At 71.7% G+C, this 56,489-nt stretch carries 52 protein-coding genes and 7 pseudogenes (2 of these 59 running past the window's edge); 37 read left to right on the plus strand and 22 right to left on the minus strand.

Features of this window, described 5'->3' with window-relative positions:
- The 4 genes in view from crtI to idi are tightly spaced (at most 56 nt apart) and all read right to left on the minus strand, a layout consistent with a single transcriptional unit that may run on beyond the window.
- Positions 1–1,178 carry the 5' portion of a phytoene desaturase family protein gene (gene crtI, locus B277_RS05850; RefSeq protein ID WP_007926189.1) on the minus strand. 448 nt of this gene lie to the left of the window's left edge, so the window shows 1,178 of its 1,626 coding nt (coding positions 1–1,178); the start codon lies at positions 1,176–1,178; its stop codon lies beyond the left edge, outside the window.
- Positions 1,175–2,059: a phytoene/squalene synthase family protein gene (locus tag B277_RS05855; RefSeq protein WP_007926190.1), complete on the minus strand. Its 885-nt coding sequence runs from the start codon at positions 2,057–2,059 to the stop codon at positions 1,175–1,177. Before B277_RS05855 ends, crtI begins: the two co-directional genes overlap by 4 nt.
- Entirely contained in the window at positions 2,056–3,039 is a 984-nt protein-coding gene (locus B277_RS05860) for a polyprenyl synthetase family protein (RefSeq protein WP_007926191.1), read from the minus strand. Before B277_RS05860 ends, B277_RS05855 begins: the two co-directional genes overlap by 4 nt.
- A gap of 56 nt (positions 3,040–3,095) precedes the next feature.
- A complete protein-coding gene (gene idi / locus B277_RS05865) occupies positions 3,096–3,665 on the minus strand; it encodes an isopentenyl-diphosphate Delta-isomerase (RefSeq protein WP_007926192.1) in 570 nt (189 codons plus the stop codon).
- Positions 3,666–3,761: 96 nt separating this feature from the next.
- Between idi and miaB the strand changes: the two genes are divergently transcribed.
- The gene (miaB, locus tag B277_RS05870; protein WP_007926193.1) at positions 3,762–5,300 is read left to right on the plus strand and encodes a tRNA (N6-isopentenyl adenosine(37)-C2)-methylthiotransferase MiaB; all 1,539 of its coding nucleotides are present in this window, start codon (positions 3,762–3,764) and stop codon (positions 5,298–5,300) included.
- A 73-nt stretch (positions 5,301–5,373) separates the two neighbouring features.
- Here the strand turns inward: miaB and B277_RS05875 are convergent, their stop codons facing one another.
- Positions 5,374–5,553, minus strand: coding sequence for an Rv0909 family putative TA system antitoxin (locus B277_RS05875; protein WP_040880908.1), 180 nt, complete (start codon positions 5,551–5,553; stop codon positions 5,374–5,376).
- A 195-nt stretch (positions 5,554–5,748) separates the two neighbouring features.
- Here B277_RS05875 and B277_RS05880 point away from each other — a divergent pair, with 195 nt between their 5' ends.
- From B277_RS05880 to B277_RS05905, 7 genes and pseudogenes are all read left to right on the plus strand, one after another.
- The gene (locus B277_RS05880; protein ID WP_007926194.1) at positions 5,749–6,288 is read left to right on the plus strand and encodes a YceI family protein; all 540 of its coding nucleotides are present in this window, start codon (positions 5,749–5,751) and stop codon (positions 6,286–6,288) included.
- 124 nt (positions 6,289–6,412) lie between these two features.
- A pseudogene (locus B277_RS19780) lies at positions 6,413–6,499 on the plus strand (peptide deformylase); the annotation flags it as partial.
- Between the two features lie 100 nt (positions 6,500–6,599).
- Positions 6,600–7,010, plus strand: coding sequence for a peptide deformylase (locus tag B277_RS18935; protein WP_007926196.1), 411 nt, complete (start codon positions 6,600–6,602; stop codon positions 7,008–7,010).
- Positions 7,007–7,931: pseudogene (miaA, locus tag B277_RS05890) on the plus strand (tRNA (adenosine(37)-N6)-dimethylallyltransferase MiaA). Before B277_RS18935 ends, miaA begins: the two are co-directional and overlap by 4 nt.
- Positions 7,928–8,797, plus strand: coding sequence for a diaminopimelate epimerase (gene dapF, locus B277_RS05895; protein ID WP_007926202.1), 870 nt, complete (start codon positions 7,928–7,930; stop codon positions 8,795–8,797). Before miaA ends, dapF begins: the two are co-directional and overlap by 4 nt.
- Before the next feature lie 61 nt (positions 8,798–8,858).
- Entirely contained in the window at positions 8,859–10,712 is a 1,854-nt protein-coding gene (ggt, locus tag B277_RS05900) for a gamma-glutamyltransferase (protein ID WP_007926206.1), read from the plus strand.
- A 606-nt stretch (positions 10,713–11,318) separates the two neighbouring features.
- Positions 11,319–11,663, plus strand: a complete 345-nt coding sequence (locus B277_RS05905) for a hypothetical protein (protein WP_156811742.1) — start codon at positions 11,319–11,321, stop codon at positions 11,661–11,663.
- Here the strand turns inward: B277_RS05905 and B277_RS05910 are convergent.
- The gene (locus tag B277_RS05910; protein WP_007926210.1) at positions 11,626–12,246 is read right to left on the minus strand and encodes a class I SAM-dependent methyltransferase; all 621 of its coding nucleotides are present in this window, start codon (positions 12,244–12,246) and stop codon (positions 11,626–11,628) included. The genes B277_RS05905 and B277_RS05910 overlap by 38 nt on opposite strands.
- A gap of 233 nt (positions 12,247–12,479) precedes the next feature.
- On the opposite strand from B277_RS05910, the gene B277_RS20260 reads away from it, so the two are divergent.
- On the plus strand, positions 12,480–13,178 hold the full coding sequence (locus B277_RS20260; protein WP_420795267.1) for a DUF222 domain-containing protein: 699 nt from the start codon (positions 12,480–12,482) through the stop codon (positions 13,176–13,178).
- Between the two features lie 740 nt (positions 13,179–13,918).
- Here the strand turns inward: B277_RS20260 and glpK are convergent.
- Positions 13,919–15,452: pseudogene (glpK, locus tag B277_RS05920) on the minus strand (glycerol kinase GlpK).
- Positions 15,453–15,511: 59 nt separating this feature from the next.
- On the opposite strand from glpK, the gene B277_RS05925 reads away from it, so the two are divergent.
- From B277_RS05925 to B277_RS05930, 3 genes and pseudogenes are all read left to right on the plus strand, one after another.
- A complete protein-coding gene (locus B277_RS05925; protein ID WP_007926219.1) occupies positions 15,512–17,218 on the plus strand; it encodes a glycerol-3-phosphate dehydrogenase/oxidase in 1,707 nt (568 codons plus the stop codon).
- 79 nt (positions 17,219–17,297) lie between these two features.
- Positions 17,298–17,462 (plus strand): annotated as a pseudogene (locus tag B277_RS19785) (alkaline phosphatase D family protein); the annotation flags it as partial.
- Between the two features lie 24 nt (positions 17,463–17,486).
- Positions 17,487–18,686 (plus strand): alkaline phosphatase D family protein, encoded by a 1,200-nt coding sequence (locus B277_RS05930; protein ID WP_337590121.1) that lies wholly within the window; start codon positions 17,487–17,489, stop codon positions 18,684–18,686.
- Here B277_RS05930 and B277_RS19485 read toward each other — a convergent pair.
- Both B277_RS19485 and B277_RS19490 read right to left on the minus strand, forming a co-directional pair.
- Positions 18,656–19,465 (minus strand): amino acid permease, encoded by an 810-nt coding sequence (locus B277_RS19485; protein ID WP_274517171.1) that lies wholly within the window; start codon positions 19,463–19,465, stop codon positions 18,656–18,658. The genes B277_RS05930 and B277_RS19485 overlap by 31 nt on opposite strands.
- A 91-nt stretch (positions 19,466–19,556) precedes the next feature.
- A pseudogene (locus tag B277_RS19490) lies at positions 19,557–20,027 on the minus strand (amino acid permease); the annotation flags it as partial.
- Between the two features lie 205 nt (positions 20,028–20,232).
- Here B277_RS19490 and B277_RS05940 point away from each other — a divergent pair.
- Complete coding sequence (locus B277_RS05940; protein ID WP_156811745.1) at positions 20,233–20,544, plus strand: hypothetical protein; 312 nt, start codon at positions 20,233–20,235, stop codon at positions 20,542–20,544.
- Between the two features lie 43 nt (positions 20,545–20,587).
- The gene (hflX, locus tag B277_RS05945; protein ID WP_007926222.1) at positions 20,588–22,087 is read left to right on the plus strand and encodes a GTPase HflX; all 1,500 of its coding nucleotides are present in this window, start codon (positions 20,588–20,590) and stop codon (positions 22,085–22,087) included.
- Between the two features lie 2 nt (positions 22,088–22,089).
- On the opposite strand, the gene B277_RS05950 is transcribed toward hflX, so the two are convergent.
- The gene (locus B277_RS05950) at positions 22,090–22,680 is read right to left on the minus strand and encodes a LysE/ArgO family amino acid transporter (RefSeq protein WP_007926223.1); all 591 of its coding nucleotides are present in this window, start codon (positions 22,678–22,680) and stop codon (positions 22,090–22,092) included.
- Between the two features lie 69 nt (positions 22,681–22,749).
- On the opposite strand from B277_RS05950, the gene B277_RS05955 reads away from it, so the two are divergent.
- The gene (locus B277_RS05955) at positions 22,750–23,661 is read left to right on the plus strand and encodes a LysR family transcriptional regulator ArgP (RefSeq protein ID WP_007926224.1); all 912 of its coding nucleotides are present in this window, start codon (positions 22,750–22,752) and stop codon (positions 23,659–23,661) included.
- 9 nt (positions 23,662–23,670) lie between these two features.
- On the plus strand, positions 23,671–24,078 hold the full coding sequence (locus B277_RS05960; RefSeq protein ID WP_007926225.1) for a VOC family protein: 408 nt from the start codon (positions 23,671–23,673) through the stop codon (positions 24,076–24,078).
- Here B277_RS05960 and B277_RS05965 read toward each other — a convergent pair.
- Complete coding sequence (locus B277_RS05965; RefSeq protein ID WP_007926226.1) at positions 24,065–24,634, minus strand: cysteine hydrolase family protein; 570 nt, start codon at positions 24,632–24,634, stop codon at positions 24,065–24,067. The genes B277_RS05960 and B277_RS05965 overlap by 14 nt on opposite strands.
- A complete protein-coding gene (locus B277_RS05970; protein ID WP_007926227.1) occupies positions 24,631–26,118 on the minus strand; it encodes a purine-cytosine permease family protein in 1,488 nt (495 codons plus the stop codon). The genes B277_RS05965 and B277_RS05970 overlap by 4 nt, the downstream gene beginning before the upstream one ends.
- An 18-nt stretch (positions 26,119–26,136) precedes the next feature.
- Here B277_RS05970 and B277_RS05975 point away from each other — a divergent pair, with 18 nt between their 5' ends.
- Positions 26,137–26,796: an HD domain-containing protein gene (locus tag B277_RS05975; RefSeq protein WP_007926228.1), complete on the plus strand. Its 660-nt coding sequence runs from the start codon at positions 26,137–26,139 to the stop codon at positions 26,794–26,796.
- Between the two features lie 10 nt (positions 26,797–26,806).
- Here B277_RS05975 and B277_RS05980 read toward each other — a convergent pair whose 3' ends face one another.
- The 6 genes and pseudogenes from B277_RS05980 to B277_RS06000 all read right to left on the minus strand — a co-directional run bounded on the left by B277_RS05980 (position 26,807) and on the right by B277_RS06000 (position 32,585).
- Positions 26,807–27,334 (minus strand): hypothetical protein, encoded by a 528-nt coding sequence (locus tag B277_RS05980; RefSeq protein WP_007926229.1) that lies wholly within the window; start codon positions 27,332–27,334, stop codon positions 26,807–26,809.
- Between the two features lie 109 nt (positions 27,335–27,443).
- The gene (locus B277_RS18360) at positions 27,444–27,728 is read right to left on the minus strand and encodes a DUF4031 domain-containing protein (protein ID WP_040880909.1); all 285 of its coding nucleotides are present in this window, start codon (positions 27,726–27,728) and stop codon (positions 27,444–27,446) included.
- Positions 27,725–28,526 (minus strand): annotated as a pseudogene (locus B277_RS05990) (amino acid ABC transporter ATP-binding protein). The gene B277_RS18360 and the pseudogene B277_RS05990 overlap by 4 nt, the downstream one beginning before the upstream one ends.
- Complete coding sequence (locus tag B277_RS18945) at positions 28,513–29,136, minus strand: amino acid ABC transporter permease (protein ID WP_238148020.1); 624 nt, start codon at positions 29,134–29,136, stop codon at positions 28,513–28,515. Before B277_RS18945 ends, B277_RS05990 begins: the two are co-directional and overlap by 14 nt.
- A gap of 66 nt (positions 29,137–29,202) precedes the next feature.
- Positions 29,203–29,979, minus strand: a pseudogene (locus tag B277_RS18950) (transporter substrate-binding domain-containing protein); the annotation flags it as partial.
- Positions 29,980–30,002: 23 nt separating this feature from the next.
- Entirely contained in the window at positions 30,003–32,585 is a 2,583-nt protein-coding gene (locus tag B277_RS06000; RefSeq protein ID WP_007926233.1) for a DEAD/DEAH box helicase, read from the minus strand.
- Positions 32,586–32,631: 46 nt separating this feature from the next.
- Between B277_RS06000 and B277_RS15905 the strand changes: the two genes are divergently transcribed.
- Genes B277_RS15905 through B277_RS20270 form a run of 7 tightly spaced genes read left to right on the plus strand, consistent with a single transcriptional unit; the run spans position 32,632 to position 38,223 of the window.
- Positions 32,632–33,609, plus strand: coding sequence for a GNAT family N-acetyltransferase (locus B277_RS15905; RefSeq protein ID WP_007926234.1), 978 nt, complete (start codon positions 32,632–32,634; stop codon positions 33,607–33,609).
- The gene (locus B277_RS06010; protein WP_051987907.1) at positions 33,606–34,262 is read left to right on the plus strand and encodes a hypothetical protein; all 657 of its coding nucleotides are present in this window, start codon (positions 33,606–33,608) and stop codon (positions 34,260–34,262) included. Before B277_RS15905 ends, B277_RS06010 begins: the two co-directional genes overlap by 4 nt.
- 10 nt (positions 34,263–34,272) lie before the next feature.
- Positions 34,273–35,595, plus strand: a complete 1,323-nt coding sequence (locus B277_RS06015; protein WP_007926243.1) for a uracil-xanthine permease family protein — start codon at positions 34,273–34,275, stop codon at positions 35,593–35,595.
- 58 nt (positions 35,596–35,653) lie between these two features.
- Positions 35,654–36,085 carry a hypothetical protein gene (locus B277_RS17385; RefSeq protein ID WP_156811746.1) on the plus strand — a complete coding sequence of 144 codons (432 nt, stop codon included), beginning with the start codon at positions 35,654–35,656 and terminating at the stop codon, positions 36,083–36,085.
- The gene (locus B277_RS06025) at positions 36,085–37,560 is read left to right on the plus strand and encodes a sensor histidine kinase (protein ID WP_007926249.1); all 1,476 of its coding nucleotides are present in this window, start codon (positions 36,085–36,087) and stop codon (positions 37,558–37,560) included. The genes B277_RS17385 and B277_RS06025 overlap by 1 nt, the downstream gene beginning before the upstream one ends.
- Positions 37,557–37,958, plus strand: a complete 402-nt coding sequence (locus B277_RS20265; protein ID WP_007926251.1) for a response regulator transcription factor — start codon at positions 37,557–37,559, stop codon at positions 37,956–37,958. The genes B277_RS06025 and B277_RS20265 overlap by 4 nt, the downstream gene beginning before the upstream one ends.
- A gap of 34 nt (positions 37,959–37,992) precedes the next feature.
- Positions 37,993–38,223: a winged helix-turn-helix domain-containing protein gene (locus tag B277_RS20270; RefSeq protein ID WP_007926257.1), complete on the plus strand. Its 231-nt coding sequence runs from the start codon at positions 37,993–37,995 to the stop codon at positions 38,221–38,223.
- On the opposite strand, the gene B277_RS19790 is transcribed toward B277_RS20270, so the two are convergent.
- Positions 38,213–40,048 (minus strand): response regulator, encoded by a 1,836-nt coding sequence (locus B277_RS19790; RefSeq protein WP_338009735.1) that lies wholly within the window; start codon positions 40,046–40,048, stop codon positions 38,213–38,215. The two genes, B277_RS20270 and B277_RS19790, sit on opposite strands and share 11 nt — an antisense overlap.
- Positions 40,045–41,916: an MMPL family transporter gene (locus B277_RS06040; RefSeq protein ID WP_202948416.1), complete on the minus strand. Its 1,872-nt coding sequence runs from the start codon at positions 41,914–41,916 to the stop codon at positions 40,045–40,047. Before B277_RS06040 ends, B277_RS19790 begins: the two co-directional genes overlap by 4 nt.
- A 277-nt stretch (positions 41,917–42,193) precedes the next feature.
- Between B277_RS06040 and B277_RS17390 the strand changes: the two genes are divergently transcribed.
- The 6 genes from B277_RS17390 to rpsT all read left to right on the plus strand — a co-directional run bounded on the left by B277_RS17390 (position 42,194) and on the right by rpsT (position 47,010).
- Entirely contained in the window at positions 42,194–42,388 is a 195-nt protein-coding gene (locus B277_RS17390) for a hypothetical protein (RefSeq protein ID WP_156811747.1), read from the plus strand.
- Positions 42,389–42,407: 19 nt separating this feature from the next.
- Positions 42,408–44,630 (plus strand): ATP-dependent DNA helicase, encoded by a 2,223-nt coding sequence (locus B277_RS06045; protein ID WP_040880911.1) that lies wholly within the window; start codon positions 42,408–42,410, stop codon positions 44,628–44,630.
- Positions 44,631–44,639: 9 nt separating this feature from the next.
- On the plus strand, positions 44,640–45,614 hold the full coding sequence (locus tag B277_RS06050) for an aldo/keto reductase (RefSeq protein ID WP_007926263.1): 975 nt from the start codon (positions 44,640–44,642) through the stop codon (positions 45,612–45,614).
- Positions 45,611–46,441 (plus strand): DNA polymerase III subunit delta, encoded by an 831-nt coding sequence (gene holA / locus B277_RS06055; RefSeq protein WP_007926264.1) that lies wholly within the window; start codon positions 45,611–45,613, stop codon positions 46,439–46,441. Before B277_RS06050 ends, holA begins: the two co-directional genes overlap by 4 nt.
- Positions 46,386–46,568 (plus strand): hypothetical protein, encoded by a 183-nt coding sequence (locus B277_RS19795; protein WP_007926265.1) that lies wholly within the window; start codon positions 46,386–46,388, stop codon positions 46,566–46,568. Before holA ends, B277_RS19795 begins: the two co-directional genes overlap by 56 nt.
- Before the next feature lie 181 nt (positions 46,569–46,749).
- The gene (gene rpsT, locus B277_RS06060; protein ID WP_007926271.1) at positions 46,750–47,010 is read left to right on the plus strand and encodes a 30S ribosomal protein S20; all 261 of its coding nucleotides are present in this window, start codon (positions 46,750–46,752) and stop codon (positions 47,008–47,010) included.
- A 161-nt stretch (positions 47,011–47,171) separates the two neighbouring features.
- On the opposite strand, the gene B277_RS06065 is transcribed toward rpsT, so the two are convergent.
- The gene (locus B277_RS06065) at positions 47,172–47,612 is read right to left on the minus strand and encodes a type II toxin-antitoxin system PemK/MazF family toxin (protein WP_007926273.1); all 441 of its coding nucleotides are present in this window, start codon (positions 47,610–47,612) and stop codon (positions 47,172–47,174) included.
- Positions 47,613–47,721: 109 nt separating this feature from the next.
- Between B277_RS06065 and B277_RS06070 the strand changes: the two genes are divergently transcribed.
- The 4 genes from B277_RS06070 (at position 47,722) to B277_RS06085 (ending at position 53,107) form a co-directional block, all read left to right on the plus strand.
- Positions 47,722–49,404: an alkaline phosphatase D family protein gene (locus B277_RS06070; RefSeq protein ID WP_007926274.1), complete on the plus strand. Its 1,683-nt coding sequence runs from the start codon at positions 47,722–47,724 to the stop codon at positions 49,402–49,404.
- Positions 49,401–50,648, plus strand: coding sequence for an alkaline phosphatase family protein (locus B277_RS06075; protein ID WP_007926276.1), 1,248 nt, complete (start codon positions 49,401–49,403; stop codon positions 50,646–50,648). The genes B277_RS06070 and B277_RS06075 overlap by 4 nt, the downstream gene beginning before the upstream one ends.
- Before the next feature lie 49 nt (positions 50,649–50,697).
- The gene (lepA, locus tag B277_RS06080; protein ID WP_007926277.1) at positions 50,698–52,554 is read left to right on the plus strand and encodes a translation elongation factor 4; all 1,857 of its coding nucleotides are present in this window, start codon (positions 50,698–50,700) and stop codon (positions 52,552–52,554) included.
- 76 nt (positions 52,555–52,630) lie between these two features.
- A complete protein-coding gene (locus B277_RS06085; RefSeq protein ID WP_007926279.1) occupies positions 52,631–53,107 on the plus strand; it encodes a hotdog fold domain-containing protein in 477 nt (158 codons plus the stop codon).
- Positions 53,108–53,110: 3 nt separating this feature from the next.
- Here the strand turns inward: B277_RS06085 and B277_RS06090 are convergent, their stop codons facing one another.
- Positions 53,111–53,884, minus strand: a complete 774-nt coding sequence (locus B277_RS06090) for a tyrosine-protein phosphatase (RefSeq protein ID WP_007926280.1) — start codon at positions 53,882–53,884, stop codon at positions 53,111–53,113.
- A 32-nt stretch (positions 53,885–53,916) separates the two neighbouring features.
- Here B277_RS06090 and hemW point away from each other — a divergent pair, with 32 nt between their 5' ends.
- From hemW to fabG, 3 genes are all read left to right on the plus strand, one after another.
- Positions 53,917–55,080, plus strand: a complete 1,164-nt coding sequence (gene hemW / locus B277_RS06095; RefSeq protein WP_007926281.1) for a radical SAM family heme chaperone HemW — start codon at positions 53,917–53,919, stop codon at positions 55,078–55,080.
- The gene (locus tag B277_RS06100) at positions 55,073–55,723 is read left to right on the plus strand and encodes a trimeric intracellular cation channel family protein (protein WP_007926282.1); all 651 of its coding nucleotides are present in this window, start codon (positions 55,073–55,075) and stop codon (positions 55,721–55,723) included. The genes hemW and B277_RS06100 overlap by 8 nt, the downstream gene beginning before the upstream one ends.
- Before the next feature lie 68 nt (positions 55,724–55,791).
- Positions 55,792–56,489: the 5' portion of a 3-oxoacyl-ACP reductase FabG gene (fabG, locus tag B277_RS06105; RefSeq protein ID WP_007926283.1), read on the plus strand. 58 nt of this gene lie beyond the right edge of the window; the window shows 698 of its 756 coding nt (coding positions 1–698); its start codon is at positions 55,792–55,794; the stop codon falls past the right edge of the window.

Here is a 56,489-nt window from a genome sequence, read left to right on the forward strand (position 1 = left end):
GGGGCGACGGTGCTGTCGCTCGCCGACGGCCGGCACACGTAGATCGAGGCCGGGTCGGGCACCCGGGGCTCAGGGCCGAGGATGTCGTCGAAGTTGCGCCGCCAGTCGGTGGTGAAGAAGAGCGAGTGGTGGGCGAGCTGCGGCAGCTCGCCGTCGACGCCGAGCATCGCGAGCACACCCCCGGGCCCGGGGTCGACCTGCTCCCACCACGACTGCGGGTAGGTCTGGAGGTGCTCGGGGAGCAGCGCGGTCTCGACGTGGTGCAGGTCGGCCGCCCCGACCACGGCATCGCACGGGAGCTCCTGGGTCTCGCCGTCCGGGCCGGTGACGTCGACGCCGATCACGCGGGCACGCCGACCGCGCGCGGCAGTCGTACGGATAGCGGTCGCGGTCGTGCTCGTCCTCACCCGGACGCCGTGGCGCTCGGCCACCCGCACGAGGGCGTCAACGATCGTCGTGAAGCCCCCTGCCGGGTAGAGCACGCCCTCTGCGAGGTCCATCCAGCTCATGAGGTGGTACATGCTCGGGGCGCGGTCTGGCGAGGTGCCGAGGAAGACAGCGGGGTAGCCGAGGATCTGACGCAGCCGTGCGTCGTCGAAGCGGGTGGCGATGTGGGACTCGAGTGAACGAGTCAGCAGGCTCGAGAGGCGGGGCCCGTTGCGCAGCACGTCGGCGTTGAGCAGCGAGCCGCTGGAATCGAAGCTCGTGTAGAGGAAGCGGTCGACGGCGAGCTCGTACACGTGGCGCGCGGAGTCGAGGTAGTCCGACAGCGCCGACCCAGCACTGGGCTCGAGGGACTCGAACAGCGCCTCGTTGGCCGCCCTGGTCGCCTGCACGTCGACCGGCTCGTCGTCATGCTCGAAGAAGACCCGGTAGCCCGGGTCGAGCCGGACGAGGTCGAGCTCGGAGTCGACGGAGGTGCCGAGCATCTCGAAGAAGTGGGCGAAGACCTCGGGCATGAGGTACCACGACGGCCCGGTGTCGAAGCGGTAGCCCTCGTGCTCCCACAACCCCGCCCGGCCGCCGGGACGCTCCGAGCGCTCGACGAGATCCACCTGCCAGCCGTCGGCGGCGAGCAGCGCCGATGTGGCCAGACCGCTCACCCCGCCACCGATGACGCAGACGGTCCCGGGCTCGCGCGGCTGACTGGTCCGACCGGTCCAGCGCAGGGGCCTCATCGTCGGCCTCGAACGACGCTGTCGAGCACGATTGCGGCCTTGCGGGGGCCCGGCACCCGGACCCGCTCGTGGCGCAGCCGCTCCACGGGGGTCTCGCGCAGTCGGCCAGACAGCTCGGCGAAGAGCCGGTGCGCCACCCGGACTGCACGTCGGCTGCTCGGCGGCAGCTGCTCGACGGCGGCGGCAGCGAGGGCGAGATCGTTGTCGAGGTCGTCGAGGAGCCGGTCACGGTCGGCGTCGTCGATGCGGTGCGGGTCGACGCCCGGGAAGTAGCGGCGACCGAGCTCGTCGCGGTCGGCGGCGATGTCTCGCAAGAAGTTCACCTTCTGGAAGGCGGCCCCGAGGCGTAGAGCCCCCGGGGCGAGCCGGTCGTAGCTGGCCTGGGCGTCGGGCTCGTCGGCGAGGAAGGCGCGCAGGCACATGAGACCGACGACCTCGGCCGATCCGTAGACGTACCTCGCGAAGCTTTCCTCGTCGTGGGTGGTGCGAGTGAGGTCGGTGCGCATCGAGGCGAAGAAGGGCTCGACGAGGTCCATGCCGATCCCGCATGCTCGCGCTGTCCGGGCGAAGGCATGGACGACGAGGTCAGAGCTCAGGCCGCGGTCGATCGCGACGTTCACCTCGCGCTCGAGATGGTCGAGCACAGCGCGCTGCTCGTCGGTGGCAACGTCGGGGCGGGGAGCATCGACGATCTCGTCGGCGACCCGGACCAGGGCGTAGATGCTGCGCACGCGCGCCCGGACGGGTTCGGCGAGCAGCCTGCTCGACGCACCGAAGGAGGTCGAGTACCGGGCGATGACGAGCTCGGCCGCGGCCTGGGCGGTCGCGTCGTAGCGGACGTGGGGTGGGGCCTCGTCGCGCTGATGCCTGGCCGGTGTCATGCCACGCCGCCCTCGAGAGAGCCCGCGACCTCGCCCACCCACGTGACGAACTCGGGTGGGAGGCTCAGGTCCTCGGCGAGCGTGGTCGCCTCGCGCAGCTGCTGCGTGGCGAGGTCGTCGACGAAGGAGCGTGATCCGGCAGTCGCGAGGGCGGCCCGGACGTGCTCGACGCCCTGCTCGTCGAGGTCGGGATCACCGAGATGGCGCTCCAGGACAGGCCACGCCGAGGTAGTGCGTGCGTGGACGACGAGCGGTGTGCGCTTGCCCTCGCGCAGGTCACCGGCGATGCCTGGCCTGCCGGTCTGGGCCGGCGTGCCGAAGACTGCGGTGAGGTCGTCGAGCAGCTGGTAGGCCAGGCCGAGGTGCCGCCCGATGCGGCCGAGGCCGTCGACGAGCTGGTCCGGGGAGTCGGCGAGCACGGCGCCGCACTGCATCGGCAGGCTGAAGGAGTACACCGCAGTCTTCTGCTCGGCGACGCTCAGCGCTTCCTGCAGCGTCGGTTCCTCGCAACCGAGCGAGAGGCGGACGTCGGCCAGCTCTCCTGCGGCCGAGACCGCCAGGGTGTGGTCGAAGAGGTCGAGCAGCTGGAGCATCCGCTCACGCGACACGGGCGCCGAGGCCACGGCCCGCATGGCCGCGCCGAGCGCCAGGTCGCCGGTGAGGATCGCCCCGGCGGTGGCGAAGGAGCGGGCCGCAGCCGCCGGGGCGCCGACTCTGAGCGCGTCGGCGTGGAAGCGGCCAGGCGTGCTCAGCCCACCCCGTCGGAGGTCGTCGCCGTCGATGACGTCGTCGTGGACGATGAAGGCGGTGTGCAGCATCTCCACGGCGTCGGCGACCTGGTCGACGGCCGGGCCGGCGTCACCGCCGAGCAGGTCGTGGACCGAACGGACGAGACGAGGGCGGAAGCGCTTGCCGCCGCTGCCTGCCGAGGCCAGAGCGTCCCGCAGGACCTGAGCGTCGCTGAGCTCATACGCCGACACGGCCGCTGCCGGCGATGTGGTCACAGAGGTGGGCTCGGCGTCACGGGTTGCCGACCTCATACGGCCTGGCCGACCTGGTCGAGGGCGCTCCGGCCAGCAGGCAGCTCGTCGAGCTGGAGGACGAGCCACGGGCTGAGCGCCCACGGCGCGACCTCGGCCGTCGTCCTCAGCTCCTGCGGCGTCACCCAGCGGGCCTCGACGGCCTCGTCTCGGTTGAGGCTCGGGTCCGATGTCGTATGGGCGAGCCAGACAGGACAGACCTCGTGCTCGACGATGCCCGAGGCGTCGACCGCTCGGTAACGGAAGTCTGGGAGCAGGGGCTCGAGGTGGTCCAGCCGCAGCCCGAGCTCGTACTCGGCGTAGCGGTGCACCGCGACCTGGGGGTCCTCGCCCGGGCGAGGGTGCCCGCAGAAGGCGTTCGTCCAGACCCCCGGCCAGGTCCGCTTGTTGAGCGCGCGTCGGGTGAGAAGGAGACGGCCGCTGCCGTCGGTGACGTGGCACGAGAAAGCGAGGTGGAGCGGCGTGCGGTCTGTGTGCACGTCGGCCCGAGGGGCGGTCCCCACGGGACGTGCGTCGTCAGCCAGCAGCACGACCAGATCGGCCGGGTCCTGATCTGCGGTGCTCATGGTGTCAGCATGTCATCTGAACAACGTGATCTGGACGCCAGTGTCCAGGGTTTTGCGTCACTCCTTGATCTGGCGGGCGACTACCCTTCGACTGACATGAATGCTGCATCCAAGACCTACGACGTGCGCACCCACGGGTGCCAGATGAACGTGCACGACTCCGAGCGCCTCGCCGGGCTGCTCGAGACGGCGGGCTACGTCGACATCGCGAGCCTGCCTGCTGACGACCGGGGCGAGATCGCCGACGTCGTCGTCTTCAACACGTGCGCGGTGCGCGAAAACGCGGACAACAAGCTCTACGGCAACCTCGGCCAGCTGCGCCCGCTCAAGCAGCGCAACCCGGACCTGCAGATCGCGGTCGGGGGCTGCATGGCGCAGAAGGACCGCGCGACGATCGTCGAGCGCGCCCCGTGGGTCGACGTCGTCTTCGGCACGCACAACATCGGCTCGCTGCCGGCTCTGCTCGACCGCGCGCGGCACAACGACGAGGCCCAGGTCGAGATCCTCGAGTCGCTCGAGACCTTCCCCTCGACCCTCCCGACGCGACGCGACTCCGCCTACTCGGGCTGGACCTCGATCTCCGTCGGCTGCAACAACACGTGCACCTTCTGCATCGTCCCCGCCCTGCGCGGCAAGGAGAAGGACCGCCGGCCGGGCGAGATCCTCGCCGAGCTCGAGGCGCTCGTCTCCCAGGGCGTCATCGAGGTGACCCTCCTGGGGCAGAACGTCAACAGCTACGGCGTCGAGTTCGGTGACCGGCTCGCCTTCGGCAAGCTGCTGCGCGCCTGCGGTGACATCGAGGGGCTGGAGAGGGTCCGCTTCACCAGCCCGCACCCCGCCGCCTTCACCGACGACGTCATCGACGCGATGGCCGAGACGCCCAATGTCATGCCGAGCCTGCACATGCCGCTGCAGTCCGGATCCGACCGGGTGCTCAAGGCGATGCGCCGCAGCTACCGCTCCGAGCGCTTCCTCGGGATCATCGAGCGCGTCCGCGACCGCATCCCCGACGCGGCGATCACGACGGACATCATCGTCGGCTTCCCCGGCGAGACCGAGGAGGACTTCGAGGAGACGCTGCGCGTCGTCCGCGAGTCCCGCTTCAGCTCCGCCTTCACCTTCCAGTACTCGATCCGCCCCGGCACCCCGGCGGCGACGATGGACGACCAGGTGCCCAAGGAGGTCGTCCAGAAGCGCTACGAGCGCCTCGTCGCCCTCCAGGAGGAGATCTCCTGGGCCGGCAACCGCGAGCAGGAGGGCCGCGAGCTCGAGGTGCTCGTCGCGACGGGGGAGGGGCGCAAGGACCGCGAGACCGCCCGGCTCAGCGGGCGCGCCCCCGACAACCGCCTCGTCCACTTCGCCCTCCCGGAGGGGCTGGCCGAGGCCGGCCGCCCGCGCCCGGGTGACATGGTCACCGTCGGCGTCACCTACGGCGCCCCGCACCACCTCGTCGCCGACTCCGCGATCACCGGTGGTGTCTTCGCCGTGCGCCGCACGGCCGGTGGCGATGCGTGGGCGGCTCTGCAGGAGCAGGGCGCCGAGGGCGCGGTCGCCAAGCCGAGCGTCTCGCTCGGCATGCCGCGCATCGGCGCTCCGGAGACGGTCGAGACGAGCGGCCCCGCCTGCGGGCTCTGACACCCGGGCATGACGAAGGGGGTGGGTCACCGTTGCGGTGACCCACCCCCTTCGACGTGTCAGTGAGGCTGACTCACTCGCCGATCTTGCCGTCGAGGAAGTCCTTGCCCTTGTCGACGTGCTCGGAGCTGGCACCCTTGCCCTCGGCGAACTCGCCGGCCTTGTCCAGCCCCTGGTCGCTGTGCTCCTCGACCTTGTCGCTGTTGTTGCCGAGAGCGTCGGTGGCCTTGCCCTTCAGATCGTCGAACCCCATGGTGTTCTCCTTCTGTTGCCGGGTGCCCGGTATCGGGCCGTGGTCCCAGCCAAACACGTGCGCGCGAGCGCTTCAACCGCTGGCGCTGACGTGCCATGTACTAAGTGGTTGAAAGTCCAATAGTTGACACGACAATTAAAAGCATCTAGGGTCCGTCGTGTTCCCAGAACCAACGATCACCACCCAGGAGACATCGTGAGCAACTTCCCCACCGGCACCTACACCATCGACGCCAGCCACTCCGAGGTCGGCTTCGTCGCCCGCCACGCCATGGTCACCAAGGTTCGCGGTTACTTCCGCGAGCTCGAGGGCACGATCACCGTCGCCGACGACTTCACCGCCTCGTCCGCCTCCGCCACGATGCAGGTCGCCTCCGTCGACACCGGCTCCGCCGACCGCGACGGCCACCTGAAGTCGGCCGACTTCTTCGACGCCGAGAACTACCCGACCGTCTCCTTCGTCTCGACCGGCATCAAGGACGTCAAGGGCGAGGAGTTCACCCTCGTCGGCGACCTGACCATCAAGGACGTCACCCGCACCGTCGAGCTCGCCGCCGAGTACGAGGGCACCGCCCAGGACCCCTTCGGCAACGTCCGCGTCGGCTTCACCGCCCGCACCGACGTCGACCGTGAGGACTTCGGTCTGACCTGGAACGCCGCGCTCGAGACCGGTGGCGTCCTCGTCTCGAAGAAGATCACCCTGACCCTCGACATCTCGGCCATCAAGCAGGCCTGAGTCTCGAGCCACACCGTGCGGCGCCCCTGACGCCGCACCCCCCCCGCGGAGCCGGGGCCGGTCCCCCCCTTGCCGGCCCCGGCTCCGTCATGTCGTGGGGGCCGGGCGACATACGATGCGGTCCATGACGATCCACCGCATCACCATCACGGGAGAGCCGGTCCTGCACACCCGCGCAGAGCCGGTCACCGACTTCGACGCGCGGCTGCGCACCCTCGTCGAGGACATGTACGAGACCCAGGAGGCCGCCCACGGCGTCGGCCTGGCCGCCCCCCCAGATCGGGCTCGGCCTGCGGATCTTCACCTGGAGCATGGCCAACGACGACGGGGTGCCGAGTCTCGGCCACGTCATCAACCCCTACGTCCGGGCGAGCAAGCCCGCTGCCGGCGAGCCCGACCGCGACCACGAGTCCGAGGGCTGCCTGTCGGTCCCCGGCTACTCCTTCCCCCTGCGTCGGGGGGAGCGGGCGGAGGTCACCGGCTACGACTGGGACGGCAACGAGATCGCCTTCTCCGCCACGGGCTGGTTCGCCCGCTGCATGCAGCACGAGTACGACCACCTCAACGGGTTCCTCTACGTCGACCGCCTCGGCGACCGCTGGAAGAAGAAGGCCCGCAAGGCCGTCAAGGCCGAGGGCTGGGGCGTCCCCGGGCACACCTGGCTGCCCGGCGAGGGGCCCGACCCCTTCGGTCACGACGACCCGGACGTCGACGAGGAGTGACCCCGCAGGTCATCGCCGTCGTCGGCGCCACCGCGACGGGCAAGTCCGACCTGGCCCTCGACCTCGCCGAGGAGCTCGGTGGCGAGGTGGTCAACGCCGACGCCATGCAGCTCTACCGCGGCATGGACATCGGGACCAACAAGCTCCCACCGGACGAGCGGCGCGGCATCCCGCACCACCTCCTCGACGTCCTCGACGTCACCGACGAGGCGACCCTCGCCGACTTCCAGCAGCGCGCGGAGGCCGCGGTCGTCGACATCCTCGACCGAGGTCGCGTACCCGTCCTCGCCGGCGGCTCCGGACTCTACGTGCGCGCCGCGCTCGACCACCTCGACATCCCCCCCGACGGACCCGCAGGTCCGCGCCCGTCTCGAGGCGGTGGCCGAGGACGAAGCGGGTCCCGCCGCCCTGCGTCGTCGACTCCAGCAGGTCGACCCCGCAGCAGCCGAGGCCATCGAGCCCAACAACATCCGTCGGATCATCCGGGCCCTCGAGGTCGTCGAGATCACCGGTCGCCCCTTCTCGGCGACGGCACCCACCAAGCGCTACCGACGCCCTTCGCTCGTCATCGGTCTGCGTGACGACTGGACGGCGCTCACCGAGCGCATCGAGCGACGGGCCCGGGCGATGTGGGACGGCGGGCTCCTCGACGAGGTGCGCCGCCTCGACGCCGCCGGCCTGCGCGGTGGGCGCACCGCATCCCGGGCCATCGGCTACGCCCAGGCGCTCGGCGAGCTCGACGGTCGCTGGGGGCGTGAGGAGGCGATCGCCGACACGGCGCGCGCCACCCGCCGCTACGCCCGCCGGCAGGAGTCGTGGTGGCGCCCCGACCCGCGGCCCCGATGGCTCGACGCCACGGCGCCCGACCTCGTGCAGGTGGCGTCGGACCTGGCTCGCCGTCCGACACAATGGACGCCATGACGCTGCGATTCACCAAGGGCCACGGCACCGAAAACGACTTCGTCCTCGTGCCCGACCTCGACGGCGGGCTCGACCTCACCGCCGAGCAGGTCGTCCGCCTCGCCGACCGGCAGGCCGGCATCGGCGGCGACGGCCTCATCCGCGTCGTCCGCACGGCCCACGCCGCCGAGGCCGACGTCCGCGCCCAGGCCGACGAGGCCGAGTGGTTCATGGACTACCGCAATGCCGACGGCTCGCTCGCGCAGATGTGCGGCAACGGCACCCGCGTCTTCGCGACCTGGCTGCGGCGAGAGGGTCTCGTCGGCGACGACTTCGCCATCGCGACACGAGCAGGTGTGCGGCGCATCCGCTTCGAGGGCGACGACGTCGTGACCCACATGGGCACGTGGCGCTTCGTCGACGAGGCCAAGGCGCAGGAGCAGGGCTTCGACGCGCTCGTGCACGTCGAGGAGGCCGAGGACATCACCGAGCCCTACTCCGGGCTCTCGCTCGACCTCGGCAACCCGCACACCGTCGTGGCCCTGCCGGAAAACGTCAACCTCAACGGACTGCGTCTGCGGCGTCCGCCCGCCGTCAACCCCGTCCCGCCGGAGGGGAGCAATGTCGAGTTCGTCCGCGTGCTCGGACCGGGGCACATCTCGATGCGGGTCCACGAGCGCGGCGTCGGGGAGACCCGCTCCTGCGGCACCGGCGTCTGCGCGGCGGCCATCGGCACCGCCTTCTGGTCCGGCGACGCGGACTCGACCGGCACGATGACCGTCGAGGTCCCCGGCGGCACCCTGCGGGTGCGGCTCCTGCCCGGCCGGGAGGTCGAGCTCGCCGGCCCTGCGGTGCTCGTCGCGGACGGGACGACCGAGCTCGTCTGAGGGGACCCCTTCGCCCCGCCTCGACATGCGAGTGACGGCCATCACACCTAGCGTGGAGGTCATGGGACGAGCGACACGAGTCATCGTCGGGGCACTCACCGCTGGCGGGCTCACCCTCGCCGCGACCGCCGGCGCCACTGCGACCCCCGACGCGAGGCCGGGGCCACCACCGGCGGGCCATGACCTGCCGAAGATGCCCGTGATGCGTGGCAACGGCGGCGCCGTCGCCTCCGTCGACCCGATCGTCAGCCAGATCGGCATCGACATCCTCGAGCGGGGCGGCAATGCCGCCGACGCGGCCATCGGGATGGCCGGGGCGGTCGGCGTCGTCGAGCCCTACAGCTCCGGCCTCGGTGGTGGCGGCTTCTTCGTCCACTACGACGCGAGGACCGGCAAGGTCGAGACGATCGACGGCCGGGAGACCGCGCCCGCGAGCTTCCACGACGAGGTCTTCGTCGGGGACGACGGGCAGGCCATGGACTTCGACACCGTGGTCAACTCCGGTCTCTCCGTAGGGGTCCCGGGCACGCCGGCGACCTGGGAGCTGGCGGCGGAGCGCTACGGCACGAAGTCGCTCCACCAGCTGCTCAAGCCTGCGGAGGACACCGCGCGGCGCGGCTTCGTCGTCGACGAGCCCTTCCACGAGGCGACGGTCGACAACGCCGAGCGCTTCGCCAAGTTCCCCGACACCGCGAAGATCTACCTGCCCGGCGGTGAGCCGATCAAGACCGGCGCGATCCTGCGCAACCCCGACCTCGCCCGCGCCTACCGGCAGATCCGCACCCACGGTGCCGACGCCATGCAGCGCGGCGACATGGGCAAGGCGGTCGTGCGGACCGCGCGCAACCCCCGCACCGCGCCCGGGGTGTCGGTCCCGCGCGGGCAGATGACGATGGCCGACATGCGCGCCTACCGGGCGTTGGTCAAGGAGCCGACGCACAGCGAGCACCGGGGCCTCGACGTCTACGGCATGCCGACCCCGAGCTCCGGCGGCTATGCCGTGAGCGAGATCCTCAACCTGCTCGAGTCCTACGAGCAGCGGACCGGCAAGCGGACCGAAGACCTCTCCGACGGCGAGTGGGCGCACTGGTTCGCCGAGGCCTCCGCCACGGCCTTCGCCGACCGCAACCGCTACGTCGGCGACGTGCCGGGCGTCCCGGGCGAGGAGCTGCTCTCCCAGGACTTCGCGGACGAGCGCTCGTGCCTCTTCGACGAGGACGCGGCGATGACCCGTCCCGTCCCCTTCGGCGAGCCGGACGGCTCCTACAGCGACTGCCAGTCCTCGACGGCGACGACGAAGGTGGGGTCCGAGGACCAGCACACGACGTCGCTGACGGCCGTCGACAAGCACGGCAACGCCGTGACCTACACGCTGACGATCGAGCAGTACGGCGGCAGCGGCATGGTCGTGCCCGGCTACGGGTTCTTGCTCAACAACGAGCTCACGGACTTCAACTTCACGCCGGTGACGAAGGGGGTCCCCGACCCCAACCTGCCCGGTCCCGGCAAGCGGCCGCGGTCGTCGATGGCCCCGACGATCGTCCTCGAGGACGGCAAGCCGTGGATGACCGCCGGCAGCCCCGGCGGCGCGACGATCATCACGACGGTCGCCCAGCTCGTCTCCGGTGTCGTCGACCGCGATCTGCCGATCGGCGACGCGCTCGCCGCTCCACGGGTGTCCTCGCGCAACGGGAGCTCCACCGAGCTCGAGCCCTCGCTCGCCGGGGGCCCGGTCGGGGACGACATGCGGCGGCGAGGCCACCAGGTCAAGGAGGTCTACCGGCTCGGCAATGCCACCGGCATCCGGGTGCACGACCGACGGGACCTCGAGGCCGCCGCCGAGCCGACCCGCGCCGGAGGTGGGTCGGCCATGGTCGTCGACCCGGACTGGTGGCGGTACTCGAGCAGGCCCTGAGGTGGCTCTCGCGGGGCTGCCGAGGTCGGTCGCGGCCTAGGCTCTCGGTGTGGAGCTGCTGCGGGATGTCACGTGCGGCGGCTGGCTGCTCGCCCGGGTGGGTGACTGGGGTCGAGTCGGCGGTGTCGCCGGTGCCGGCTTCGCGGCCTATGCCCGGGTCCTGCACCCGGTCCCCGTGACCCGGCTGGACCTGTCCGACGTCGACACGTGGGGGATGCCGCGCGTGCTCGTGGAGACCCGCTGGCCGTGGGCGGAGATCGCCTCCCGGCAGGGGCTGACGATGCACCCGCTCGTGCAGTTCAACCGACTGGCCGATCTGCACAGCGGCGTGCAGTTCGCGGACGGGTGGCAGGTCGGTCAGACGCGCGAGGGGTGCCTGGACGTCGACCTGCTCGCCGGGCTGACCGGGCACCTCCGCGATGCGACGGCGACGCCCGACGACCTCGTCGCCGGGATCTGGGCCGGCTGGGGTGAGCTGTCCGGCTCGGCGTCCGTCGTCTACCTCTCGGACGACGCCGGGCTGCAGGCTGGTGGGCGCGGCGCCGGATGCAGCGGGAGTCCGAGCGGCGGCGTGCGGCCTCGCTCCGGCCCGAGGTGCGTCGAGCCGTGCGGCGCGGGCCGCTCCTGCAGCTGCCCGGGCGCGAGTGTCTGCTCTTCGCGACCTCGTCCGCCGAGCTGGCCGACCCGACATGGCCGGGGCGCGCGGGGATCGGGGTCATGGCAGAGGCGCCCGAGCTCGGCCCGCAGATCATCTGGCCCGCAGGCCGCGAGTGGGTCGTCGCGAGCGAGATCGACTGGGACAGCACGATCGTCGCCGGCTCACGTGAGCTCGTCGACGCGGTCCTCGCGGACGAGCGGTTCGAGGCCTACGAGGTCGACGAGAGCAGTGACCTCACCTGGGAGGGTGACCTGATCAACCCCCCGCGGGCCGGCTGGTCCGCAGGACCCTGAAGCTCTTGCTCGTCGCCGCCCGCTCCGTGGGCAGCCCGAGCTCGTCGGTGATCCAGCGGGCGTACCCGTCGGCGCCGAGGTTCTTGCCGATGACGAGGTGGGCGTCGGCTCCCTGCGTCAGGCGGGGGAGCCAGGTGCCCAGCAGCTCCTGCACCGCGGGCTTGCCGATGCGGATCGGCGGATTGGACCAGATCGCGGCGAAGGCGAGGTCGGCCGGCACCTCGTCCGGTCGGGCCGTCCGCACATTGGTCAGGCCGAGCGTGGCCGCATTGCGGCGGGTGAGGTCGAGCGCGCGCTCGGTCACGTCGACGGCCCAGACGGTGGCCTCGGGGGAGAGCAGGGCGAGGCTGAGGGCGATGGGCCCCCAGCCGCAACCGATGTCGAGCAGGTCGCCGGCCGCAGGGGGTGCGGGCACCTCGTCGAGCAGGATCGCCGTCGCCTTGTCGACGCCGCCGGGGGAGAAGATGCCGCCGGCCGTCTCCACCGTGACCTCACGGCCGGCGAGGGTGAGCTGCCGCGGGCGGCGCTCGGCGTCGGTCGCGGCCGGGGAGTCGGTGAAGTAGTGCTCGGTCACGGGGATCACCCTAGGTGTAACTGGGCATGACCTTGGTGACGCGGGTCTTCGGTGGGTGGTGGCAGGCGCGGTGGTGTCGGGGGGAGGTGGTAGGGATGTCGTCGAGAAGTTGTCCCCACCCCCTCTTGACGGCATTCGAACAGGTGTTCGATACTGGGTGAGCGAGGGGAGGTGCGATGAGCGGGCAGACACAGCAAGTGCAGTCGGGGGAGCGAGTTGGTCTGCCGAGGCGTCTTCGGGGGATGCTCGCGGAGTTGGCTGCGGCTCGCCCTGAGGGGTTGAGCGAGGCGGACCTGCTCGAGGTCATCACGTTGGGTGAGGCGTTGAAGGGGTCGCTGGCTGGGGTGCAGGCGCGGGCGACGGCTCGGTTCGTCGCGGAGCGGGACGCGCGGATCGGTGAGCAGAAGCAGGCGGGGGAGATCAGTGCGCGTGAGGCGACGTCTCGGCGGCGCGGGTCGCGGTGTGACGTGGCGTTGGCGCGGCGCTGCTCGCCCAGCCAGGCGGACCGGCACGTGGGGTTGGCCAAGGCGTTGGTGGAGGACTTGCCGCACACACTGCAGGCGTTGACCTCGGGTGAGGTGGGTGAGTGGCGGGCGACGATCGTCGCGAGGGAGACGGCGTGCCTGTCCCACGAGGACCACGTGATCGCCGACGAGCGGTTGTCGGGGTGCCTGACCACGTTGGGGGATCGGCAGCTGCGGGCTGCTGCGCACCGGGTGACGGTGGACCTGGACCAGGAATCCCTGGTGCGCGAGGAGGGAGCGGGCGGTGGCGTCGCGGCGGGTGAGCATCCGCCCCGCGGCCGATGGGATGGCGTGGTTGAGCGTGCTGGGCCCGATGGTCGACGTCGTCGGGGCGTTCGCGGCGCTCAAGGCCGCCGAGCAGGCCCGGTTCGTCGCGACCGGCGACCCCGAGACGGACGCGGCACGTGCCGCGGATGACCGGGGGCGTGGGGCGTGGATGACCGACACCGCTCTGGAGCGGCTCTCGGGCCGGGCGCAGGGGCAGACGCAGCCGGTCGAGATCGGCCTGGTGATGAACGAGAGCCTCCTGATCCCCACCAGCGACACCGCCGGCGAGTCCGAGAGCGGCGTGGAGGTGGTCGGCCACGGCCCGATCCCCGCGGGTACGGCGCTGGAGCACCTGCTGAGTCTCCTCGAAGACGCGAGTGATGCTGAGGGCCGTGACACGGCGACGTGGTTGCGCCGATTGTGGACCACCCCCGACGGCAAGGACCTGGTGGCGATGGACTCCACCCGCCGCCTCTTCGCGGGCGGGCTGCGCAGGTTCATCCACGCCCGCGACGCCGGGACCTGCCGTGTCCCGTGGTGCGGGGCCCCGATCCGGGACATCGACCACATCACCCCACACGCATCCGGCGGCGCCACCAGCGCGGCTGGTGGGTGGGGGACCTGTCAGGCGCACAACCTGGTCAAGGAGACCCCCGGCTGGCGGGCCGAGGTGATCTCGACCGGGCTCGACCCCGGAGGCGGGGCCCACGAGGTGGTCATCACCACCCCGACCGGCAGCGACCACCACTGCCTTGCCCCACCACTCCTCGGGCACGGACGGGGTCGCGACACTGACCCCCTTCGTCGCGGGGCGGGTCCACGGGCCGACCTGCACTGGTCGCCCGTGGAGGAGTACCTCTCCGAGCTCGCTGCCTGAGCCCGGCGGGCGGTCAGTCGACGTCCTCGTCGACCCAGTCGAGGGTCTTGGAGATCGCCTTGGTCCAGTTACGGTGCAGTCGCTCGACCTCGGTCTCGTCCATCGACGGGGACCACCGCTCGTCCTCGGTCCAGTTGTCGACGATCTCGTCCGTCGACTCCCAGTAGCCGACGGCCAGCCCGGCCGCGTAGGCAGCACCGAGCGCAGTGGTCTCGGCGATCTTGGGGCGCACGACGTCGACGCCGAGGATGTCGGCCTGGAACTGCATGAGCGTCTCGTTGGCGACCATGCCGCCGTCGACCTTGAGCTCCGTGAGCCGGCCGCCCGCGCGCTCGGCATCCTCCTGCATCGCGTCGAGCACGTCGCGGGTCTGGTAGGCCGTCGACTCGAGCGCGGCCCGGGCGATGTGGCCCTTGTTGGCGAAGCGCGTCAGACCGAGGATCGCCCCCCCGGGCGTCGGGGCGCCAGTGCGGGGCGAAGAGCCCGGAGAAGGCCGGCACGAAGTACACGCCGCCGTTGTCCTCGACGGTCCCGGCGAGCTGCTCGACCTCGGGCGCCTCGCGGATGAAACCGAGGTTGTCTCGCAGCCACTGGATGAGCGACCCGGTGACGGCGATCGAGCCCTCCAGCGCGTACACGGCCGGCTCGTCGCCGAGCTGGTAGCAGACCGTCGTCAGCAGGCCGTTGTCGCTCGTGACGATCTCCGTGCCCGTGTTGAGCAGCATGAAGTTGCCCGTGCCGTACGTGTTCTTGGCCGTCCCCGGCGTCAGGCAGGCCTGGCCGAAGGTCGCCGACTGCTGGTCGCCGAGGATCCCCGCGATGGGCGTGCCGTTGAGGACGCCCGGCTTGCACTCGCCGTAGACCTCGGACGAGGAGCGGATCTCGGGCAGCACCTGCAGGGGCACCCCGATCGCCTCGCAGATGGCCTCGTCCCACTGCAGCGTGCGCAGGTCCATGAGCATCGTGCGCGAGGCATTGGTGACGTCCGTGACGTGCACGCCGTCGTTCTCGCCGCCGCCGGTGAGGTTCCACAGCACCCAGGTGTCCATCGTCCCGGCGAGCAGCTCGCCCGCCTCCGCCCGCTCGCGGGCGCCCTCGACGTGGTCGAGGATCCACGCGATCTTGGGCCCGGCGAAGTAGGTCGCGAGCGGCAGGCCGCAGACCTCCTTGAAGCGGTCGAGCCCGCCGTCGGCCGCGAGCTCGTCGACGATCCCCTGGGTGCGGGTGTCCTGCCAGACGACCGCGTGGTGGATCGGTTGGCCGGTCGCCTTCTCCCACACGACGGTCGTCTCACGCTGGTTGGTGATGCCGACGGCCTCGATGTGGCCGCTGTTGAGATTGGCCTTGCCGAGGGCCCCGCCGATGACCCGGCGCGTGTTGCCCCAGATCTCCAGCGCGTCGTGCTCGACCCAGCCGGCCCGCGGGAAGATCTGCTCGTGCTCGATCTGGTCGGTCGCCACGACCGCCCCGTCACGGTCGAAGACCATCGCCCGGGTGCTCGTCGTCCCCTGGTCGATGGCCAGCACGTAGGTCGTCGCAGCGCTCATGGCCGCATCCTGTCAGGTTTGGGTTCGGCCACGGCGGCAGACGCGACTACCTTTGTGCCATGACGACTCCCACACCTCTGGACCCCCAGCAGCGCGCCGAGGCCTGGCGCCGCATCGCGAGCCAGGACCTCGACGTCCTCGTCATCGGGGGTGGCGTCACCGGCGCCGGGGTCGCCCTCGACGCCGCGACGCGCGGCCTGAAGGTGGCGCTCGTCGAGCAGCGGGACTTCGCCTCGGGGACCTCGTCGCGCTCGAGCAAGCTCTTCCACGGAGGGGTGCGCTACCTCGAGCAGCTCAACTTCGGGCTCGTCCGCGAGGCGCTCAAGGAGCGCGAGCTCATGCTCACCCGGATCGCGCCGCACCTGGTCAGGCCGGTCTCCTTCCTCTACCCCCTCGAGCACCCGGTCTGGGAGCGCCCCTACGTCACCGCGGGCCTGACCCTCTACGACACGATGGGCGGCGGCCGGTCCGTGCCGCGGACCAAGCAGCTGACGAAGGGGGGAGTGCGTCGCCTCGTCCCGGCGCTCAAGCCCTCCGCCCACCACGGCGGGCTGCTCTACCACGACGCCCAGTGCGACGACGCTCGCCACACCCTCACCGTCGTGCGCACTGCCGCCTCCTACGGCGCCACGGTGCTCAACTCCGCCAAGGTCACCGGCCTGCTCCACGCCGGTGAGCGCGTCGTGGGCGCCCGGGTGCTCGACGTCGAGACCGGTGACGAGGTCGAGGTGGGGGCCTCGGTGGTCATCAACTGCACCGGCGTGTGGACCGACGACATCCAGACCATGGCCGGGGGGCGGGGGCGCTTCCACGTCCGCGCGAGCAAGGGCGTGCACATCGTCGTCGCCCGTGACCGGGTCAACTCCGAGACCGGCCTGATCCTGCGGACGGAAAAATCCGTGCTCTTCTGCATCCCGTGGGGCACCCACTGGATCATCGGCACGACCGACACCGACTGGAACCTCTCCCGGGCGCACCCCGCTGCGACCTCGGCGGACATCGACTACATCCTCGAGCAGATCAACGGCGTGCTCCTCACGCCGCTGACCCGCGACGACATCCAAGGCGTCTACGCCGGCCTGCGACCGCTGCTCGCCGGGGAGTCGGAGGAGTCCTCGCAGCTCAGCCGCGAGCACGCCGTCGCCCGGCCCCAGCCGGGCCTCATCTCGATCGCCGGTGGCAAGTACACGACCTATCGCGTCATGGCCGCCGACGCCGTCGACGCCGCTCGTGAGGATCTCTCGCCCGGCGTGCCCGACAGCGTCACCGAGCACATTCCGCTGGTCGGGGCCGAGGGCTACCAGGCTCTGGTCAACCAGCTCGACACCCTGAGCCGGCGTCACGACCTGCCGGTCTGGCGGGTGACCCACCTGCTCGACCGTTACGGCTCTATGGCCGTCGACCTCTTCGCCATGATCGACGAGGACCGCTCTCTCGCAGAGCCGCTCGCAGGAGCGGCGGAGTACCTCCGGGTCGAGGTGGTCTACGCGGCGCGCCACGAGGCCACCCTCCACCTCAACGACCTGCTGACCCGGCGCACGCGCATCTCGATCGAGACGACCGACCGGGGTGTCGAGGCGGCCGAGCCGGCAGCCCAGATCCTCGCGGCCGAGCTCGGGTGGGACGAGGAGCGCACGCGCTCGGAGGTCGAGCACTACCTGCGGCGGGTGCAGGCGGAGATCGAGAGCCAGCAGATGACCGAGGACGAGCGGGCCGACGCCGAGCGCACCGAGGCCACCGACATCCGCACCTTGGCAAAGGGCTGACCTCCCGGACACGCCACCGTCACCTGCACACCCTGACCGGTCCACCCGGCGCCCACGGCTCACCTCGGGCGTCTCGTCAGGTGACGTGACGACCGACTCGGCGGTCGTCTGGGCCCGGGCGGACCGCCCTTCGCGGATGGTGGCCACGCTCACGGGGCGAGGCCGCTCCCGCCGCACGATCCGCGGGCCGTGGGTCACGCCGGGCACCGACCACACGGGCAAGATCGACCTGCGCCTTCTCGCACCGGGGCGCCGGCACGAGATCGAGGTGGCCTTCGAGGACGAGCACGGCCGCCGCGGCGAGAGCGCCGACCTGAGCTTCACCACGGCCGACCGGGGCCGGGGGAGCCAGTCCTTCGTCTGGACCGGTGACACCGCCGGGCAGGGCTGGGGGATCAACCCGGACCTCGGCGGGTACGTCGCCTACCGCGCCATGCACGCGACGCGCCCGGACTTCTTCATCCACTGCGGCGACACGATCTACGCCGACGGGCCGATCGAGGCGAGCGTCACCGTGCCCGACGGGCAGGTGTGGCGCAATCTCGTGATCCCCGAGGTGTCTGACGTTGCCCAGACCCTCGCCGAGTTTCGCGGGCGTCACCGCTACAACCACCTCGACGGCAACCTGCGCGCCATGTACGCCGACGTCCCCGTGATCGCCCAGTGGGACGACCACGAGACGACGAACAACTGGTACCCGGGCGAGGTCCTCGAGGACCCCCGGTACGACCGCGAGCGGCGCGTCGACGTCCTCGCGCGCTACGCCAAGCGCGCGTGGTGGGAGTGGCAGCCGATCAGCAACGGTCAGGACCGACGCGACGGGCAGCGCATTCACCGCAGGGTCTCGCGTGGTAGGCACCTCGACGTCTTCTGCCTCGACATGCGCACCTTCAAGGACCCCAACACCCCGGGTCTCGAGCAGCGCCGCACCAGCCTCATCGGCGACGAGCAGGTCCGCTGGCTCGCCCGTGAGCTCAAGCGTTCCACCGCGACGTGGAAGGTCATCTCGGCCGACCTGCCGCTCGGCATCGTCGTGCCCGACGGCGATGCCCAGGAGTCCCTCGCCAATGCCGACGATGGTGCGCCGCTCGGCAAGGAGATCGAGCTGGCCTGGCTGCTGCGTGAGATCAAGCACGTGCCCGGAGTCGTGTGGATCACCGCCGACGTGCACTACTGCGCCGCCCACCACTACAGCCCTGAGCGAGCGGCCTTCACCGACTTCGCGCCCTTCTGGGAGTTCGTCGCCGGGCCGATCAACGCGGGCACCTTCGGGCCCAACGAGATGGACGGCACCTTCGGCCCCCGGGTCGACTTCGTCAAGAGCGCCGATCACCCCAACCAGTCGCCGCGGGGCGGCAACCAGTTCTTCGGTCACGCCGACATCGCCGACGACGGCACGCTGACCGTCACCCTGCGCGACGCGCAGGGGACGGTGCTCTACACGCGGGAGCTGTCGCCGGAGCGCTGACCGGCGTCCTCGAGGACGATCGGGCGCCGCCCTTCGCCGCGCACGAGGGCGAACCACGCGATCGTCAGCAGCACGAGCGCCCCCGCACCGACGAGGAAGGCATTGCGTCCGTCCTCGGTCGTCGCGAGCAGGACGATGACGCCGACCATGAAGGTCATCGCGATGAGGTTGAGCACGGGGAAGAAGGGCATCGCGAAGCCGCCGGGCCGGGCACCCTCGCGCGCCATGCGGGCGCGCATCCGCAGGTGCGCCAGCAGGATCATCAGCCAGGTGAAGACCGTGGCGAAGGAGGCGATCGCGGCGACGAAGAAGAAGAGCCGGTCCTCGATGACGAGGAAGAGCACGAGGCCGACTCCGCCTGCGGCAAACATGCACACGACCGGGTAGATCGGGATGTGCGCCCGCGGGGACAGGTGGAGGAAGGAGCGCGGGGCGTGCCCCTGCTCGGCGAGGCCGTACATCGTCCGGGAGCAGGCGTAGAAGATCGCGTTCATCGCGGACAGGGCGGCTGTGAGGACGACGAAGTTCATCACGTGCTGCGCCGCCGGCACCTGGAGCGCGGCGAAGACCTCGACGAAGGGGGAGGACTCACCGGTGACCTCGTCCCACGGGATGATCGACATGATCACCGCGAGCGCCGCGACGTAGAAGAGCAGGATGCGGAAGGGCACGGTGTTGACCGCGCGCGCGATGGAGTGCTCCGGGTCGTCGGCCTCGCCGGCCGTCATCCCGAGCGTCTCGATGCCGCCGAATGAGAAGACGACGACGCTGAAGCTCATGATGATGCCCCACAGGCCGAAGGGGGGCGAAGCCGTCGTGGCTCCACAGGTGGGCGAAGTCCGGGGTCGTGCCGCCGACCTCGCGTCCCCAGAGGATGAGCGCGAGTCCACCGACGACGAGGGCGATGATCGCCGTCACCTTGATGAGGGAGAACCAGAACTCCATCTCCCCGAAGACCCGCACCGCCATGAGGTTGAGCGCCCCGATGAGGGCGATCGCCGCCGCCATCCACACCCAGCCGGGGACCCCGGGGAACCACAGCCCCATGTACGTCGCGACGGCCGTCATGTCGGCGATGGCGACGACGGCCAGCTCGAGCCAGAAGACCCAGCCGACGATGAAGCCCGCGTACGGGCCGAGGAAGGAGCCTGCGTACTGGGCGAAGGACCCTGCGACGGGGTGGCGCACGGCCATCTCACCGAGGGCCCGCATGACGACGTAGACCATGAAGCCGGCGACGGCGTAGGCGACGAGGACGGCGGGGCCGGCGGCCTGGATGGTCTCGGACGATCCGTAGAAGAGGCCGGTGCCGATGGCGGTGCCGAGCGCGATGAACTGCACGTGGCGGGGGGTTCAGCCCGCGGTCGAGGTGCTCGTGCTCGGGGACGGTGGTGGGGGAGTCGGACACGGCTGGAGACCCTACGCGCTCGCCGGGGGTGCCGCGGCACCGGTGGCAGGATGTCGGTGTGGGGATCTTCAGCCGGCGACGCCGTCCGACTCCACCACCACCCGGGGGCCAACGCGGGGTACCTCGAGGCCGACGACGGTGAGGTCTTCGGCCTGCACAACCTCGCGGCTGCTGCGGCCCGGGCACCGGAGAAGGAGTGGCCGCAGATGGTCGGGCACCCACCTCGACGCGCTGCTCGACAAGCCGGTGCCGGAGGGCCCACCGCACCCGCGGTCCGTCCTCGTGCGTCTGCACCGCCCCGACGAGATGCCGTCGCCACCCGAGTACCACCGTGCCGCGGACGGGTCGATGAGCGTCGTGATCCGCCGGGGCGAAGGGGGCATCGACGTGGTCGTCGAAGGCGCCTTCGCCCGGGCCTTCACCGATGCGGTGGAGGGCGACGAGGACTAATGGCTGGCCTGCGGGCGTTGCAGGGTGAGATCCTGAGGAGAACATGACAGAACCACTGCGCAGCGCCCACGACGGCGGCGACGACATCACCATCAACCCGACCATCGACCGGGTCCTCTCCCGACGCGCCCAGGCGCTCGCCGACGACGACGGCTTCGTCGACAGGAGCGACTACGACGGCGAGCAGCTCGACCGCGAGGAGCGCTCCGCCCTTCGCCGTGTCCAGGGCCTGTCCACCGAGCTCGAGGACATCACCGAGGTCGAGTACCGCCAGCTGCGGCTCGAGCGGGTCGTCCTCGCCGCGGTGTGGACCGACGGCCGGGTCGAGGACGCCGAAAACTCGCTGCGAGAGCTCGCCGCGCTCGCCGAGACGGCCGGCTCGGAGGTGCTGGCCGGTGTCCTCCAGCGCCGGCAGAACCCCGACCCGGGCACCTACCTCGGCTCGGGCAAGGCCCTCGAGCTGCGCGACATCGTCGTGGCGGAGGGGGCCGACACCGTCGTCTGCGACGACGAGCTCAGCCCGAGCCAGCGGCGCGCCCTCGAGGACGTCGTCAAGGTCAAGGTCATCGACCGCACGGCGCTGATCCTCGACATCTTCGCCCAGCACGCGACCTCGCGCGAGGGTCGCGCGCAGGTCGAGCTGGCCCAGCTGACCTATCTCCTGCCGCGTCTGCGCGGTTGGGGTGAGTCGATGTCCCGGCAGGCCGGCGGTCAGGCCGCCGGCGGTCAGGGCATGGGCTCGCGTGGCCCGGGTGAGACGAAGATCGAGCTGGACCGTCGCCGGATCAACTCGCGCATCGCCAAGCTCAAGCGCGACATCGCGGGGATGAAGACCCACCGCGACACGAGCCGCTCCTCCCGCCGGCACAACGGCACGCCGTCGGTCGTCATCGCCGGCTACACCAATGCCGGCAAGTCCACCCTGCTCAACCGGCTGACCCACGCGGGCGTGCTCGTCGACAACCAGCTCTTCGCGACCCTCGACACGACGGTGCGGCGCTCCGAGACCGCCGACGGGCGCGAGTTCACCCTCGCGGACACCGTCGGCTTCGTCCGCCACCTGCCCGAGCAGCTCGTCGAGGCCTTCCGCTCGACGCTCGAGGAGGTCGGCGACGCCGACCTGCTGCTGCACGTCGTCGACGGCTCGCACCCCGACCCCGAGGGGCAGATCTCCGCCGTCCGCAGCGTCCTCGCCGACGTCGACGCGACCGACGTCAAGGAGGTCGTCGTCATCAACAAGGCGGATGCGGCCGACCCCGAGGTCGTCGACCGGATCCTGCGCAACGAGCGCTACTCCGTCGCCGTCTCGGCGCGCACGGGCCAGGGCATCCCCGAGCTGCTCGACCTCGTCGCGGAGGAGCTGCCCCGACCGGACATCGACGTCGAGGTGCTCGTGCCGTATGCGCGCGGTGACCTCGTCAGCCGACTGCACGACGAGGCCGAGATCCTCGCCGAGGAGCACGTCGCCGAGGGCACCCACCTCCGGGCACGGGTGCACGGTGACCTCGCGGCCGAGCTCACCCCCTTCGCCGCCGCCGGCTGACCTCAGAGGGCGAGCAGCACGCCCAGCCCGATCATCGTCACGCCGATGACGGCGTCGAGGACGCGCCACGTCCGCGGGCTCGCCAGCGGTCGGGCCAGCGCCCGGGCGCCGAGGGCGAGGCCGGTGAACCACACCGTGCTGCCGACCACGGCGCCGCCGGCGAAGGCCCACCGCTCGTCCTCGAAGCCGTTGGCGATCGACCCGAGCATGAGGACGGTGTCGAGGTAGACGTGGGGGTTGAGGAAGGTGATCGCGAGGGTCGTCGCGACCACGGACCCCCTGGAGGCGGGTGCGGTCGCCCCGAGACCAGTGGGGCGGGTGGCGCGACGCAGGGCGAGCAGGCCGTAGCCGACGAGGTAGGCGGCGCCGACCCACGTGACGACGCGCACCAGCCCGGGGTGGCTGCTCACGAGCGCCCCGACCCCACCCGTGCCGAGGGCGATGAGCGTGGCGTCCGCGGCGATGCAGATCGCCACGACCGGCAGCAGGTGCTCACGACGGATGCCCTGGCGCAGGACGAAGGCATTTTGCGCACCGATGGCGACGATGAGCGTGAGGCCGGTGAGCAGACCGGCGAGGGCAGTGGTGAGCACGGGGCAACGCTAGGTGGACGTGGCGAGCAAGCCCAGCGAAAGATCCTTGGGGATCATTAGCATTGCTTCATGCAGCTCGATCAGCTGCGAGCGCTGCTCGCCGTCATCGACACCGGGACCTTCGACGCCGCCGCCGGCGTGCTCCACGTGACCCCCTCGGCGGTGAGCCAGCGGATCAAGGCGCTCGAGCGCGATGCCGGCCGGGTGCTCGTCCAGCGCACCGCCCCCTGCCGTGCTACGGCTGCGGGGGAGACGCTCGTGCGCACGGCCCGCCAGATGGTCCTGCTCGAGGACGAGGCGCGTGCCGCGCTGGGCGAAGGGAGTGACGCCCCCGTCGCGCTGCCGGTCGCGGTCAACGCCGACTCCCTCGCGACGTGGTTCGCGCCGGTGCTCGGGGCGGCCGCGGGCTGGGAGGGCACCCGGCTGCAGCTCGAGGTCGAGGACGAGGAGTACAGCGCTGACCACCTGCGTCGGGGTGGGGTGGTCGGGGCCGTGACGGCCAACCCCGTACCGGTGTCAGGCTGCCGCACCGAGCCGCTCGGCGCGATGCGGTACCTCCCGGTGGCCGCTCCGCAGCTGGCGGAGCGCTTCGCCCGGGGCCGCGGGTACGACTGGTCGGCGATGCCGGTGCTGCGCTTCAACGCCAAGGACGACCTGCAGCTCGGGGTGCTGCGCGACCTCGGGGTGGGTGCGCCGCCGCCGACCTCGCAGGTGCCCTCCTCCGAGGGCTTCGTCGCGGCGGTGCGGGCCGGGCTCGGCTGGGCGATGGTCCCCGAGGCCCAGCTCGAGGACGACCTCGACACCGGCCGCCTCGTGCTGCTGCGCCGCCGGGAGCACCGCGACGTGCCGCTGCACTGGCAGGTCTGGACCCTGGCCACCCCACGCATCGCGCGGCTCACCGACGCGGTGCACGACGCGGCCCGGAGGCTGCGTCCGGTGCGGGGGGCCGCAGGTCTTCCGGTTGTCGGTGCGCAGGCCTAGCGTCGGGCCATGGCATCGAAACTCAACCCGTACCTCAACTTCGACGGCAACGCCCGCGAGGCGATGGAGTTCTACCAGTCGGTGCTCGGCGGTGAGCTGCTCGTCCACACCTTCGGCGACAGCATGCCCGATGCCGGCGAGATCGCCGACCAGGTCATGCACGCCAGCCTCGTCACCGAGGCCGGCTACACGATCTTCGCCAGCGACACCCCGCCCGGGATGGCCCGCACCCTCGGCACCTCGGTGACGGTCAGCATCAGCGGTGACGACACCGAGCAGGTGCGCAGCTACTGGGCCGGGCTCACCGCCGGGGCCCAGATCGAGATGCCCCTCGAGATGCAGATGTGGGGCGACGAGTACGGCTCCTTCACCGACCGCTACGGCATCCCGTGGATGGTCAACATCAGCGGGAGCTGAGCACGTCCGAGCTCGTCGCGACGACGATCTGGGGCGCGTAGAGCCCCATGACCTGCAGCGCCGCGGCGTGGCTGTCCTCGCTGGAGCCGGCGCAGGCATCGGCGGCCACCACGACGGTGGCGCCAGCGTCAGCGGCGGGGAGCGCGGTGGAGATGACGCAGCAGTCGGTCGAGACGCCCGCCAGCACGAGGGTGGGCGTCTCGCCGGTCGTGCGGGTGATGCCCTCGCCCCACTTGCCGAAGGTCGACACGTCGACCGTGCCCCGGCTGCTCCAGCCGTTGGCCGGGGAGACGAGGTCGAAGAGCGGGTCGGTCGCCGGTCGGTCGGCGAAGGACCAGCGCTCGAAGTAGGGCCCCCACGAGCCCGGACGATCGGCGCCCGGCACCCACCGGGTCACCAGCGTGCGGTCCGCTCCGAAGCCCGAGCGCAGGCTCTTGATCGGGCCGAGCGCGTCGTCAAACATGGGCGACCCCCACTCGGAGCCGCGGTCGGCGAAGACCCGCTGGGGGTCGATGACGACGAGCCAGGCGTCGGAGAGGTCGGGCAGCTCGCTCATGCCTGCTCCTCCTGGCGGCGCACGGTGCCCCGGCGCGCGACCCAGGTGATGACGAAGGCGAGCACGAGGGCGACGATGACGCCGAGGTTGGCGTAGGACCAGTCGCCGGCCCAGTAGTTGCCCGCCGGGTCCTCGACGAGCTCGGTGCCCATGAAGGCCTTGAGCAGATAGCCCTGCCAGTTGTTCCACGTCGAGTCCGGCATGGCGTTGGTGACCAGTCCCCAGCCGATGACCGAGGTGAGCACCATCGTGCCGACGGAGGTCCAGTCGATCGACCCGTAGCGACCGCGGGCGTCGAAGAGGGCCTCCTCGTCGTAGTCACGGCGGCGCAGCGCGAGGTCGGAGAGGAAGATGCCGGCCCACGCCGCGAGCGGCACGCCGAGGGTGATGAGGAAGGACTGGAAGGGCCCGAGGAAGTTTTCGGCGAAGAAGACGACGTAGATCGTGCCGAGGGTAAGCAGCAGCCCGTCGAGACCGGCAGCCGCGGGGCGGGGGATGCGCACGCCGAGGCTGAGCAGCGTCAGGCCGGAGGAGTAGATGCCGAGCACGGCACCGGAGACGAGTGCGAGGACCGCCGCGACGCCGAAGATCACGAGGTACCAGGTCGGCAGGATCGTCGCGAGCGTGCCGACGGGGTCGGCGGCGATGCCGGCGCTCAGGGCCTCGTCCGAGCCGGCGAGGCCGATGCCGTAGGCGACGAGGAGGGCGGGGGCGAGGGCGCCGCCCAGGGTGTTCCACGCGACGATCGCGCCGGAGGGGGCCTGGCGGCTCTGGTAGCGCGACCAGTCGGCGGCGATGTTGATCCACCCGAGCCCGAAGCCGGTCATCACCATGATGAGGGCGCCGAGGACCTGCTGGGTCGAGCCACCTTCGAGCGCGGTGAGCGCCGACCAGTCGATGTGGCGCACGGTCAGGGCGAGGTAGAGCAGGGTCGCGATGCCGGTGAGCCAGGTGAGCACCGACTGCAGCCGCATGATCAGGTGGTAGCCCGCGACGGAGGCGGTGACGATGAGGGCCGCGACGACGAGCATCGCGACGACCTTGGTCGGCGTGCCGCCGCCCCAGCCGAGCTCGCGCATGACGGTCGCCGTGGCGAGCGTCGCCATGATCGCGAGGAAGGTCTCCCAGCCGATGGAGACCACCCACGAGACGACGCCGGGGAGCTTTTGCCCCTGCACGCCGAAGGCGGCCCGCGAGATGACCATGGTCGGTGCCGACCCGCGCTTGCCGGCGACGGCGACGAGCCCGCACAGCAGGAAGGAGACCACGATGCCGACGAGGGAGACGACGAGGGCCTGGAGGAAGGAGATGCCGAAGCCGAGGACGAAGCTGCCGTAGGAGATGCCGAAGACCGAGACGTTGGCGGCGAACCACGGCCAGAAGAGGTCAGCGGGTCGGGCGGTGCGATCCGCCTCGTCGATGATCTCGATACCGGTGGTCTCGACGCCCGCGCGGCGGACGGACTCGAGGGAGTCAGCGCTCATTCGGGCAGAATCGCACAGGTGGAGACCCTGAGGAGCCGGTGGCACGCCGATGTCACCGCACTGTGCCCGACCGCGCTGCCGGAGCGGGTCGCTGCCGAGGTCACCGACCTGCTCGACCGCTGGCTCAAGGACCACCGCTCGTACCACGACGCCGTCCACCTGGCAGAGGTCCTCGCGGCCCTCGACGAGCTGCACGAAGGGGGTGACCTCCCCGCCCTCGAACGGCGCCTCGCAGGGCTGGTTGCCTGGTACCACGACGCCGTGTACGACCCGGCGGCCCCGCCGGGGGCCAACGAGGAGGCGTCTGCGGTGCTCGCCGAGGAGCGGCTCACCGCGCTCGGCCTGCCGGCCGAGCGCGTGGCGCACGTGGCGACCCTGGTGCGCGACAGCGCGACCCACGAGATGAGCAGCACCGACGCGGCCGCCCGCGCCTTCCACGACGCCGACCTGTGGGTGCTCGCCGCGCCGACCGAGCGCTTCGACGCCTACTGCCACCAGGTGCGCCTCGAGTACGGCGACTACTCCGACGCGGACTACGCACGGGGGAGGGCGACGGTGCTCACCCCCTTCGTCGACCGGGAGCGGCTCTACCTCACCGACCACGCGCACCGGCGGTGGAGCGGTCGAGCCCGCGTCAACCTGCGACGCGAGCTCGACCGGCTCCGGTGTGGCCCGTGAGGGCCTCCGGTCAGGGCGTGTAGGCGGAGTTCTCCAGCGACAGGTAGTACTGGATGTTGTCGCCGACCACCGCTGCCCAGTCGACGGTGATGGTCAGCCGGGTGACGTTGCCGTCGGAGTCCATCCACGAGCACTTCTGCGTCTCGTCGGCGACGAGCGCGATGCCCCCCTGGCACGACAGGGTCACGTCGGAGGGGATCGTGCCCTCGGCGTGGTCCTCGACCTTCTGCGTCAGCGTGTTGACGTCGATCTTCTTCGAGGTGTCGGTGTTCGGCGTGGACCCGGCGGGAGGGGTGCTGGGCGCATCGCCCGAACCAAAGGTCGGGCTCGACGTGGAGCTGGCCGTCGTGCTCGGCGTGAAGGTCGGTGCGGACGTGGTGCTCTGGTCCGTGGGCTCGGAGGTCTGGCTCTGCTCCTGCGACGACTCGGTGACCGTCACGGTCGAGCCGCCGTCGCCGATACCGCCGCAGGCGGACAGGCCGAGGGCGGCGATCGCGACGAGCGCGCAGGATCGGGCGGTGGTCAGGTGCTTGCTCATGTGCTGGATGTCCCCTTGTGTCCGGTGCTCGATGAGTGGGTTGGTGCGCCACCCAGCGTAGGAGGCCGGTGGCGAGATCGCCTGACGAGCCGCGGAGGACCGGCGCGGGTCAACCTGCGTCGGGAGACCGCCCGGATCGCTCGGCCTGCGTGACCCGCAGCCCGCTGCGGATGAGGCGGCGGATCAGGTCGCTCCCCGCGACCGGCTGGGCGCCGGCGGCCACGACCTCGTCGTAGCGCTCGGCGGGCACGTCGTAGTGGTCCTCGTCGAAGAGGCGCCGTGGCAGGCGCACCCGCTCGGCGAAGTCGTGCAGCTCCGCCAGGGAGGTGTCCGACACGAGGTGGCTCCACGTGTGGCCCCAGCCGGGCCACGTGGGTGGGTCGACGAGGATCACAGCGGGTCGAGGATCCGCTGGAGGAAGGCCTGCGTGCGCGGCTGCTGCGGGTCGAGGATGACCCGCTCGGGGGGGCCCGTGCTCGACGACGAGCCCGCCGTCGATGAAGAGCACCTCGTCGGCGACCTCGCGCGCGAAGCGGATCTCGTGGGTGACGACGACCATCGTCCAGCCGGCCTCGGCGAGGTCGCGCATCACGGCGAGCACCTCGCCGACGGTCTCCGGGTCGAGGGCGGAGGTCGGCTCGTCGAAGAGCACGACCGCCGGCCGCTGGGCGAGGGCCCGGGCGATGCCGACGCGCTGCTGCTGGCCGCCGGAGAGCTGGTAGGGGTACTTGTCGGCGTGCTCCGACAGCCCGACCTGCTCGAGGAGCGTCCGGGCCCGCTCCCGCGCGGCCTCGGGGTCCTCGCCCTGGACGACGACCGGGCCCTCGGTGATGTTGTCGAGGGCGCTCTTGTGGGCGAAGAGGTTGTGGCCCTGGAAGACGAAGCCGCTCTGCGCCCCGAGCGCCTCGACCTGCGCACGCTGTCCCCGGGGGAGGCTGCCGCGCCGGCTCGGGGTGAGCTCGGCGAAGTCGACGCTCGCGCCGCCGATGGTGATGACGCCGGAGTCGGGCCGCTCGAGCCCGCCGAGCGCCCGCAGCAGCGTCGTCTTGCCCGAGCCCGAGGGGCCGAGGACGACGCTCACCTCGCCGGTGCCGACCTCGAAGGAGATGTCCTGCAGGACCTCTTTGTCACCGAAGCTCTTGCGCACGTGCTGCACGGTGACGGCGGGGGTGCCTGCCTCAGGCTGCGACATAGCGGCTGAACCTCTCCTCGGCACGGTCCTGGACGAGCGAGAGGACCGTGCAGATGATCCAGTAGTAGAGCGCGGCCAGGCCGAACATCGGCATGTACTGGAAGGTCGGGGCGGCCGCGAAGCGGGCCGCCTGGGTCAGCTCGACGACGAGGATGATCGACGTGAGCGAGGTGTCCTTGAGCAGCGAGATCAGCGTGTTGGACAACGGCGGGATCGCCGTGCGGGCCGCCTGCGGCAGGATGATCCTGCGTAGTGCGGTCGTGCGGCTCATGCCGATGGTCTGCGCGGCCTCCCACTGGCCGCGGGGGATCGACTCGATCGCCGAGCGGATGATCTCGGCCGCGTAGCCACCGACGTTGAGCGAGAGGGCGATGACCGCCGCGACGAAGGGCGGGAAGTCCACCCCGATCTCCGGCAGTGCGTAGAAGATGAGGAAGAGCTGCACGAGCAGCGGTGTGCCGCGGATGACCGAGATGTAGGCGCGCGCGAGACCGCGGGGGAGCGCCGACGTCGACATCCGACCGATGGCCGTGACGAGGGCGAGCGCGAGCCCGACGACGAAGGAGATCGCGGTCAGCGGGATGGTGACGGCGATGGCCTTCCACGCCATGGGCCAGGCATTGGTCTTGACGAGGTCCCAGGAGCTCGGGGTGGCGTTGTCGGCGCTGAAGTACTTGTCGTAGATCTGCTGGGTGGTGCCGTCCGCCTCCATCTCGGCCAAGGCCTTGTTGATCTCCGGCATGTAGCCGGAGCCCTTCTTGGCGGCGAAGACGGACTGCGCCTTGTCATCGGTCTCGGCGACGACCTTGACCCCGGGGTCGGGGGCGGTCGCGATGTAGTTGCGCACCGCGAGCTTGTCGTTGACGATCGCGTCGACGCGGCCCTCCTTGAGGCTGGCCATCGCCTCGTTCATGCCGTCGACGCCGACGACGTCGGCGCCGTGCTCCTCGGCCACCTCGGCCCAGCTGCTCGTGATGTTTTCCGCGGCCTTCTTGCCCTTGAGGTCCGAGAGCTGCGTGATGCCCTCCGGGTTGTCCTCGGCGACGACGAGCACGCCGGCGGTGTCGACGTAGGGGTCGGAGAGGTCGTAGAGCTTCTCGCGCTCCGGGTTGACGTTGACCTGGTTGGCGACGATGTCGAATCGTCCGGCGCCCAGCGCGGCAAACATTGAGTCCCACGGGGTGCCGACGAACTCGACCTCGACACCGAGCCGCTCGCCGACCGCCTTGATCACCTCGACGTCGAAGCCGGTGAAGTCGTCGCCCTGCTTGACGGAGAAGGGGGCGTACACCCCTTCGGTCCCGACGCGCAGGGGGTTGGGCACCTTGCTCGCCGTGGTGTCGGAGCGCTCGGTCGGTGCTGCGGACGCCGACGGTGGGGCGAGGAGTGCCGGGCCGAGCGCGAGGGCCAGGGCCAGGAGGAGTTGCGCGAGGCGCCGGGGGAGGGTGATCATCAGGCGTCAGGATATGCCCGCGGTCACAGCCGGCGCAGGGCGGTCGCGAGCACGACGGCCTCGCCGACCCGGTCGGAGGCGTCGAGGTCGACCGTGGCCTCGATGACCCAGTCGCCGTCGCCCTCGGGGTCGGCGAGCGTCTGGCGGACCTCCCACAGCCGCACGTCCGGGGCCTCGTCCGGGTCGAGTCCCGGGGCGGGGCCGCTCGTCTCCTCGACGTGCAGGTGGTGCGGGCCCCGGGCGTCCTGATCGGTGCCGATCCGGTCGTGCTCCTCCCAGTAGTCGCCGAGGGCGACGTCCCAGTCGTCGTACCGCATGACGGGGGAGCGGTCGTCGTCGGCGAGCTCGGCCGCGGCCTGCTCGATGGCAGCGAGGGCGGTCAGGTCGTCGCGCGCGGCCCGCTCGACCCGCTGCCACAGGGCGCCGCGGACCATGGTGCGGAAGGGGCCGGTGCGCGCGGTGAGCGGGCGCGGCGGGGCGGCGGCCTCCCGCCCTTCGGCGAGCCGGGCGGCCGCGTCGGGGTCGGAGAGAGCCTCCCACTCGTCGAGCAGCGACGAGTCGGTCTGGCGGACCGTCTCGCCGAGCCACTCGACGATCTGGGCCAGCTCGGGCGAGGAGTAGCTCTCGGGCACGGTGCGGGTCAGCGTGCGGTAGGCGTCGGTGAGGTAGCGCAGGACGAGTCCTTCGCGGGGGGCGAGGGTGAAGCGGCGCACGAAGTCGGCGAAGGACATGCCCTCCTCCCACATGAGGCGCACGACGGACTTCGGGACGAGGGCCTCCTCCGGCAGCCACGGGTGGGTCTGCCGGTAGGTCTCGAAGGCGGCGGTCAGCTCCTCGGCGAGCGGCCGCGGCCAGGTGATCTCGTCGAGCAGCCGCATCCGCTCCTCGTACTCGATGCCGTCCGCCTTCATCTCGGCGACCGCCTCGCCGCGAGCGGCGTGCTGCTGCGCCATGAGGATCGCGAAGGGCGCCTCGAGGACCGCCTCGATCGTCGAGACGACGTCGAGGGCGTGGGTCGGGGAGTCGGGGTCGAGCAGGTCGAGCGCTGCCAGCGCGAAGGGGGCGAGCGGCTGGTTGAGCGCGAAGTCCGGGGGCAGGTCGAGGGTGAGCGCCACGGTGCGGCCGGTCGGGTCCGGCGCGGGCAGCCGCTCGAGCACCCCGGAGTCGAGCAGGCTGCGCCCCAGACGGATGGCCCGTCGGGCGAGGCGAGCCCTCCCCTTCGCGTCCTCGTGGTTGTCGCGGGTGAGGCGCGAGAGGGCCGCCACCGGGTCACCCGGCCGGGCGACGACGTTGAGGATCATGGAATTGTCGACCTTCATGCGCGAGCGCAGGGTCTCGGGGGTGGCCGTCGTCAGCTTGGTGAAGGTCTCCTCGGTCCACACGACGAAGCCCTCCGGCGGCTTCTTGCGCTGGACCTTCTTGCGCTTCTTCTCGTCGTCGCCCGCCTTGAGCAGCGCACGGTGGTTGTCGATGACGTGCTCGGGGGCCTGGACGACGACGTAGCCCTCGGTGTCGTAGCCGGCGCGGCCGGCCCGGCCGGCGATCTGGAGGAACTCGCGGACCCGGAGCACGCGGTGGCGGGAGCCGTCGAACTTCGTCAGCGAGGTGAAGAGCACCGTGCGGATCGGGACGTTGATGCCGACACCGAGGGTGTCGGTGCCGCAGATGACCTTGAGCAGGCCGGCCTGGGCGAGCTGCTCGACGAGCCGGCGGTAGCGCGGCAGCATGCCGGCGTGGTGCACGCCGACGCCGCGGCGCAGCATCGCGCCGAGGGTGCGACCGAAGCCCGCGGAGAAGCGGAAGCCGGCGAGCCGGTCGGCGATGGCCTGCTTCTCGTCCGCGTCGAGGAGCTTGAGCGTCTGCAGCAGGCGGGCGTGCTCGGCGGCATTGGCCTGCGTCTGGTGGACGACGTAGACCGGCGCGCGGCGCCACTCGATGATCTCCTCGATCGTCTCCTGGATCGGGGTGAGCGCCCACGAGAAGGTGAGCGGCACTGGGCGCTCGGCGTCCGCGACGACGACGACGTCACGGCCGGTCCGCTCGGCGAGGTCGGTCTCGATGGCCCGGGTGTCGCCGAGGGTCGCCGACATGAGGAGCATCTGCGCCTGGGGCAGCTCGAGCAGGGGGACCTGCCAGGCCCAGCCACGCTCCGGCTCGGAGTAGTAGTGGAACTCGTCCATGACGACGAGACCGACGTCGGCCTCGTTCCCTTCGCGCAGGGCGAGGTTGGCGAGGACCTCGGCGGTGCACACGATGACGGGCGCGTCGGCGTTGACCGAGGCGTCGCCGGTGAGCATCCCGACGTTGTCGGCACCGAAGATCGCGCAGAGGTCGAAGAACTTCTCCGACACGAGCGCCTTGATCGGCGCGGTGTAGAAGGCGACCTCGTCCTTGGCCATCGCGTGGGCGATGGCGCCGGTCGCCACGAGCGACTTGCCGGAGCCGGTGGGGGTGGCGAGCACGACGTGGTCGTCGCCCAGGAGCGCGAGGAGCGCCTCCTCCTGATGGGGGTAGAGCGGGGTGCCCCGCTCCTGCGCCCACCGGGTGAACCGCTCGAAGAGGTCGTCGGGTCCCGTGCCGACGGGTACGTGCAGCGGTTCACTCATCTGGCCATCGTCCCAGCGCGCCGATCCGGGTGTCACCATGGGTCCCGTGACTGCACCACGATCGATCACCACCGATGACCTCTCGCTGCAGCCGCCCGTCGACGACGACGCGCAGCTCGTGGCCGAGCTGATGGACGTGCCCGTCTCCGCGGAGCGACCCGCGCAGATCGTGCGGGGCTGGCGCGAGCACTGGGACGAGCACGGTTACGGAGCCTGGATCGTGCAGGACGGCGTCGGCGCTCGGGTGGGCTTCGTCGGGCTGCGTGCCCACGCCGACTTCATCCGGGTGACGATCCGCGTCGTCGAGGGCGAAGGGAGCGACACCCTCGCCGGGCGGGCGCTGCGGCTCGTCGTCGCGTACTGCCTCGAGTGGCTGCCGGACCTGCCGCTGCGGCTGCGGGTCGCCCCCGAGGACATCTCGACCCGCTTCGTCGCGGAGGCCGCGGGCATGGTGCACGTGCCCGAGCTCGACCACACCGTCGACGGCGACGCGTGGGAGGTCCTCGAGCTGCCCTACGTGCGGATCGCCGACAAGGTCCCCGCACGGGCGCGCGAGGCGATGCTGCGGATGTGGGTCGAGGTCAACGACGCCGGTGGCGCCGTGGGCTTCGCGCCCGGTGCGAGCGAAGGGGAGGTCGCCCGCGTCCTCGACGGGTACATCGCGCGCCTCGGCGACGGCGGGGTGCGGTGCGTCGCGCTGAACTCGCCGCTCGGTGACCTGCTCGGCTTCGGCTTCGTCGTCCGGCCCACCGGCGCGACGGTGGCCCACACCGCCAACCTCGAGCGGATCATGACCGACCCCGGCCGTCGGGGGACCAACCACGGCGCACTCCTCATGGCGGGGCTGCACCGCGCGGCCCGCGAGGCGGGGGTCGAGCTCGTGACGCTCGACTACCGCGGCGGGACCGGGCTCGGGGAGTTCTACACCCGCTACGGCTACACGGAGGTCGGCCGGGTGCCCGGAGGCGTCCGGGTGGCCCCCGGCGACGACCGTGACGGCGTCATCATGGCGCGCTCGTTGTGACCCACCTCGAGCCCTTCGGGTACAAGACCGCCTGGCTGGCGGTCCTCGACCGCTCGCAGGCGCAGGTGGCCGAGGCCCTCGGCCTGACCGGCGGGCGCAACGTCTCGGGTGGCGAGGCCGCCGAGGCCTTCGACGAGGTCGGCCTGCTCCCGCCGGTGCCCGGGGTGGACGGTCGGTGGACCCTGGCGGTCAGCTCCGATCTCGCGGACATCTCGGCCACCCGGCTCGCCTCGCTGTCGGCGCTGCTCGGCACCCGTGTCCAGGCCTTCGCGAGCCACCGGGTCGTCGAGGCCCACCGGTGGCTCCTGGCGGACCGCGGGCGACTGCTGCGCCATGTCGAGGTCGTGGGCGAGAGCGGTGAGCTCGTCTGGGCCGGGGTGTCCACTCCCACCGAGACCGGTCTCGGGCTCCCCGTGCTCGAGGAGATCACCGACGAGGAGGCGCGATTCCAGGTCGTCCTCGACGTCAACGAGGAGACCGTCATGGCGGTCGCGCGCGGCTGGAGCATCGACCCGACGACCCTCAGCGGCGAGGTCCCGGGGCACGCGCTCCTCTTCGACGACGTCGACGAGGGCCCACCCCCGCCTGCGCAGGTCGAGGCGCCCTCGCGCACCCCCTGGCTGTGGTCGAAGCTGGTGCGGCGCAGGACCTAGCATTCGGGCCATGACCCAGACCGATCACGACAGCGCGAGCAGACCCCCCTTCGGCCTGGGGTGGCGAGTCCACGGCGACGGCCGCGGGGTCCGGCCCGGCGAGGTCGTCCTCCCCGGCGAGCGGCTCTCGTGGCCGCGGACGATCGGTCTGGGCGCCCAGCACGTCGTCGCGATGTTCGGCGCGACCTTCCTCGTGCCGCTCATCACCGGCCTCCCGCCGGCGACGACCCTCTTCTTCAGCGGCATCGGCACGATGCTCTTCCTGCTCATCACGGCCGGGCGGGTCCCGAGCTACCTCGGCAGCTCCTTCGCCTTCATCGCCCCGCTCGCCGCGGCGTCGAAGAGCCACGACATGCCCACCGCCCTCGGCGGCGTCGTCATGGCCGGCCTCGCCCTCGCGCTCGTCGGGGTCGTCGTGCAGCTCGCCGGCGACCGGTGGCTGCGGGCCCTCATGCCCCCGATCGTCACCGGCGCGATCGTCGCGCTCATCGGGCTCAACCTCGCGCCGACCGCGAAGGAGAAGTTCGTCCTCTCGCCGGTGACCGCCCTCGTGACGGTCGTCGTCATCCTCCTCGTCACCGTCGCGACGCGAACCCTCTTCTCCCGCATCGCGATCCTTGTCGGTGTCGCCGCCGGCTACGTCACCGCGCTGCTGCGCGACGAGGTCGCCTTCACCAAGGTCGAGGCCGCCGACTGGGTGGGCCTGCCGACCTTCACCGCGCCGCACATCGACCTCGCGGTGGCCGGCCTCTTCGTCCCCGTCGTCCTCGTGCTCGTCGCGGAAAATGTCGGGCACATCCGCTCGGTCGCCTCGATGACGGGGGAGGACCTCGACCCCGTCGCCGGGCGGGCGCTCATCGCCGACGGGCTCGCGACGACCCTCGCGGGTGCCGGCGGTGGATCGGGCACGACGACCTACGCGGAAAACATCGGCGTCATGGCCGCGACCCGCGTGTACTCGACCGCCGCCTACTGGGTCGCCGCGGCCGTCGCCCTGCTGCTGTCCTTCTCGCCGAAGTTCGGCGAGGCGATCGCCACCGTCCCGCAGGGTGTGCTCGGCGGGGCGGGCGTCGTCCTCTACGGGATGATCGGGCTGCTCGGCGCGAAGATCTGGGTCGAGGCCGGGGTCGACTTCGGCAACCCGATCAACCTCATGACCGCCGCCGTGGCCCTGATCATCGGCATCGCCGACTTCACGTGGAATGTCGGCGACCTGCAGTTCGCGGGCATCGCGCTCGGGACGGTCGCCGCCCTCGTCGGCTTCCACGTCATGCGAGGGGTCAACCTCCTGACCCGCGCGGTGCCGGACCCGCTCGAGCCGCTCGACGGATGAAGATCTCCTCATCCAGCCCTCACCTGCGGGTCATGCCCCGTCCGTAGGGTCCACTGCCATGGGGACAGGACGACTGATCGGCCGGGACGGCCTGCTGCTCGTGGCACTGCTGTGCGTGCCGCTGCTCGTGCTGTTCGGCTTCCGGGTCGCGGCAGCGCCCTCCGACCCGCCGCCGGTGCAGGAGCGGCCGCTGCAGCTGACGAGCGAGACCAGCGAGCCGAGCGGTACGTCGACGACGAGGTCGTCCTCGAGCTCGTCGACGACGTCGAAGAGCAGCTCGGCGACGACGTCGAAGACCTCCTCGTCGTCGAAGAGCTCGACCTCGGCCCCCCGCCGCACCACCCCGCCGGCGTCCACACCGCGCCCGACGTGGACCCCGCCTCCGCCGACGCTGACCACCCGCACCCAGGCACCGGTGCCCTCGTACGACGATGACGACGATGACGACGATGATGACGACGACGACGATGACGACGATGACGACGACTGATGCGCGCTGAGCGCCGCCGCCGTCCCCGGCTGGCGAGGGACACGATCGTCGGCTGGATGCTGCTCGTGCTCTTCGTCAGCCTGCTGAGCGTCGTCATCATCGTGCGCGAGAGCCTGCACCTGTCGGTCACCGAGCGGGCCAATGCCGATGTCTCGCAGGAGATCGAGGAGTTTCGCACCTTCACCCAGGAGGGCGTCGACCCCGAGACCTCCAAGCCCTTCACCTCGGCCGAGCGCCTCCTCACCGTCTACCTCACCCGGCAGCGCCCGGGGGAGGGCGAGGTCATCGTCGGCTACGTCGGGCAGTCGGGCGTCGTCACGACCTCGCCGGGGCCACGGACCCCCGACGTCGCGGAGTACGACCTGACCCGCGACCCGGAGCTCATCGCCGCGGCCGAGCGCTCCACCTCGGGCACGACGGACACCGCGGCCGGCGAGATGCGCTGGGCCCGCACGGTCGTCGACGTCCCCGGCGGCGACGACGCGATGCTGCTCGTCGCCGTCTTCACCGACGAGGCCCGCGCCGAGGCGGACGGCACCGTGCGCACCCTCGGCCTCGTCTCCTTCGTCGCCCTCCTCCTGGCCGGCGTCGTCTCGTGGCTCGTCGCCGGGCGGCTGCTGCGCCCGGTGCGCCTCGTCCACGAGGCCGCCGAGGAGATCACCGAGCAGGACCTCACCCGTCGCATCGACGTCGGCGACGACGACGTGTCCGGGCTGGCGGCGACCTTCAACCGGATGCTCGACCGGCTCGAGGAGGCCTTCCGGGCCGAGCAGCGCTTCGTCGACGACGCCGGCCACGAGCTGCGGACGCCGATCACGGTGATCCGCGGGCACCTGGAGCTCATGGACGACGACCCGCAGTCGCGTGCGGCGACGATGCGCATCGTCACCCAGGAGCTCGACCGGATGAGCCGGATCGTCACCGACCTGCTGGCGCTCGCCAAGGCCGACCGGCCCGACTTCATCCGCCCGACGGCCGATGTCGACCTGTCGGTGCTCACGGTCTCGCTCGACGCGAAGATCTCGGCCCTGGCCGAGCGGCGCTGGCAGGTCAGCCGGGTCGCCGAGGGCACCGCCCGTCTCGACGCCGAGCGGGTCACCCAGGCCGTGCTCCAGCTGGCGCAAAACGCGGTGCAGCACACCGTCGAGGGCGACGCGATCATCCTCGGCTCGCAGGTCGACGACGACACCGAGCTCGGGCGCGTGCTGCGGGTCTCGATCACCGACACCGGTCCGGGGGTGCCGGAGGGCGAGCGGGAGCGGATCTTCCAGCGCTTCGCCCACGGTGAGCCCCCGGACGGGCGCCGGCACAGCGGGGCCGGCCTCGGGCTGGCCATCGTGCGCGCCATCGCGGAGGGCCACGGCGGGCGCGTGGACGTCGGGGGTCACCCCGGCGAGGGAGCCGTCTTCACCCTCGTGCTCCCCGTGGACGACGAGACCGGACGCACCGGTCCGGACGAGCAGGAGGCACCATGAGCAGCATCCTCATCGCCGAGGACCACGCGGAGATCTCGAGCTTCATCGACAAGGGGCTGCGGGCCAACGGCCACCGCACGACGATCACCGCCGACGGTCGGCAGGCCTGGGCTCTCGCGGGCACGGGCGCTTTCGACCTGCTGATCCTCGACGTCGGCCTGCCCGGGCTCGACGGCTTCGAGGTGCTGCGGCGACTGCGCGGTGACGGTGTCGACGTCCCCGTCATCATCCTCACCGCCCGTGACGGCGTCGACGACACCGTCGCCGGGCTCGAGGGCGGGGCCAACGACTACATGACCAAGCCCTTCCAGTTCGCCGAGCTGCTCGCCCGCGTGCGACTGCGACTGCGCGAAGGGGGGCGCCGCCCCCGCCGACGACTCCGCCCTGACCGTCGGTGACCTCAGCCTCGACGTCCGTCGCCGCACCGCGCGGGTGGCCGACCGCGAGGTCGAGCTGACGGCGCGGGAGTTCGCGCTGCTCGAGGCCTTCGTCGAGCACCCCGAGCAGGTGCTCTCGCGCGAGCAGCTGCTCGGCATGGTCTGGGACATGGACTTCGACCCGGGGTCCAACGTCGTCGACGTCTTCGTCCGCTCCCTGCGGTCGAAGATCGGGTCCGAGCGGATCGTCACGGTGCGCGGCGTGGGCTACCGGCTCAGGGGATGAGCCCCTCCTCGCGCGCCCGGGCCACGGCCGCGGTGCGCGAGTCGACGTCGAGCTTGGTGAAGACGTGCACGAGGTGCGTCTTGACCGTCGCCTCGGAGATGACGAGTGTCCGGGCGATCTCGCGGTTGCTCAGGCCCCGGGCGACCGCCGCGACGATCTCCACTTCGCGGGCGGACAGCTCGGGTCGCGGGCGTGACATGCGGGCGACCACCCGCTGCGCGAGCGCAGGTGCCAGCACCGTCTCGCCCCCGGCCGCCCGGACGACGGCCTCGACGATGTCGGCCGGTGCGGCGTCCTTGAGCAGGTACCCCGAGGCGCCCGCCTCGACGGCGCGGACGATGTCGCGGTCGGTATCGTAGGTCGTCAGCACAAGGACCTCCGGGGCACCGCGACCTGACCGCAGGGCCCGCGTCAGACCCACCCCGTCCAGGCCATCGCCGAGCCGCAGGTCGGTGACGACGACGTCCGGGTCCTCTCGCGCGGCCACCTCGAGGCCGCCCTCGCCATCGGCAGCCTCACCGACGACGGTGATCCGGTCGTCCTGGCCGAGCAGGGCGACGATGCCCACGCGGGTCACCGGGTGGTCCTCGACGACGACGCGCACGCTCACGAGCCCTCCCCCCCGACGCGTCGGCAGGGGCGCCCACGCGGAGACCGCGGTGCCCTCGCCGGGCGTGGACTCGACGGCCAGGCCGCCGCCGACCTCTCGCAGGCGGGCCCGGGTGGCGCGCAGGCCGTAGCCCCCTTCGCCGGAGGGGGCGGCGCCCGATGCCCACCACGCGTCGGTGTCGAAGCCTCGGCCGTCGTCGACCACGTCGACCCGCACGGTGTCATCGGTGGCGTCGAGGGTGACGACGACCCGCCTGGCCCGGGCGTGGGTGCGGACATTGGCCAGGGCTCCCTGGACGCAGCGCAGCAGGGTCACCTCCGTCGTCGTCGGCAGCGGGGGGAGCTGGCCGATGACGTCGACCTGGGCGTCGACCCCCGACTCCGTGCCGAAGCGATCGGTGACGCTACGGACGGCGCCGGCGAGACTCCCTTCGTCGAGGTCGGCGGGCGCGAGCGCGGCGACGACCCGCCGCGACTCCTCGAGCCCGCGGGTGGCACCGTCCTCCAGGTGGGCGAGCAGCTCACGCACCCGCTGCGGGTCCTCCTCCGTGCGGGCCGCGCGGGCGAGCAGGACGATCGACGAAAATCCCTGCGCGATGCCGTCGTGGATGTCGCGGGAGAGGCGGGTGCGCTCGCTGCTCGCGCCTTCGGCGCGCTGGACGCGGGCCAGCTCGTCGGTGAGCGCCGCGCTCTCCTCCTGCGCCGCGTAGAGCGAGGCGATGAGGCGCTGCCGTTCGATGCCGTCGCGCACGAGGGCCTGCTGCGCCTTGGCGACACCCAGGGCCACGACCATGCCGATGCACGGGCCGATCATCGCCGCGTACGACGCCTCACCCGTGTGCCGCACCGGCTCGAGGGCGACGACCACGAGGACGGCGAGCGAGATGAGCACCGCGGGCAGCAGCGGCAGGACGTGCCCGGCGAGCAGCCAGAGGGGGAAGGCCAGCCAGACGTTTTCCGGCGAGACGAGCACGAGCAGGCCCCACAGGACCACGAGCCCGACGAACCACGCCGTGCCACCGCGGCCGGCCCGCGCCAGACGCGGTCCGACGGCGTACCACGCGACGAAGGCCGCGAGCGTCGCGAGCTCGGCGACGGGATGGGCGCCGTCGGCGATCGATCGGCCACCGCACACGAGCACGAGCACGGCGAGCAGCGTGTGCTGACCCAGGCGCAGCCAGCGGCCGGTGCCCGTCGGGTCGGTGCTCGTCGTCACGACCGCGACGCTACCCGGCTGGGCCACCAGAAGCGGTCCCCGACGAGCGCGGTCGCCGCCGGCACGACGACGGTCCGCACGAGCAGCGTGTCGAGCAGCACGCCCAGCCCGACGACCAGGCCGAGCTGCCCGAGGACGACGAGCGGCAGCACCCCGAGCGCGGCGAAGACCGCGGCGAGGACGATGCCGGCGCTCGTGATGACCGCACCGGTGCGGGCGACCGCGCGGGTGACCCCGTCACGGGTGCCGTGCTCGACGGCCTCGGCCCGGGCCCGGTGCACGAGGAAGATCGTGTAGTCGATGCCCAGCGCGACGAGGAAGAGGAAGGCCACGAGCGGCACCTGCACGTCGAGCGCCGGGTGGCCGAGCAGGTGCTCGTCGAGCCAGGCGCCGAGGCCGAGCGCGGCGAGAGCGCTCGACGCGTTGAGGGCGAGCAGCACGAGCGGGCCGACGAGCGCCCGCAGCAGGACCACGAGGACCCCGAGGCTCACGAGCAGGACGAGGGGCACGACGGTGGCGAGGTCGGCCTCGGCTGCCGAGCGGGCGTCGAGCAGCTCGGCGGAGCCGCCCCCGACGAGGGCGTCGGCGCCGGGCACGGCGTGCGCGCTCTCCCGCACGTGCTCGGCGAGGTCGAGGCTGGCCGGCGTACCCGGTGCCGGTTCACCGATGACAGTGAGCCGGGCCAGCCCCTGCCCGTCCGTGCCCGCCGGCGCGACCGCGGTCACGCCCGTCACCTGCTGGAGGGTGCTCGTGAGGCGGGTGGCGCTCCCTTCGTCCGTCGTCACGACGAAGGGAGCGGCCGACCCGGCCGGGAAGTGCTCGGCGACGACCTGGAGCCCGGCCGCCGACTCGGAGGCGGTGCGGAAGGAGTCGGCCTGGCTCAGCCCGACGCGGGCGCCGAGCAGGCCGGAGGCGAGCGCCGCGAGCACGACCAGGCCGACGCCGAGGTGCAGCGCGGGCCGGGCGACGACCCGACGGGCGACCCGGGCCCAGACACCTGCGTGCGCGAGGTCGTCGCCGGGGTGGGGGACGAAGGGCCGGAAAACGCGACGGCCGACGAGGGCCAGGGCCGCGGGCAGGAGCAGGACGACCGCGGCGAGGGCGACGAGCAGGCCGACGGCAGAGGCGAGCCCGAGCCCGCGGGTGCCGGGCACGGCCGCGAGGAGGAGGGTCGCCAGGGAGAGGACGACGGTGACATTGCTCGCGACGATCGCCGGGACCGTCGCCCGCCATGCTGCGGCCAGCGCCGTGCGGTGGTCGTCGTGCTCGTGCAGCTCCTCGCGGTAGCGCGAGATGAGCAGCAGGGCGTAGTTGGCGCCGGCGCCGAAGACGAGGACCGACACGATGCCGGCGTCGAAGGGGAGGCCGCTCGCCTCACCGACGGCGGCCGCCACGGTCCCGGCGAGCTGGTCGGCGACGCCGACGACGAGCAGCGGCACGAGCCACAGGACGGGGGAGCGGTAGGTGAGCAGGAGCAGCAGCGCGACGACCCCGATGGTCACGGCGAGCAGCGTGAAGTCCGCCCCGTCGAAGGAGGAGGCGATGTCGGCGCCGATCGCGGGGCCGCCGGTGACCTGCACGGTCAGGTCGGCCGGTGCGTGGTCGGCCACGTCGGCCCGCAGGTCGGTGATGGTCTGGACCTGCGTCGCGCTGTCGTCGCTCGTGGCGACGGGCACGGTCACCGTCGCCGCCAGCCCGTCATCGCTCACCTGCACGTGGGCGCGCTCGCCGGCCCCGAGCTCGTGGGCCAGCTGCGCCAGGCCCCGCTCGTCGGCCGTCGACAGGCTGCCGCCGTCCCCCTTCGTCGCCACGAGGAGGACGGGCGCGGTGTTGCTGCCGGGGAAGCCCTCGAGCTGCTCCGCCACCACCGCCGACTCCGCCGATTCCGGGTACGCCGCGCCCCCCGCGGCGGCGCCTGCGCCGACCCCAGGAGGACCGACGCCTGCCCCACGACGACGACGGCGAGCACGAGCACGAGGGCAGATCCCCGCCGCCCGAGGATGCGCTGGACGAAGGGGGAGCGGGTGGCTGTGGGCGAGGGCTGGGAAGGTGCAGGGCGCAGGTCTGGCGTCATGCCATCCAGTCCACCGCCGAAGGGGGTCCCGCCACATCGCGCGGGAGGTTGGTCCTGCGATCAACCTTTCGATGGACCCCGGCGACACCACCGAGCGGACGGCAGGGGAGGTCGGCGCCGGCCCGCTCCCGACGAAGAAGGCCGGCGCGCTGCCGAAGTCCCTCCTTGTCGTGTGGGCACGTTGTCGTTCTCGACTTCGACTTGACGCTGCGCCGACCTCCTTCGTCGTCCGCTGGCTGTGGATCGCCCGCCGTGCTCGTCGGTGAGGGCGCATAAGGTGGGGTCGTGTCATCGTCCGTGGAGTCCCTGCTCGCTGCTGCCGTCGGGGGAGTGGGTGGGTCGACCCGGCCGGGGCAGGTCGAGATGGCCAAGGCCGTGGCCCACGCCATCGACGCCGAGGAGCACCTGCTCGTCCAGGCCGGCACCGGCACCGGCAAGTCGCTGGCCTACCTCGTCCCGGCCGTCGAGCACGCCCAGCGGGTCGGCAAGCCGGCCGTCGTCGCGACGGCGACGCTCGCCCTCCAGGGGCAGATCGTCGACCGCGACATGCCCCGCCTCGCCGATGCCCTGACACCGCACCTGCGCCGGCGCCCGACCTACGCGATCGTCAAGGGCCGGCGTAACTACGTGTGCAAGCACAAGACCGAAGGCGGCTTCCCCGACGACGAGGACGGGCTCTTCGACGTCGGTGAGGCCGACGCCCAGGCCGGGTGGCTGGGCAAGGAGGTCGTCCGCGTCCGCGAGTGGGCTGAGGAGACCGAGTCCGGCGACCGCGACGAGCTCGTCCCGGGCGTCTCCGAGAAGGCGTGGCGCCAGGTCTCCGTCTCCGCGCAGGAGTGCCTGGGCTCGAAGTGCCCGATGGTCACCGAGTGCTTCGTCGAGCGCTCGCGCGAGGCCGCCAAGGACGTCGACGTCATCGTCACCAACCACTCCTTCATGGCCATCGACGCCTTCGAGGGGCGCCCGATGCTGCCCGACCACGACGTGCTCGTCATCGACGAGGCGCACGAGCTCGTCGACCGGGTCACCTCGACGGTCACCGACGAGCTGGCGCCCGGTGGCGTGCGCGCGGCGGCCAAGCGGGCGCGCAAGTACGCCGAGTCCTCCGACGCCCTCGACGACATCGCCTCCGACCTCGAGGCGGTCCTCGAGGAGGCGCCGGAGGGACGGCTGGCCACCGGCATCCCCGACGCGCTCGCCAGCGTCCTCGGGCGCTGCCGCGACGTCAGCCGCAACCTGCTCACGGAGATGAAGCCGCCGAAGGGGGAGCAGGTCGACGGCACCCGTCAGGTCGCCCTCGCGGCGGTCGACGAGGTCCACGAGACGGCCGGCCGGATGCTCGAGGAGCACGAGCTCGACGTCATCTGGGTCAGCCGCGACCTGCGTCGCGGGCCGCTGCTGCGGGTGGCGCCGATGAGCGTGGCGATGCGGATGCGCGAGCGGATCTTCGGCACGGGCGCCACCGACGACGACGAGGGCGTGCGCGACCGCACGGTCGTGCTCACCTCGGCGACCCTCGAGCTCGGCGGGACCTTCGACGCGGTCGCGGGCACCCTCGGTCTGCGGGGGCCGGGAGCACCGGAGTGGACCGGGCTCGACGTGGGGTCCCCCTTCGACTACCAGCAGCAGGGCATCGCCTACGTCGCCGAGCACCTGCCGGCCCCCGGCCGGGACGGGCTGGCGCCGCAGACCCTCGACGAGATCGAGGCGCTCGTGCGGGCCGCCGGTGGGCGCACGCTCGGGCTCTTCTCGTCGATGCGCGCGGCCAAGGAGGCCTCCGAGGCGATGCGCGAGCGGCTCGACGAGTCCTTCACCGTGCTCTGCCAGGGCGAGGACATGATCGGCACGCTGGTGCGGGACTTCGCACGTGACCCGCGCACGATCCTCTTCGGGACGCTCACCCTGTGGCAGGGCGTCGACGTGCCCGGCAGCAGCTGCCAGCTCGTCATCATCGACCGCATCCCCTTCCCCCGGCCCGACGACCCGCTGAGCTCGGCGCGCACGCAGGAGATCGCGCGGCGCGGCGGCAACGGCTTCATGGCGGTCTCGGCGACGCACGCCGCCCTGCGCCTGGCGCAGGGTGCCGGCCGGCTCGTCCGGCGCGGTGACGACCGGGGCGTCGTCGCCTTCCTCGACCACCGGATGATCAAGGCGCGCTACGCGGGCTTCCTCCAGCGCTCGCTGCCGCCCTTCTGGCCGACGACCGACCGCCAGCTCGTCCTCGGCGCGCTGACCCGCCTCGACCAGATCGCGCCGCCGCCGCTACCCGTGGCCGAGCCGGGCAAGCGGAGCATGACCGGCACGGTCGCCGACCCCGGTCCCGCCGCTGGTGCGCGGACCGCGGTCGTGCAGGGCGAAGGGTGGTCCGTCCAGGACGACGACGAGCTGCGCGACGGCGTCGACCTCGGGCTGCCCCTCGAGGAGCTGGCCGCATCCCTCGACCGGGAGGAGTCCGCGGTCGCGGCCCGCGCGCAGGCGCTCGGTCTGCGTGTCCCCACCCGCGGATAGCCTGTCGACATGCAGACCTCACGCCTGGGCCGCTCCGGACTCGCCGTCTCCGTCGTCGGGCTGGGGTGCAACAACCTCGGTCGCGCCGGCACCGTGACCGCGACGCAGGAGGGCACCGACGCCGTCGTGCACGCGGCGCTCGACGCGGGCATCACCCTCTTCGATGTCGCCGACGTCTACGGTGCCGAGGCCGGGCTGTCCGAGACGATGCTCGGGCGGGCCCTGGGCTCGCGGCGCGACGAGGTCGTCCTCGCGACGAAGTTCGGCATGGACGTCGGTGGCATCGGGGGTGGGGACTTCGGGGCGCGGGGGTCGCGGCGCTACGTCACGCGGGCGGTCGAGGCCTCGCTGCAGCGGCTGGGCACCGACCACATCGACCTGTACCAGTTCCACACCCCCGACCCGGCGACGCCGATCGAGGAGACGCTCGATGCGCTCGACGACCTCGTGCGGGCGGGCAAGGTGCGCTACATCGGCCACTCCAACTTCGCCGGGTGGCAGATCGCCGATGCCGAGCACGTGGCTCGGGCCCGGGGCGGCAGCCGCTTCGTCTCGAGCCAGAACCACTACAACCTCCTCGACCGGCGGGCCGAGCTCGAGGTGACGCCGGCGGCCGAGGCCTTCGGCCTGGGGGTGCTGCCGTACTTCCCGCTGGCCAACGGTCTGCTCACGGGCAAGTACTCGCAGGGCACCGCGCCCGAGGGCAGCCGGCTGACGCACGCCCGCCAGCACCTGCTCGAGCAGATCGACCTCGACCAGCTGCGGGCCTTCGGTGACTTCGCGCGCGAGCGCGACCTCACCGAGCTGCAGGTCGCCTTCTCGTGGCTCGCCTCCCGCCCGGCGGTGAGCAGCGTCATCGCGGGCGCGACCCGGCCCGAGCAGGTCGTCGCCAATGCCGCGGCGGCCGACTGGGTGCCGACCGCCGAGGACGAGGCCGCGCTCGACGAGATCTTCCCGCGGGTGCCCAAGGTGGCACTGTTTTGAGCACCCCGTCGCTCGTGCTCGTCCAGGGGCCCGAGGCGGTCCTCGCCGACCGGGCGCTGGAGCAGGTCGTCGCCGACGTGCGGGTGACCTCGCCAGAGGTCGAGGTCGTCACCCTCCGGGCGGAGGGCTACGAGGAGGGCGAGCTGGGTGTCCACGCCAGCCCCTCCCTCTTCGGCGAGGACAAGCTGATCATCGTGCGCGACCTGCACCAGGCCCCCGACGCCCTGCAGCTCGACCTGCTCGGCTACCTCGCCGACCCGGCCGACGACGTGACCCTCGTCGTCACCCACGCCTCGGGCAACAAGGGCAAGAAGGTGCTCGACACGCTCAAGAAGGCCAAGGCCCTCGTGCTCGAGGCGCCGGCGATCAAGAGCGACCGCGACAAGGCCGACTTCGTGACCAACGAGTTTCGCCGGGCCCGGCGCAAGGCGGATGCCGGCGCGGTCCAGGCGCTCGTCGAGGCGGTGGGCAAGGACGTGCGTGAGCTGGCCTCGGCCTGCCAGCAGCTCGTCGACGACACCACCGGCGTCATCGACGCCGAGGTCGTCGAGCGCTACCACGGCGGCCGGGTCGAGGCCACCGGCTTCAAGGTCGCCGACGCCGCCGTCGCCGGGCAGACCGGTGAGGCCCTGCGCCTGCTGCGGCACGCGGTCAACGTCGGCGTCGACCCGGTGCCGATCGTCGCGGTGCTCGCGCAGCAGCTGCGCCAGCTGGCCAAGGTCGGGGGGAGCGGGCCGAGGCCGCAGCGCCGACCTCGCCAGGGACCTCGGCATGGCGCCCTGGCAGGTCGACAAGGCTCGCCGTTCGCTGCAGGGCTGGACCGGTGAGGGCCTGGGTCGCAGCATCCAGGCCGTCGCCGCCGCCGACTTCGAGGTCAAGGGCGGTGGCCGCGACCCGGTCTACGCCGTCGAGCGGGCGATCCTCGTCATCGCGGCCAAGGGCGTCACGGGGTAGCTGGCGGGTTTGGCTGGGGCCGCTGGCCGCTGCTAGATTTGCTCCTCGCGTGCGCGCATGGTCGTGCGCGCAACGCAGCACCACCCAGGGTGTCTCTCCCACGGTGTCCCCACGCCGGTCCCGAGATGCCTTGCCGCCCTCTACGGCAGAAGCTCGACCAACCCAGTCAAGAAAGATTCCTGTGGCAAACATCAAGTCCCAGATCAAGCGCGTCAAGACCAACGCGGCCCGCACCGAGCGCAACCGCGCCTACAAGTCGGAGCTGCGCACGTGGATCCGCAAGGTCCGCGAGGCCGCCGACGCCGGCGACCGCGACGGTGCGCAGACCGCGCTCGTCACCGCGAGCAAGAAGCTCGACAAGGCCGTCAGCAAGGGCGTCCTGCACGCCAACCAGGCGGCCAACAAGAAGTCGGCTCTGGCCAAGCGGGTCAACAAGATCTGATCTGCCTCATGGCAGCACGAAGGGGGCCGGTCACCGCGAGGTGACCGGCCCCCTTCGTCATGGGCCAGAGTGCGCATCTCCCTAGGGAAATGCGCACCCCCGGCCGTATTTCCCTAGGGGAATGCGCACCCCCTGCCGCATGTCCCTAGGGAAATCACCACTCACACGGGATCGTCGTCGTAGTCCCGGCCGGCGGCGACGGCGCGCACCGCCTCCACGACGGCGGCGAAGACCCGCTCGTCGAGCACCGCGCCCTCACGACGGACCGCGGCCGGGTCGAGGCGCACGATGCGGTTGACCCGCACCTCGCTGCGCCGCCCCTCGCGGTCCCAGGCGCCGGCTCCGATGTCGATCCAGCGCCGACCCGCCCGAGCCTCCTGCTCCGCGTCGAGGTCGTGGTCCTGGCTGGTCACCTGCAGGCCGAGCAGCCAGTCGCCGTCCTCGCCGACGAGCAGCACCGGGCGGTCCTTGCCCTGACGGTGGTCCTCCTCGTACGGCACCCAGGCCCACACGACCTCGCCGGGGGAGGGTCTCGGGTCGTCCGGGGTCGGCGCCCAGCGCAGGTCAGGCGTGCCCGTGAAGTCTCCGGGGTACTCGCTCATAGCACGTCACGCTAGCGGTGACGCCGGTGAAAAGGATCACCTCTTCGACATCCGTAGCGGACACCTTGAGGTTGCCCACCGGTCATCAAGCCTCGAGAGGCTCACCGACATGACCGCCACACCCGACTCACCCCTGCCCGGACCCGCCCGGCGCGACGTCGTCCGCGGCGCGGCCGCAGGTGCCGCCGTCGCCACGGCGACGGTCGCCCCCTTCGCCACGAGCCCGGCGCAGGCCGCCACGACGACGGGCTTCCTCCACGGCGTCGCCTCCGGCGACCCGCTGCCCACCGCCGTCGTCCTGTGGACCCGCGTGACGCCGACCGCCGACGCCACCCCGGGCTCGGGGCGCGGCGCGCGCGTCACCGTCACCTGGGAGGTCGCGACCGACGCGTCCTTCCGCACCGTCGTGCGCCGGGGCTCGATGACGACCGGCACCGAGCGCGACCACACCGTCAAGGTCGACGCGACCGGCCTCACGCCCGCGACCCGCTACGCCTACCGCTTCCGCAGCGGCGGCTCGGTCTCGCCGACCGGCTGGACGAAGACCGCGCCCGCGGCCGGCTCCACCCCGAGCCGGCTGCGCCTGGGTGTCGTGTCGTGCTCCAACTGGGAGGCCGGCTACTTCGCCGCCTACCGCCACCTCGCCGCTCACCAGGGCCTGGACGCCGTGCTCCACATGGGCGACTACCTCTACGAGTACCCCACAGGTGAGTACGGGGCGGCGAAGGGGGCAGTGCGCACCAGCGAGCCGGCGCACGAGATCGTCACCCTCGCCGACTACCGCATCCGCCACGGGCACTACAAGACCGACCCCGACCTGCAGGCGCTGCACGCCGCCGCTGCGTGGATCACGACGTGGGACGACCACGAGAGCGCCAACGACGCCTGGATCGGCGGAGCCGAGAACCACGACCCGCTGACCGAGGGCAGGTGGCGTGACCGCGCCGCGGCGGCCCGCCGCGCCTACGACGAGTGGATGCCGATCCGCCTCTCCGGCACCGCCGCCATCGGCGACGGCAGCCAGATCTTCCGGCAGTTCTCCTTCGGCACCCTCGCCGACCTGCGGATGCTCGACCTGCGCACCTACCGCAGCGAGCAGGCCTCGGCGGCCCGGCTGGGTGCCGTCGGCGACGCCGACCGCACGATCACCGGCGATGCCCAGATGACCTGGCTCAAGCAGTCGCTGAGCAGGTCCACGGCGACGTGGAAGCTCGTCGGCAACCCGGTGATGATCGCGCCCGTGACCTTCGGCGCGGTCGACGTCGAGGTGGGTCGGGCCCTGCACGACATGGGTGGGGTGCTGCCCCCAGAGGGGATCCCGTACAACGTCGACCAGTGGGACGGGTACACGGCCGACCGCCGCGAGCTCATCGACCACATCGCCGACCACGCGATCGACAACACCGTCTTCCTCACCGGTGACATCCACTCGGCCTGGGCCTGCGACATCCCCAAGAACGTCGGCACGTACCCGCTGAGCCGGTCCGTCGCCGTCGAGTTCGTCGGCACGTCGGTGACCTCCAACAACCTCGACGACATCCTCAAGGTCGAGCCGCGCACCCTCTCGCTCGCCGTCGAGGGGGCCATCCGTGGGGCCAACCTCCACGTGCGCTACCTCGACTTCGACCGGCACGGCTACTCCGTGCTCACCCTGACGCCCGCGCGGGCGCAGATGGACTGGTACGCACTCGCGGACCGGACCGACCGGCAGTCCACCGCGCGGTGGAGCGCCGGGTTCGAGACCCTGCCCGGGACCAACCGGGTCCGCCGCGTCTGGAAGGCCGCCTCATGAGCACCCCCACCCGCCGTACCGTCATGCGCGTCGCCGCCGCGAGCGGCGCGACGATCACCCTCTCGGCTGCGGCTGGTGCGAGTGCCGCCTCCGCGGCCACCACCCGCAGCCGCAAGCGGGTCTACGTGCTCGTCACCGACGGGCTGCGCCCGGACGAGATCACCGTCGCGCGCACGCCCAACCTCCACCAGCTGCGCTCGACGGGAGCCTGGTACCCCAACGCGCGATCGCTGCCCATCATGGAGACGATCCCCAACCACGTCATGATGATGACGGGGGTGCGACCGGACCGTAACGGCGTGCCGGCCAACAAGATCTACGACCGCACGCTCGGCGAGGTCCGCGACATGGACCGCGAGAGCGACATCAAGGCCCCGACGATCTTCGAGCAGCTCGAGACGAAGGGGGTGACCGGCGGCACCGTCCTGTCCAAGGACTACCTCTACGGGATCTTCGGCGAAAAGGCGATGTACCGCTGGGAGCCCAAGCCGCTCATGCCGATCACCGACCACGCGCCCGACGGCTACACCTACGACGCCCTGGTCAAGATGATCGGCGCCGCCGACCCCAACCTCGTCTTCGCCAACTTCGGCGACATCGACCGGGTCGGGCACGCAGACCCCGGTGGCACGGTCACCGTCCCGGCCATGCGCTACGCGGCCCTCAACAACACCGACCGTCTGATCGGCAACTTCGTCAGCTACCTCAAGTCGACCAACCGGTGGAAGGACTCGCTCGTCATCGTCCTCGCGGACCACTCGATGGACTGGTCCATGGGCCACCGGGTCATCTCGCTCGGGGCGCCGATCTGGTTCGACCGCACGCTGCGCGACAACGTCGAGATCGCGCAGAACGGCGGAGCGGACTGCCTCTACTGGACCGGGCCCGCCGGTGGCAGGGCGGCCGGGCTGAAGCGCCTGCGCGAGCTCGTCCTCAAGCAGCAGGGCGTGCTGTCCGTGCACACGCCCGCCGAGCTGCGTCTGAGCCCCAACGCCGGCGACCTCGTCGTCTACTGCAAGGCGGGGTGGCGCTTCTCCGACCCGACGATCTTCAACAACCCCATCCCGGGCAACCACGGGCACCCGGTGACCAAGCCGATCCCCTTCATCGTGGCCGGCGGAGCCGCCCAGGTGAGGCCCGGGGTGCGCACCGCGGTCGCGCACACGATGGACGTCGCGCCGACGATCGCGCAGTACTTCGGCCTGCCGACGACGGGATATGACGGGAGATCGCGTCTGGTCTGAGAGGATGGGCCACTGAGCCCTGTCCCGACGAACCCGAGGTCCGCAACCCGTGTCACCCCAGGCCCGTGAGGCCCTCCCGCCGAACGCGACCCCGCCGGCGCAGATCCGCAACTTCTGCATCATCGCCCACATCGACCACGGCAAGTCGACGCTGGCCGACCGGATGCTGCAGATCACCGGCGTGGTCGAGGCCCGGCAGATGCGCGCGCAGTACCTCGACCGCATGGACATCGAGCGCGAGCGCGGCATCACCATCAAGTCGCAGGCCGTGCGCATGCCGTGGGAGCAGGAGGGGGAGACCTTCTGCCTCAACATGATCGACACCCCGGGGCACGTCGACTTCACCTACGAGGTCTCCCGCTCCCTCGCCGCGTGCGAGGGAGCGATCCTCCTCGTCGACGCCGCCCAGGGGATCGAGGCGCAGACCCTCGCCAACCTCTACCTGGCGATGGAAAACGACCTGACGATCATCCCGGTGCTCAACAAGATCGACCTCCCGGCGGCACAGCCGGAGAAGTACGCGGAGGAGATCGCCGGCCTCATCGGGTGCGAGCCCGAGGACGTGCTCAAGGTGAGCGGCAAGACGGGCGAAGGGGTCGAGGAGCTGCTCGACGAGATCGTCGCCAAGCTGCCCGCTCCCGAGGGCGACGCGAGCGCCCCGGCCCGCGCGATGATCTTCGACTCCGTGTACGACAACTACCGCGGCGTCGTCACCTACGTGCGTGTCGTCGACGGGGCCCTGCACCCCCGCGAGAAGATCGCGATGATGTCGACCAAGGCGACCCACGAGCTGCTCGAGATCGGCGTCATCTCGCCGGAGATGCTGCCGAGCAAGGGGCTGGGCGTCGGCGAGGTCGGCTACCTCATCACCGGGGTCAAGGACGTGCGCCAGTCCAAGGTCGGTGACACCGTGACCAATGCCGCGGCGCCCGCGGCCGACGCGATCGGTGGCTACAAGGACCCCAACCCCATGGTCTTCTCGGGGCTCTACCCGATCGACGGCTCCGACTACCCGACGCTGCGCGACGCCCTCGACAAGCTCAAGCTCAACGACGCCGCACTCGTCTACGAGCCGGAGACCTCCGCTGCCCTCGGCTTCGGCTTCCGCTGCGGCTTCCTCGGCCTGCTCCACCTGGAGATCGTGCGCGAGCGCCTCGAGCGCGAGTTCGACCTCGACCTCATCTCCACCCAGCCCAACGTGGTCTACGAGGTGACGATGGACGACGGCTCCGAGATCCTCGTGACCAACCCCAGCGAGTTCCCCTACGGCAAGGTTGCCGAGGTCCGCGAGCCGGTCGTCAAGGCGACGATCCTCGCGCCGAGCGAGTTCATCGGCGCGATCATGGAGTTGTGCCAGGGCAAGCGCGGCCAGCTCGGCGGCATGGACTACCTCTCCGAGGACCGCGTCGAGATGCGCTACACGCTGCCGCTCGCCGAGATCGTCTTCGACTTCTTCGACCAGCTGAAGTCCAAGACCCGCGGCTACGCCTCCCTCGACTACCAGGAGGCGGGCGACCAGGCCGCCGACCTGGTCAAGGTCGACATCCTCCTGCAGGGCGAGACCGTCGACGCCTTCAGCGCGGTCGTCCACAAGGACAAGGCCTATGCCTACGGCACGATGATGGCCGGCAAGCTCAAGGAACTCATCCCGCGCCAGCAGTTCGAGGTGCCGATCCAGGCCGCCATCGGCGCGCGGATCATCGCCCGCGAGACCATCCGCGCCATCCGCAAGGACGTGCTCGCCAAGTGCTACGGCGGTGACATCTCCCGCAAGCGCAAGCTGCTCGAGAAGCAGAAGGAGGGCAAGAAGCGGATGAAGAACATCGGCACCGTCGAGGTGCCCCAGGAGGCCTTCATCGCTGCGCTCTCCTCTGACGACAGCGCCGTGGACAAGGCCAAGAAGTAACGGCGCGATGCTGACGTGACGCAGCCGACGCCGGGGACCCTTCCCGGCCACTAAGCGCTGGCTTAGTGTGGCGGTCATGGCACAGCAGACCTTCGACCTCTACCAGCGCGTCACGAGCCTCCCGGCCGGCAAGCGGATCTTCTCCCTGCTCTACGCCGTCAAGGCGCCGTACTTCGCCACCGTCCGACCGAAGGTGCGCGAGGTCCGCGCCAACCACGCCGAGCTGTCGATCCGCAACCGCAAGCGGGTGCACAACCACATCGGCACCCTCCACGCGATCGCCGTGTGCAACGGGCTCGAGGCCGCGATGGGTCTGCTCGCCGAGGCAACCTGCCCGAGCGACCAGCGATGGCTGCCGCGGGGCCTGCGGGTGAGCTACCTCGCCAAGTCGACGACCGACCTGCTGTGCGTCGCCGAGACCGACCCCGAGCAGTGGACGGGCGAGGCTCCCTACGACGTCGACATCCGGGTCAAGGCGGTGCGCACCGACGGCGTCGTCGTCGTCGAGGGCGTCATCCCCGTCTACGTCACTGCCAAGCCGAAGAAGGCCTGAGCCTCACCCCACGAGCCGGTCGCGCAGCCGCGTGACCTCCTCCTGGGTCCACCCGGCGGCCTCCAGCCAGCCGATCGTCCCGCCGAACTCCTCGTCGAGGTGGGCGAGCACCGCCGCCATCGACTCCGCGCGGGGCAGCTGCTCCTCGAGGGTGTGGGTGGGCAGTGACCTGCGGTAGGGCTCGACCTCGATGAGGCGATCGATGATCCGCTCGAGCCGCCCGGCGGTCAGGACGTAGTCGGCGACGATCTCCTCGTCGGGGACCCCGGCGACCGCCAGAGCCATCCCGACGACCGTGCCCGTGCGGTCCTTGCCCGCGGCGCAGTGGACGACGGTGCCTCCGGCGCTGTCCCGGATCGCGGCGAGTGCCGCGGCGACGGAGTCGGGGCGCCGCGTGAGGTAGCCCGTGTAGTGCCGGGCCCAGAAGGCCCCGTCCCGCGGCGCGGGGTCCCCGCGACCCCACCGGACCGCCAGTGCCTCCTCGACCGTCTCATCGGCCCCGAGGTCCTCGCGCAGCAGGCTGTGGTGGTGGTGGGTCAGCGGGGTGGAGCGCAGCGGCCCGGCGCCGGTGACCTCGTGCTCGACGTGGCTGCGCAGGTCGACGACGTCGGTCACCCCGAGCACCTCGACGAGGTGACGGACGTCCCCTTCGCTCAGGTCCTGGAGGTTGTCGCTGCGGATGAGCCGCCCCTCGCGGGTGGTGCGGCCGTCGCGGGTGGGCAGGCCACCGAGGTCACGCATGTTGACGACGCCGTCGAGCTCGATCCACCGGGTCATGCCGCCCACGGTATCGGTGGGAGGATGGGACGGTGCGTCCCCCCTTCGGCATCTACCTGCACGTGCCCTTCTGCACGGTCCGATGCGGGTACTGCGACTTCAACACCTACACGGCCACCGAGCTGGGCCCCGTCGGCGGCGCGAAGGGGGCGAGCGTCGCCACCTTCGTCGACGCCGCGATCGGCGAGCTCGACCTGGCGGCGCGGTCCGTGGGCACGGACCGCCCGGTCTCGACGGTCTTCGTCGGGGGCGGCACGCCGACGCTGCTGCCCCCGCAGGACCTCGTGCGCTTCCTCGATGCCGTGCGGGAGCGGTGGGGCCTGGACGACGATGCCGAGGTGACGACGGAGGCCAACCCCGACAGCGTCACCGAGGAGTCGCTGCGGGTGCTCGCCGACGGCGGTTTCAGCCGGGTGAGCATCGGCATGCAGTCGGCCGTGCCGCAGGTGCTCGCGACGCTCGACCGCACCCATGACCCTGCCAACGTCGCCCGTGCCCTGGCCGCGGCCCGTGCCGCGGGTCTCGCGGTGAGCCTGGACCTCATCTACGGCACGCCGGGGGAGACCCTCGACCAGTGGCGCACCTCGCTCGAGACCGCCGTCGCCCTCGAGCCCGACCACCTGTCCGCCTATGCCCTGACCGTCGAGGACGGCACCAAGATGGCCGCCCGGGTGCGTCGGGGCGAGCTGCCGATGCCGACGGGTGACGACGAGGCGGACAAGTACGAGCTGGCCGACGAGCTGCTCGCCGCGGCCGGCTACGGCTGGTACGAGATCAGCAACTGGGCCCGCACGCCCGCCGACCGCTGCCGGCACAACGAGGCCTACTGGCGCAGCCACGACTGGTGGGGCGTCGGCCCGGGCGCGCACAGCCACGTCGACGGCGAGCGCTGGTGGAACCTCAAGCACCCGGCGACATGGGCCAAGGCGCTGGCCGAGGGGGACCCGGCCGCCGAGCGTGAGGTCCTGACGGCCGAGCAGCGCGCCGACGAGGACGTCCTGCTCGGGGTGCGTCTCGTCGACGGGCTGCCGACCGATCGCTTGACGCCGCAGGGGCGTCGGGCCGTCGCGGGCCTCGTCGCCGACGGCCTCGTCGAGGGCCGGGCCGCGATCGGCGGCCGCGTCGTCCTCACCCGCCGTGGACGACTGCTGGCCGACACCGTCGTCCACCACCTCGTCGGGAGCGCAGGTGCCTGACGTCCCGCAGATCCCCGACCTCATCGCCGCCTTCGACCTGCTCGGCGTCTTCGCCAACGGGCTGCTCGGTGGGGCCGTCGCCCGGCGCTACCAGCTCGACCCGGTCGGCTTCTGCGTGCTCGCCGTCGTCTCCGCCCTCGGGGGTGGCGCGATCCGCGACGTGCTGCTCGACGTCCAGCCGGTGGCGCTGACCGACCTGCGGTACCTCACGGTGGCGCTCACGGCCGCCCTCATCGCCTTCCTCGTCCCGCTCGACGGGCGCCGCTGGCGGCAGGTCTTCCCCTGGGTGGACGCCGTGGCGCTCGGCACCTGGGCCGTCGTCGGCACCCAGAAGGCGCTGCTGCTCGACATCCACTGGTTCCCGGCGATCCTGCTCGGCGTACTCACCGCGTGCGGGGGAGGAGTCGTGCGCGACGTCATGCTCGGCAGCGTGCCTGCGATCCTGCAGCGCTCCGAGCTCTACGCGACCGCGGCCTTCGCCGGCGGCGCCTCCTTCGTCCTGCTCCAGCTGGTGACCACTGATCCGCTCGCCTCGTTGGGCGCACTGCTCATTGGCGGCGGCGTGTGCGACCTCGCTCGACGGCGTGGGTGGATGCTGCCGACCGAGCCGAAGTGGCGCCCGAGCCGGGTGCACCGCCGCTGACCCGGTGTCGATGACCGCTTCGCGGACGCAGGTGTGCGGGCGCTTACCCCATGGCGCACGATGAGGGCATGACCACGACTCGTACCGCCATCGTCACCGGAGCCGCCCGCGGGATCGGCCGGGCCATCGCCCTTCGCCTCGCCACGGACGGCCACCACGTCGCCGTCCTCGACCTCGACGAGTCCGCCTGCCAGGTGGTCGTCGACGAGATCACCGAAGGGGGCGGGACCGCTCTCGCCGTGGGCGTGGACGTCTCCGACGCCGAGCAGGTCGAGGCGGGCGTCGCTCGGGTCGCCGCAGAGCTCGGCGCCCCGACCCTGCTCGTCAACAACGCGGGCATCATCCGCGACAACATGCTCTTCAAGATGTCGGTCGACGACTGGGACTCCGTCATGGCGGTCCACCTGCGCGGCGCCTTCCTCATGACCAAGGCGGCCCAGGCCCACATGACCGCGGAGAAGTACGGCCGCATCGTCAACCTCTCCTCGACCTCCGCCCTCGGCAACCGGGGCCAGGCCAACTACTCCGCCGCCAAGGCCGGCATGCAGGGCTTCACCAAGACCCTCGCCATCGAGCTCGGCAAGTTCGGTGTCACCGCCAATGCCATCGCTCCCGGCTTCATCCAGACCGACATGACCGCGGCCACCGCCGAGCGGATCGGCGTGCCCTTCGAGGACTTCCTCGCCCACGCCGCCAAGGAGACCCCCGTCGGTCGCGTCGGCCAGCCCGAGGACATCGCCGCCACCGCATCCTTCCTGCTGTCCGA

The sequence above is a fragment of the Janibacter hoylei PVAS-1 genome (assembly GCF_000297495.1).
Taxonomy (GTDB): Bacteria; Actinomycetota; Actinomycetes; order Actinomycetales; family Dermatophilaceae; genus Janibacter; species Janibacter hoylei.

Bases quoted from the DNA above. Each gene is read 5' to 3' on its own strand.
- B277_RS05855 (WP_007926190.1), bottom strand. From the start codon at position 2,059: ATGACACCGGCCAGGCATCAGCGCGACGAGGCCCCACCCCACGTCCGC.
- idi (WP_007926192.1), bottom strand. From the start codon at position 3,665: ATGAGCACCGCAGATCAGGACCCGGCCGATCTGGTCGTGCTGCTGGCT.
- miaB (WP_007926193.1), top strand. From the start codon at position 3,762: ATGAATGCTGCATCCAAGACCTACGACGTGCGCACCCACGGGTGCCAG.
- B277_RS05875 (WP_040880908.1), bottom strand. From the start codon at position 5,553: ATGGGGTTCGACGATCTGAAGGGCAAGGCCACCGACGCTCTCGGCAAC.
- B277_RS18935 (WP_007926196.1), top strand. From the start codon at position 6,600: ATGGCCAACGACGACGGGGTGCCGAGTCTCGGCCACGTCATCAACCCC.
- dapF (WP_007926202.1), top strand. From the start codon at position 7,928: ATGACGCTGCGATTCACCAAGGGCCACGGCACCGAAAACGACTTCGTC.
- ggt (WP_007926206.1), top strand. From the start codon at position 8,859: ATGGGACGAGCGACACGAGTCATCGTCGGGGCACTCACCGCTGGCGGG.
- B277_RS20260 (WP_420795267.1), top strand. From the start codon at position 12,480: ATGCTCGCGGAGTTGGCTGCGGCTCGCCCTGAGGGGTTGAGCGAGGCG.
- B277_RS05925 (WP_007926219.1), top strand. From the start codon at position 15,512: ATGACGACTCCCACACCTCTGGACCCCCAGCAGCGCGCCGAGGCCTGG.
- B277_RS19485 (WP_274517171.1), bottom strand. From the start codon at position 19,465: ATGAGCTTCAGCGTCGTCGTCTTCTCATTCGGCGGCATCGAGACGCTC.
- hflX (WP_007926222.1), top strand. From the start codon at position 20,588: ATGACAGAACCACTGCGCAGCGCCCACGACGGCGGCGACGACATCACC.
- B277_RS05955 (WP_007926224.1), top strand. From the start codon at position 22,750: ATGCAGCTCGATCAGCTGCGAGCGCTGCTCGCCGTCATCGACACCGGG.
- B277_RS05960 (WP_007926225.1), top strand. From the start codon at position 23,671: ATGGCATCGAAACTCAACCCGTACCTCAACTTCGACGGCAACGCCCGC.
- B277_RS05965 (WP_007926226.1), bottom strand. From the start codon at position 24,634: ATGAGCGAGCTGCCCGACCTCTCCGACGCCTGGCTCGTCGTCATCGAC.
- B277_RS05970 (WP_007926227.1), bottom strand. From the start codon at position 26,118: ATGAGCGCTGACTCCCTCGAGTCCGTCCGCCGCGCGGGCGTCGAGACC.
- B277_RS05980 (WP_007926229.1), bottom strand. From the start codon at position 27,334: ATGAGCAAGCACCTGACCACCGCCCGATCCTGCGCGCTCGTCGCGATC.
- B277_RS18945 (WP_238148020.1), bottom strand. From the start codon at position 29,136: ATGGCGTGGAAGGCCATCGCCGTCACCATCCCGCTGACCGCGATCTCC.
- B277_RS06000 (WP_007926233.1), bottom strand. From the start codon at position 32,585: ATGAGTGAACCGCTGCACGTACCCGTCGGCACGGGACCCGACGACCTC.
- B277_RS06015 (WP_007926243.1), top strand. From the start codon at position 34,273: ATGACCCAGACCGATCACGACAGCGCGAGCAGACCCCCCTTCGGCCTG.
- B277_RS17385 (WP_156811746.1), top strand. From the start codon at position 35,654: ATGGGGACAGGACGACTGATCGGCCGGGACGGCCTGCTGCTCGTGGCA.
- B277_RS06025 (WP_007926249.1), top strand. From the start codon at position 36,085: ATGCGCGCTGAGCGCCGCCGCCGTCCCCGGCTGGCGAGGGACACGATC.
- B277_RS20265 (WP_007926251.1), top strand. From the start codon at position 37,557: ATGAGCAGCATCCTCATCGCCGAGGACCACGCGGAGATCTCGAGCTTC.
- B277_RS17390 (WP_156811747.1), top strand. From the start codon at position 42,194: ATGGACCCCGGCGACACCACCGAGCGGACGGCAGGGGAGGTCGGCGCC.
- B277_RS06050 (WP_007926263.1), top strand. From the start codon at position 44,640: ATGCAGACCTCACGCCTGGGCCGCTCCGGACTCGCCGTCTCCGTCGTC.
- B277_RS19795 (WP_007926265.1), top strand. From the start codon at position 46,386: ATGGCGCCCTGGCAGGTCGACAAGGCTCGCCGTTCGCTGCAGGGCTGG.
- B277_RS06065 (WP_007926273.1), bottom strand. From the start codon at position 47,612: ATGAGCGAGTACCCCGGAGACTTCACGGGCACGCCTGACCTGCGCTGG.
- B277_RS06070 (WP_007926274.1), top strand. From the start codon at position 47,722: ATGACCGCCACACCCGACTCACCCCTGCCCGGACCCGCCCGGCGCGAC.
- B277_RS06075 (WP_007926276.1), top strand. From the start codon at position 49,401: ATGAGCACCCCCACCCGCCGTACCGTCATGCGCGTCGCCGCCGCGAGC.
- B277_RS06085 (WP_007926279.1), top strand. From the start codon at position 52,631: ATGGCACAGCAGACCTTCGACCTCTACCAGCGCGTCACGAGCCTCCCG.
- B277_RS06090 (WP_007926280.1), bottom strand. From the start codon at position 53,884: ATGACCCGGTGGATCGAGCTCGACGGCGTCGTCAACATGCGTGACCTC.